Here is a 57671-nt window from a genome sequence, read left to right as displayed (position 1 = left end):
AATAAATAAACCTGTCAGCGTGTATTGCTGTTTTGGTATGCCAATGTTTGCTAATTCTTGATGAATTTTTGCCAGTAAATCGGCTCTATTGAGATCTTGAGTACTGTCTTGTACTCGCATAGAAATTCGTATTTGTTGTTTTTTCTCAGAAAAATAAGCGCCAAATAGTGCTTGTTGTAACTCGGTATCTAAACTTTTATAAAGTGCTGTTAATTCATATTCTGTCAGTGGCTTTGCGTTTACCACTTGAGCAATTTTCGTAAAATCTGCTATTGAGGTAATAGCACCAATGGCTTGTTGTTTGGCTAGCATATTTTGAATAGCCGTGATTGTTTGCACAGTACTTGCTGAAATGACTAAGCCAGATTTTATTTGCTCATCTGGAATATCCAATAACAAATCAAACGGTGTTGAGCCACCAAATTCTTGGTCAATAAAGCTTAATTCTTTTCTAACATCAGTAGATTCACTAAAGTAATTTAAAAAGCTGTTTTCAGCGCTTAAATTGAAACAGCCCAATATGCCGACCAAGGTTAACAGCAGTGAGGTAAAGATAATGCTTTTAGGCCGTGCTTTAACAAAACTTGCTGTTGCGCTCATGCCGTTTTCTATTTTTTTATGCTGTTTAACGAAGGCTTGTTTATTAAATATTGCCAGTAACAAAGCAGGGAAAAATACTAAACTGACAATAAAACTAACCAACATAGCAAAAACCATCATCCAGCCGAAGCTAATAACGGGTTGAACACCGCTAAATATCAAAGATCCAAAGCCAATCGTAGTCGTTAATCCTGCATAAAAACATGGCTTTATTTTTTCTTTAATGGTTGCTAATACCAGTTGCTGATGTGACCAATCGCTATGCTTTAGGACTAATTCTTGATAATGCACAATCAGGTGAATGATCATGGCAAGCGATAAAATAATTTGTAGCGCAAATACGTTGGCAGAAATAACCGTGACTTTGAAGTTAAGTGCCGCGAGCAAACCTACAGTCATTACAACGCTTGTTGCACAGCAAACGATCGGTAATAGCACCCAACTGAGTTGTCGAAATAAAAACCATAACAACATAATGATCACGATAAAAATCAACGAGCCAAAAAGCACTAAATCACTTTGAATTATTTGAATAAGTTCATAAGACAGTAAATTATTACCACCTAAATAAAAGCTCCCTACTTTTTTATACGGAGCTAAAATTGTTCTTATTTTTTCAATTTCATTAATGCGAGTTTGTTCTAATTGCTTATTAAGATTTTGCTGCTGTTTTTTAAGCTGTGCAAGTGAATTGAGTTCTCGTTTTGTCAAATCTCGGTTTAATAGGTGCTGTTTTATGGCAATAATATCGTTATTAACCGCTTCGATATCAGCTTGTGAATTAAACACAACTTGCAGTGAGAGTGCCGTTTGCGCTTGGTTAATCAGTAAACCTTCATACAGTGGATGTTTTTTTAAGCTCAGCGATAGCGTTTGCTCATCAAACTTTTGTTTTTCCCAAGTTAAATTCGCTACATCAGCAGAAACATTATCCGCCGCTGAAAAAATAGGCATATTGGCAATGCTATTGACTTGTTTTACTCGCGGTAATTGCTCAATTTTATCGGCAATATCAACTAAGGTATTAAGGTTTGAGGCAGAAAACAGCGCCGTATTATTAGGTTTAAAAGCAATTAAAATAAACTCTTCTGAGCCATAACGTTGATCAGCAAGCTGGCTCAAAATGTAATGTTTATTGTTATCAACTAATAATGTATCTGCTGAAGCGTCTATTTCAAAATATTTGGCTTGCCAAGCTAACGTACTGATCAGAAATATAAAAATGACACAGATTAAATAAGGCCAAAAGCTGAGGTTCTTTTTCAACATAACTACTCCACTGTTGCAGGTGTTGCTGATTGTTTTTGCTTTTCAGTTTTAAACACTTCATTTCTGCGTGCTTGACCATCACGCAATAAATTTTGTAGATATAAATTACGCACAAACTCATACCTGTCTTCAACATCAGATAACACCCGTGGGTATTGTGCCAATATGGGTATTTGAGCTTGCACACCATCTGTCAGTAAAAGCTGGCTTGCAACGGTGTCGTCATTAATATAATTGAGTGGATGAACAAAATAGTTAAAAGTAAGTGATGCTGTATCGCGTAAGTCTGAAGGACCCAGTAATGGTAAAACCAGATAAGTACCGTGCCCAACACCATAAGTGGCTAAGGTATCACCAAAAGTAGTTTTATCTCGGGTTAGCGCCATTAAACTATCTGCGGGATCAAATAAGCCTAAAAGGCCAATGGTTGAATTGACCACAACACGTACCAAGTTTTTACCTGACTTTGAAATTTCCCCCTGCAATAAGTGATTAACGGCATAAAGTGGTTCACGTAAATTATAAAAGAAATTGCCAATACTGTTATCAACCGGCTCAGGTACTAAGTTTTCATAACCAATAGCTAAAGGACTTAACACATGGCGATAAACACTATCATTAAAGTTAAATATGGGTTCATTGATAAAGCGTAAAAAATCTTCGGGTGCCTGGTAACTAACCACACTGGGAACATTTTGCTCTGCGGCAATTTCATAAGGACCTTTTACAGTTTGTTCATTCTTGTGCGGCTTTTCATTTACTTCAGTGGCTTGCATTGCGGATGAAGAGCAACCTGTTGTCGTTAACCAGAACAACAATATGAGATAACAGCATGAATTCTTGGTAAATATTGCTAACTGTTTACGTTGGTTAGTTATTGTTATTGTTTTTGTCATTATTAACTCCTTAAACCCGGTCAAATTGACAAGGACGAACTCATTAAATAATGTAGCATTGATATAAAAATTTAGGCAAATGGCCAAAATTCATATTCAGGTGATCAGTATTACAATATGCTAGAAGCATAGAAGATAGCAATTTTATTGAACGTTATTTGCACACAATGTTAAAATTTAGCTTCAATTAATCTTTAAAAAAGCAATGTTAAGCTACTTGAGTGGTCTGAATACGATGAGCGATAAAAGCCGTAACTTGTATCGTTACGGCTGCTGGTTTGTCAATCGGGTTATATAATGTTGTCGTAAAATAGAAAAAAGCATGTTTTATATTATAAAATCAATCGTCTGGGCTATTTAACCAGATATCGGCATTAATTTTAGGTTGCTTCTTTTTACGTTTTTTCTTGCCTGAACCTGCAGGTGCCGCCATAGGCTTAAGTAAAGCCTTGTCTTGTGCTAATAATGCAGCGATAGCTTCTTCATCAACTTCAAAGCCTTCTACTTGTTCACGGTCTAGCCAAATTTTATGCTTCTTTTCTATTACGCTAAAGTGGTGATAATCTTCATGATCGATAAGTGATATAGCTAAACCTACTTCTCCTGCACGGCCACTTCGGCCGATACGGTGCATATAATCTGCAGGGCTTCTAGGCAAATCAAAATTTATCACCACCGGTAACTTTTCAATATCAAGGCCACGCGCAGCAATATCTGTGGCAATTAATACTTCAATTTCACCATTTTTAAAGCCATCAAGCACACGACTACGGGCACCCTGACCTTTGTCACCATGAAATACTTCTGCGCTTATTCCGCGTTTAGCAAGCTTTTCAGCTAAATGATTACAGCTGTTTTTGGCATTAACAAAGATCAGCGCTTGTCGCCATGAGTGTTGAATAATCAAATGGGCTAATACCGCGGTTTTCTCGCCTTTATTGACAGTAAAAACTCGCTGCACTAGGGTACTAGCTTCACTACTTTGTAACTGTATTTCAATGGGATTATTTAATAACGCTTGTGTTAAAGCGGTTACTTGCTCAGGAAAGGTCGCTGAAAACAGCAAGGTTTGTTTACGCTTTGGTAATAAAGCCAATAAAGCCGAAAGCTCTTCTGTAAACCCTAAGCTCAGCATTCTGTCGGCTTCATCAAGCACTAAGGTTTGTACTTTATCGAGCTTAACGGCATTGCTTGAAATTAAATCCAATAATCGCCCCGGCGTTGCGACTAAAATATCAGTGCCACCACGTAGCGCCAACATTTGAGTATTTACAGATACGCCGCCAAAAACAGCTACCGTTTTAATCTCACCATTTAAATGCGCGGCATAAGATTTAATGCTATCGGCTACTTGTTTGGCTAACTCACGTGTGGGCACTAAGATCAAACCTGCAACATAGTTACCTTTGTCTGTAGGAGCTTTTGTCTTGTTTTTATTTTTTGCTTCACTCAAGTGATGTAATAGCGGTAAAGCAAAAGTTGCGGTTTTACCTGAGCCAGTATTGGCTCCCGCAATCAAATCACGCCCAGCTAACACACTCGGAATGGCTTGTGCTTGAATAGGCGTTGGCTGTTGATATTCCAATTCAGATAAGCGAGTTAATAGTGGTGGAATAAGGCCTAATGTTGCAAAGCTAGATGAGGAAGTTATTGTTGGTGTGTCAGTATTGATAGCAGACGTCATTAATATAAAGGGCTCAAAACAAAAATAATTAGCACTATTTTAGCGTATTTATAGCTCAATAAGTTAGTAAAAATCTATTTTGTTATCAGAATACTTTTTGTTTTCCGCTTTTATGCTGGTCCTTGTGTTAAATGAAAGCGGTTAAATAAAAAATCCAGCGACGTTGAACACTGGATTTTATCTTGTTGAAATAACCAAACTTGCGTTTACTGATCGTTTGGCAGGATTTAGCTAGGCTTCATTTGTTACATAGCCGAATGAAAAATCTGGCAAATTTCTTCATGGCTTGCTTGTTTCGGGTTGGTTAAACCACAAACATCTTTTAAGGCGTTTTCTGCTAACAACGGGATATCGCTCGCCTTAGCACCAAGTTGCTCCAACCCTGTTGGGATCCCAACTTGGCTTGATAATGCTTCAATTGCGCTGATAGCCGCATTTGCACCCTGCTCTGCGGTCATGGCTGTTACATTAACCCCCATGCTACTTGCAATATCTCTTAAACGCTCAGGACATACTTGTGCGTTATAGCGTTGTACATGAGGTAATAGCACCGCATTACAAACACCGTGTGGTAAGTCGTAAAAGCCACCTAACTGATGCGCCATAGCATGCACATACCCCAACGAGGCATTGTTGAAGGCCATTCCAGCCATAAATTGTGCATAAGCCATTTGTTCTCTGGCAACTATATTCTCACCATCTGCTACCGCCGTTGGTAAATTAGCTTGTATTAGTTCAATTGCTTTTAATGCCACCGCATCAGTGATAGGTGTAGCTGCGGTAGATACATAAGCTTCAACGGCATGAGTTAACGCATCCATGCCAGTTGCTGCTGTTAAAGCAGCAGGCATACCAACCATAAGTGATGGATCATTAACCGATAATACCGGCGTGGTATGTTTATCTACAATGGCCATTTTTACGTGCCGTTTTTCATCGGTAATAATAGCAAAGCGTGTCATTTCTGATGCGGTACCAGCGGTGGTATTAATGGCAATTAACGGCATTTGTGGTTTCTTAGATTGATCTAGGCCTTCATAATCCGCTATTTCGCCACCATTACTTGCCACTAATGCAATGCCTTTAGCGCAATCATGCGGAGAGCCACCACCTAATGAAACAACAAAATCACAACTGTGCTGTTTAAGTACCGCTAAGCCATCATTAACATTGCCCACCGTGGGGTTCGGCTGTGCTCGGTCAAATACAATACTTGCGATTTGCTGTTGGTCTAATAAATCAGTAAAACCTTTAACCACACCTATTTTATTCAAAATATGATCGCTAACGATTAATCCTTTTTTAAATCCCTGTGCTTTTATATAGTTAACAGCCTCGGCTAAGCTACCACTGCCCATAACGTTTAAAGACGGCATATAAAATGTTGAACTCATCATAATCTCCTTTAGTTGGCTTCAATTGGCTTTAATCTGCTTACACTTTTGTAGCATGATGTGGAGCTAAACAATTTGATCTAAAACATAGCTTATTCATTCAGCAATAATTCGCGCCTTTGTGCTTACTTGGAAAGTTTTAAAACAATTAACTAACGTAAATGTGAAAAGCTCGATAAACTTGCCGAGAAAAATTTTTATCAAACCTCATTAATTTAATAGGAGCACTTAGTGCCAACATCTTTACCTACGTCAAATAACACTATTACCGCACCCATAGCTGAAAAAATTCCACATGAAATGGTCATACATCAACACCAACGTGTAGACAATTATTATTGGATGCGTGATGACCAACGTAATGATGAAAAGGTAATTGCTCACCTTAATGAGGAAAATAGCTATGCAGATGCCATGCTAGTTGAGCAGAAACCTTTGCAAACATTACTGTTTAACGAGTTAAAAGCACGCATTGTAAAAGATGACAATACGGTTCCCGCTAAAGATGGTAAATACTGGTATCACAGCGAAATTAATGGCGAACAAGAGTTTTCTCGCTATTATCGCGCAACAAGTTTTGCCGGTGACAACAAAATGCTGCTGTTAGATGTTAACGAGCGAGCTAAAGGCCATGACTTTTATGATTTAGCTGATATCTCAATCAGCCCGAACGATGAAATTATGTCGATATCTGAAGACACGGATAGTCGTCGTATTTATAGTATTAGTTTTAAAAACTTAGCTAAAACAAAAGCTAGAGAAAGCTCAATTGACACCGATAATGAGTATTTAACCGATATTCTGCTTGAAACTGAAGGACAAGTTGTTTGGGCTAACGACAATAAGACCGTATTTTATGTTAAAAAAGATCTAGATACCCTGTTGGGCACGCAAGTTTATCGTCATAAATTAGGCACAGCACAAGCTGACGACGTACTGGTTTATCAAGAAGATGATCATAGCTTTTACATGAGCTTAGACAAAAGCCGAGATGAATCACAACTGTATATTTGTTTACATGCTACTGAATCAACACATTATTTAGTGTTAGATGCTGAACAACCTGATGGCGAGTTTATCGATCTATTTCCTTATCAAGAGCAACATGAATTTCATGCCGATAAAATGGGCGAGCATTATTACCTTGTTACTAATTATAAGGCGAAAAATTTTCGTTTAATGAAAGCAACTGCCAAGCAACTTGGTGATATTGATAATTGGCAAGAAGTGATAGCCCATCGAAACAATGTGCTACTTGAAGGTATCGAACTATTTAAGCGTTTTATTGTTATTACTGAGCGTGAGCATGGGCAAATTCGCTTTATTGTTCATACAACACATGGTGAAAATGCTGGTCAACAATACCCATTACTATTTGACGATCCTTGTTATTTCGCTTGTCTAGACGATAACCCCGAGCCAAACAGCACAATGGCGCGTTTATATTATTCAAGCTTAACCACGCCAGGATCGTTATTTGAATTTGACCTGGCAACGGGTCAACGCAAGTTACTTAAACAGCAAAAGGTGTTGGGGGCTTTTGATAAAGAACATTATCAGTCAGAACGCATATTTATTACTGCTCGCGATGGCATTGAAGTGCCTGTATCGTTAGTTTACCGCCAAGACAGCTTCAAAAAAGATGGTACTAACCCGCTGTTACAATATGGCTATGGCGCATACGGTATTACTATAGATCCTAATTTTTCCAGTGAAATTTTTAGCCTACTCGATCGAGGTTTTGTTTACGTTATTGCCCATGTACGTGGCTCAGAAATGCTTGGCCGTCAATGGTACGAAAACGGTAAAATGGCAAATAAGCAAAATAGTTTTAATGACTTTATTGATGTGACTAAAGCCCTTATTGCACAAGGTTACGGTGCTAAGGATAAAATTTTTGCTTCTGGCGGTAGCGCGGGTGGCTTATTAATGGGCGCAGTCGTTAATCAAGCACCTGAGCTTTATCTCGGCGTGGGCGTACATGTGCCCTTTTTGGATGTGTTAACCACCATGCTTGATGAAAGCATACCGTTAACTACCAATGAATATGACGAATGGGGTAACCCGAACGAGCCACACGCTTATCAAAATATATTAGCATATTCGCCATACGATAATATTAGCGCACAGCCCTACCCTAATATTTTAGTGACCACGGGCTTACATGATTCACAAGTACAGTACTTTGAACCGATGAAATGGGTCGCAAAAATGCGAGAATTTAAAAGCGATAATAATTTATTACTGTTTAAAACCGATATGGATGCTGGCCACGGTGGTGCCTCAGGGCGCTTTAAAAGCCTGAACGACAAAGCCCTAGAAATGAGCTTTTTTATCTCGCTACTTTCAGCGTAAACCATTGCATTACTGCTAGTTTTTTAGCTTGCTAGCTGTTTAGTTTAGTTTAGTTTAGTTTGGTTTAAGTTTAGTACAATACAATAAGCCGATAGTGTCAACCATCGGCTTATTTTTATTAAACGCGTAAGCTATTTGTACAGTAACGGCGGTATCTGATAAGGCTGTTAATGTATTTAGCTCATATGTTGCTGCTGGCGCTTTAAGGATTTATTTTTAATAACTAACTGTGGTTGCTCGGTTGCATAAAGCTGCAAGCTACTAAACAGGCTTTTTAATTTCGCTGCCTGAAAATCTTGTTCTATAACGTCAATAACCTTTTGATGTTTTTCTGGAAAAACAGCTTCAACTGCTTGCGAAAGTAACTCAAACAGCTTTTTCAGATTAAAATTATGAATTTGACCCGTTTTATTAAATATCCACTCAGTGATCGCCATAAAATCATCAAACGGCTCATCAGATAACATATACGGTAGTGCGTATTTAAAACGGCCAGAGTTACCGATCATATCCCAGTAGCGCGCAAAGCGATTGATACGTTGCATAGTAGCAAAGCTAACTCGGTCAGTACTTAAAATGTTAAACGGTGGTAACGGGTTAAAACGAAGGTCAAAGCTTTCTGTGTGGCGAATGATCGGGCTGCCCTTCAAGCGCTTTAATATCCCCATTTGAATTTCATGTGGTCGACAATGATAAAGTTGATTGAAGCTATCTTTAAAACTATCAAAGGTTTCACCGGGCAAACCAAAAATTAGATCAGCATGAATATGGGCGTGAGTATTATCTCTTAACCACAGTAAGTTTTCTTTTGACTTAGCATTGTTTTGTTTACGACTAATATTGGCTTGCACCTCAGTATTAAAAGTTTGTATACCTATTTCGAACTGTAAACTGCCCTCAGGAAATTGTGCTAACAAGGCCTTTAATTTTCTAGGTAGGTGATCAGGTACCACTTCAAAGTGCAAATAAAGATCGTCTGTCATGCGGTCTAAGAAAAACTGCATGATTTCCATCGTGGTATTAATGTTTAAGTTAAAGGTTCTATCAATAAACTTAAAGTTACGTGCGCCACGGTTATACAGAATTTCCATTTGCTCAAGAAACAGCACTATTTCAAAAGGTACTGAGTTTTTATCTAAAGACGATAAACAAAATTCACATTTAAATGGGCAACCGCGCGATGCTTCAACATACAGCAAACGGTTAGCTAAATCTTCATCGGTATAATATTGATATGGCGAGGCAAGATCTTTTAATTCAACCGGCTTTGAATTGAGAATTTTTCTCTCTAATGGTGCATCAGCGATAATATCTTTACACAATTGATAGAAACTTAGATCAGCAGGCCCGGTTAACACATAATCAGCACTGGCCACTATGGCTTGCTGCTCTGTTTCATAACTTACCTCTGGCCCGCCTAATACTATTTTAATCTCTGGTGCGATTACTTTTAACAAACTCACCACATCAGTAGTTTCAACTATGTTCCAAATATAAACCCCAAAACCGACAATATCAGGCTTAGACGCTAAAATTTGTTCAACAATATCAATAGCACGGGTTTGTATAATAAATTCTTTGATTTCACAAAACGGCTGTAACTCTTGCATATTCGCGTATAGGTAACGCAAGCCAAAACTGGTATGAAAGTAACGAGCATTCAGTGTTGCGAGCACAATTTTAGGGGCAGATTTATTTATAATTTTCTGCTTATGCAAGTTCTTGTTAGCTGTTTTGTTGGGTGAACTATTGAGTACTTTGTTATGAGAGTGACCTTCAGTAATATGAATTTGTCTAACTGCTAACTCTGGGGGATTTTGTTGCGCTGCCATGAAATGTCTTAAATGCCTTTAATACTATGGGGGCAATTATACGGTGATTAGCGGGATTTTTCAGTAACATTAATTCAGGGACATTAATTCAATAACATTAACTAAGTGACACGCCTAATAGCACTGATTATTTATACAGTTACGCTTGTGTTTCAGGACTTTATACAAAAATAGTAACTGTTTTTTTGTTTGTAACATGCTGCTGCACTACTGACAAACAACTGAATTAAAATAAAAAAACACTAAATTAACAAGGTATTTATTAATAACATTAACCTTATTAATAAAACTGTGTATATTTGAGACGTTATTAGTATTGTGGGATTTTTAGGGAAGAAATGAAAAACAAAAAGCCAACAATTATGGGAATGGCTGAATTTGAGCCATCAGATAAGTGCCCTCGCTGTCGCTTAATTATGTATCTTGGCAACAAGTGCCCGCACTGTAGTTATCATTTAAACCAAACAGTGCAAACAGCTCAAAAAGTATTTTGGCAAAAATCTCGTAACAAAGGCTACATTAATGGCTTTATATTTTTTGTTTTTGCTTTATTCATCTTAACATTGTTATTTAGTATATAGTTTGACCAAGAAAACAATTAGGAAAAGGAAGCATTATGCAATTAATGATTAATAACCGTAAAGTTGAAAACCCACTCGCTGCTATTGCCATGGTTTTATTTGCTTTAACATTTGTTGGCGTCGTTATTTCCTTAATTTTGTTAGTGTTACTGCCACTAATTGGTATTTTTATTTCCTCCTTTGTGGCATTAGTTGTTGTGGTGGTAATGCCGATCATGCTTTGGTTTGTGTTACCGGTGCTGTTTATTACCATTATTGGTTGGTTTTTTGGGCATTTATTTAAGTAACCTGAATTCTGGATAATGAGTGCTTGATATTCATGTGATTCAAAAGCTTAGGTGCCAAAGTAAATGCTATAGCAAGGTGAACATCACTAATAGACATCATCAATGCTTCATTTTATGCCATTTCCAAGGCAAAACGTTTATCAATAGCGGGCTATTTATCGACGTTTTAAGGCAGACAATGGGTTAAAAAGGAGGGTTGAGCAAGTGCTGCTTATCCAGAATTCAGGTTAAGTAGCTTAACAATACGTAATTAACGCATAGGCTTATAACTTGATACTTCTTTGTTGCTCAAGTTGCACAAGAAAACTTCTTCACTTTCGTCGCCATTATTTCTGTCGAGTAAGCTTTGCCTTTGTGCGGTTAATTTTTCCAGATTTTCGTCTATCTTTTTAGTCAGCGCTAATTGTTGGTCTTTTCGGATCAAGCCTTTGTCTGCGTCATTATCGACTTCAGTTTGAGCAAGGTTTAGAATTTCCATTCTTACTTCAACTCTTTTTACATCTAAAAAACTAATACCCAATCGATTATATAAAATAGCCGTGTTAACTTCGTCGCGATCAATTTTAACCTCAATCGGTACCGCCATAATTTTATCTATGGTGGCATTGTGATAATCATTGGGCGCTAACAGTTTATTTTCAAAATTAGTTTCATCAAGCGCTTTGCTGGCAGCAGTCTTTATTGACTCATAATGAGCTGCGACTTCTTCAGGTTTGATATTTGAAATATAACGAAGGTTTTTAATATCAGTCATATCACTTGGCTTGGGCGCTGCGATATTATCAATAGCAGGCAGTGATTGTTTTACTTGGTTAACATCGCTTGCAGTATTGGTTTTAAACAACGCCTGCATATAGCTTTGATTATTAATTGAAATAGACATAACGATGATATTTCCTTATACGTTTGCTTTTATTTGCAGCGAACATACCTGCAAACATCATGCATGTAGACAGCAAAATTTGCGCCAACAAAAAGTTAACGATAAAAGGCCATATAACTATAAATAATTGTAAATCATTAGCTTAAAGAGTTTTTTTTAATAACCTCAGCGGCAACTCTTTGGAGTTACTCGGTAATTTTTGCCATTGATAGGTCAAAAGTTGCCGAGCGTTTACGATATAAATGTATTTCGTTTTTAGGTTTTTTTAACAAACTTGGCTGTTACCATGATTTCGCCAACACCGTCTACTTTACAATCAAGCTGATGATCTTTTTTATCAAACACCCGCCTGATCAGCGCTTTAGTACCAATTTTTATTACTTGCGAACTGGCTTTAATTTTTAAATCTTTAATAACGGTAACTTTATCGCCTTCACACAGCAAAGCGCCATTAGCGTCTTTAACAGCAATAATGCTATTTTCTGCAACTTCTTTAGGATCCCATTCAAATGCACACTCAGGACAAATAAGTAATTGTTGCTCTTGATATACGTATTCACTTTGACAGTTTGGACAAGCAGGATAAGACATTGTTTATTTCTTTTCGGTTAATGATGAACGATTCATTGTTGTAACGAGTTTATTTTAAGTTTCTGTTTGTAAAATTTTTTATAAATAGATTTCATGAGAAAAACAAGCAAGCGCAAAAAATTTATACTCTGAAGTTAGTGATTAATGTTAGCGATTAAAATCAGCGAATTTTATCGCCAAGTTAGCCGCTATTTCATATTCACCCTTTAACTTTAGCACTTCAATTATACATTCAATGGTACACAAGCCGCCTTCTGGCTGGTTAGCTCTTAGCTTATACGATGAGCTATTTTCAGTTTTTACCGTAAATTGGGCAGCTTGTTTTAAATAAGGGCTTTGATTAAAAATTTTTTGAGCTTCTTGCCATGTACTGTCAATAATAATGATATTGTCGTATCTATCAAGACTCATCGAATCGGTTATTGTGTGCTCAGGTAATGGCTCAACCGATGATATTTTCGCGCTAGATTGGGCGTTTGAATACAATAATATCGCGGCATTATTCGCTATTAAACGAGTCAGCAGTGCTGGCGGATTTACACGTTGCCAAACTATGCGTTCAACAATTTCACCCGCATGTTGCAGTGCAATAGCGCCAGTATTAGTTACTCGGCGCAATTCACGTTCATGGGTTAGCAGAAAAATTTTCATTGTTTTGCTGTTAATGCAAGCAACACTTTTTATATTTTTTCCCACTGCCACACGGACAAGGATCATTTCTGCCAGCCCGAGGTAATGAACTTACCGGAACGCTGTTGTCAATAATGGTTTGTTCATCGTATAAAATAGAGGACAATAACCCGCCTTCATCCATTAATGAATCAAACCCTTGCGTATCGTCAGCTTCTTCGACCATTAGTTCACCCGCTTCATCATAGCTTTGCCAACTGCTTAATGTTGCAATCAAATCAAAGTTAGTATTTACGATTAAACCAATTAAAACTTTACAACCATGTGTATTATCCCAAGCGGCAACTTCTGATAAGGTAATACGGTCTGTATCAAAGATGTCTTTATCTAACATCGATTGAAATTGCGCTTTAAACTCATCAAGTTGATAAACAATGCAGTAATCAGCTAATACACTGATTAAAAAGTTATTATTAGTGCTTGGTAGCGCTAAAAACGCATTTAACCAACATGTGACATGCGATGATATTACGGTGTTATCTATCGTGCCCATTTCATATTGTGCAAATACAGCTTCTATCGCTGAAGCCTTACAATACATGGCTTGATGTCCTGCAACTATATAATCAGACAACGCTTGCGTATTATCGTTGGCAACGTTATAAAATAATGTAGCTGTTAGCTCGGTCAATGCATCACCAAAAACGGCCTCAAGAGGCGTTAGAAAGCTATCACTGCGAGAAAATAGCGCTAAACATTTCGATAAAGCTGGCGTGTATTTAAATTCAGCAAGAAATAAAGTACCAAAAAATAACAGCGCATTTTCTTCATCCGTTAACGAGGTTTCATCAGCGATAAATTTATCCATCAAGCACTCTAGCTCAGGATAAAATTTTGCCCAATGGCTTTTAACGGTTTCAAGGGCTTCTACAGGTAAGTCATTACCATGTGCATCACCGATTACGACTAAAGCTTGTTGTAAGTTCATGTATCTTCCAGAATTAATCAAAAATGTTCGGCAAGTGCCAAGTACCACTATATTAACACTTTGCTTGTAGCTTGCCATGTCATCAAGCACCAACCAGATAAAATAACTAATTTTTAGCAGTCATCATTTATTTCATCATTCTCACCGAAACAAAATACTGTTGATAAACCCTCAGTATTAGCCATCAATAAAACTAATAATTGTTCAACTAGAGATTATGTCAGTAATAGCGTTATTCATAATCGTTAAGTAAATGAGCATAATGCACACTTCTGCCAAGCTATTACGGACGTAACAATCAATTCGAACTGATGTTCACATCAATGGGTTCTTCTTGGTTACTAAAATAAGGGTTTTCGATTGTGATTATTTTTCTATTTGATAGGTTTGCACGAATAATATCTTCTTTGTAATATTGATTATAAATGGCTTTAAGCTCACCATTTTTTTTCATTATTTTTAGACCATATTCTAACCTTTGCGCTATTCGTGGGGCATTGTTGGACACGTAAACATATGACTTACTAGGAATATAAAGCGCAAGTGTTGGTTCAACAACAATATTATTTAAGACGTCACTTCTATTTTCAAGTTCGTTGTAAGCTTCATATACGGCTCGAGGGAAATAATCAAATCGGCCTCTATTTAGCATTTGAAATAAGCCTTCAAAATCACTACTAGTCAGCACTTCAATATTTATCTCATTAAAGATATCATTAAGTGCCCACCCCCTTTGTAACCCCGCAGTTAATCGTTTTAAATCAGATAGCGACTCGATTGCTTTGAACGCATCAAGGTTGCTTTTATTAACCAATAATAACCGATAACTAAGTTGACCAAATCGGATGGGTATTTTTATGGGGGTTGCAAACTTATCCCAATTATCATTTGCTGCTGCGATAAATACGTTGATCATTTCTCCTTTTTTTATCACACGTAAAGCTCTAGCTGTTGATAACTCGACATTTAAAAAATCTATAGTATAGCTGCCGTAAATTTGCTTTGAAATTTCAAGTGCTCGTATTAAAACCTCATTTTTGTGCATTGTCCTTTTATCCTCACCTACTGTAGGACTATGCATTTTTATGTGATCTATAGCCTGAGCTTTAGGAGTAACAGCAAAAGCAATAAAAGCAATAAAAGCAATTTTTATCACGTACATACTGATTAAATCCTTTAATCAAATAGAACATTTTTATAGTATAGATTGATACATAAATTAAGCTATTTTATACAATACACTATGTTTGACGGTAAAATATTTGCTTGAACTCTATGTATGGGCGTTGTGCTTCAAAGCCACTTTAACCCCTATATTAGTCTCTACAATAGATATCTAAAATGCAAAAAGGCGCTAACCTTTCGATTAGCGCCTTTTCTAAATGTGGCGGGAGGAATGGGACGAGTATGGGCACTGGTTATATTCAATAAAATTGCCATTGAAATAATTTTTAAATCAATTATTACTAAAATTTGTACTTTCTTTATATTGACTATTCTCTATAAGGAGAATAGTCAATATAAAGAAAGTACACTAAAAATCACAAAATTTTATGTAATTATTAGAAAGGCTAATGCATATATCCTTGTCCGGTGCATCAGTGATGTAGCTTACATAACTTATAATTTCATGAAGGTATTTTACAACTATTGTAATTCTTTAATGATTTTTGCGATTGAATTTGAAACAGTACCATCTTTTATATACTTCACCACATTTTCTTTATTGTCACTTTTAATAGAAAATTTACGTTTATTCAACTCATTGTCTATTAATATAAACTCATGATTTTTCAATATTTGAATTAACCTTTTATAGTTAATATTACATTTATTAATAGCACTAAACCTTGGCAATATTACCTTATGCTCCCACTGTCTACCAAGTCGCCCATTACTTACAAATAAATGGAAAAAGTCATGCAAAAATATTTTGATTTTTTCTAATTGGTTATGGTTATTTGAAGATATTGCCTTTAGTGACTTTTCGAGTGAAGAGTCAAAGTTACAGTCAATAAAGTTTGCTTTGTTTAAACCTGTATTCTTGTGTTTTCCATTTAGGTTTAGTAATTCTGAGTTTATGAATTTTGTTTTATCATTAAACTTACACCACCAAAAATTATCATAGTTATCAATTACTGAATTTGATAATTGCAAGTCGCTAAAATCAAACTTGATTTTTTGATCAACATTTATATCAATAAGACATAAACCCTCAATTTCCCCTGCTTTAACTTCAAATAAGTCTTTTAATAAATTCGTATTAGCAACAACATCATTTGGATTAAATTTATGATTAATCGCCAAACATAAATTAAAAATATTACCTACAATTTTATTGGATTCTGCATTTTTATAATTTAATTTAATTTGTGATATTACATCAGACACTAATAAAACATCATCTGTGTCCCAATGTTTTATTCGATTTGTAGTATCTGTGTTCAGTGCAGAGCCAAACCAGCAACTTTCACTGATAATATCAGTAAAATGATCTGATACTGCATTTTGATCGTTATCAAAATTAAAATAAGAAGATAAATATATACTTTTAAATAAATCGGACAAAAAGTCATACTTAAAAACGACAGAAGAATCTAAGCACTTTAAAAAAGGATGCGACTTAAAAGCCTCTACACTTGTTTTGTTTATACTTTTACCCAAAGACTTTTCTATCTCGTGCTGTAAATGAAGTGCTTTTACAGTTCCCCTTTTTTGAACGGACAAATAAATAAAAAATTGTATCTGTTCTTCAACAGATATTTGGCCTACACGCTTAATTTCTCTATCGCAAACCCGATATGTAATATAATCATTTTTAATTTCACTATTTAAATACTTTGAATGTAGGTCCGATAAATCAAAATTTATTGTGTCATCCTCACTATCAATAATAGATCTAATAATATCTAAAACATATGGATGATAAATATGTTTTCCATCATTACTTGGAAATTTGAAATCATTTGCAAGTTTAATAGCTTTCTTAATTTTTGTTTGTGCCTCTCCAAAACTCTTATTGAAAAACTCCTCTGTTTGCTCTTCACTGAATGGTTCTAATTCTATAATGGAAAAATTATTTTCGACAAAGTTTGTGTTATCCCAAAAGTATGTTCTACAAGTTATGATCACTTTACCGTTACATAAATCTGTTGTTGAGGATTTTATAGATTTTAGAAATTCAGAAACATTAAAATTGGGGATTTTTGATATAACTTCATCCAATCCATCAATAATAATTAGGATGTTACCCGCGTCTATATTCAGCTGAAATAACTCTTCAGATAATTTCTCTTGGATATTATCTGTGATATCAAAGAGTGCTTCATAAAAATTATATAAGTTTAAATTCCCTCTGTTTTTATTTTTTAATAAACTATCTTTAATTAAGATGGAGTCAATAAATAAAACATAACGTGAAGGATTCTTATGCATTAGCTTATCAGCGAAATAATGAGCAAGAGTGGTTTTTCCTATACCTCCACTCCCTTTAATAACTAATATAGGGTCGTCAACTTGGTTATACCAATTATGAAAATAATTTTTGACTTCACTATTTTCTGAATCATTATTTAAAATAGGTAATATAAAATTACTGATGTTTAAATATTTTGAATCATCGTCCAAGATAACTTTTGGAGTACAGTGTTCTCTTATGAAATCATCAATATAAAATAGACTTATTGGTTTAAATTTGTCATTGATATTCTTTTTTCTTCTTTCTGTGATTTTTTGATCTTTTTCGATAGGAATAAAAATCACAAGGTTCTTGCTTGAAATAAGTTTAGGATGCTGATCTTGAAGCTTTTTTAGTGTTTTTGTTTGATTTATACCTTCATATAAATAAAGATAATTTGTTGATTTCTGAATTACACTATCAATCTCTTCAAATAATTGATAACCAATCTTGTTTGTTTTATCTTCAAACGTATCTAATTCAGTAAAGTTCGAATTTCGCTTATACAATTTCAGTATTTTTTTAAAATCAACGTACCCTTTAAACTCTCTTTTATCCAATTGCTGTCTAACATTGAATATAAACTCTCCACCATTATGCCCCGATATTTGTAATGGACTTCCTTGAGGTGTTTGAAATTGATTTATCTCAAATCGCTTTTTAACATTTTCAATTATTTCGGAAACCCTTAAATTTTTAGTTGAGTTTTCTAGAGCATCAATTAAAACTTCCGCAAAAAGCGTATTTGAATAAGCGTCAGAATCTTTTGCCTCATTAAATGCAGATGCTAAAGCCCATCTGGATTTTTTTTCAAAATATTCCTCAATGCTCTTTGTTTTCCCTGACCGTAATAAGCTATTAGAAAAACAACTGTCTGAAATTAGAAAAATGTGTTTACATGCAATTTTTTCTAAATATGCCGTAATTGTATTATTAGGAATATAGTCCGTGTAATGATCAGCTTCATGAGGAATCCAATAGCCTATATCTGAACTTTCATCAAAGTCACCGTGACCTGAATAATAAATAACTAAGTTATCATTTTCGTTTAATTGCTTGATATAAGATCTAAAGGCATCTTGTATATTTTTAGACGTTGCATTTTCATCAGTTATTTCATAAACATCTTTTTCTTCAAACTCAAATTTTTCAAGAAGTATGTTTTTAAAATCAGTAATATCTCTTATTGAGCTTTCTAAATTTGCTTGGTGAGAATAGGCATTTATACCTATTAAAAATAGTTTATTAGACATTTTATTTATTTAAGACATATGCATTTTTATATACAAAAATAAGTCTTATCCAGTTAATTTTATTATTAGAGGGAGAGTAAACTTCATTTATAAAAAGATTACAAAATACAACGATAGTTACTATTTAATGTTGTACTATCAAGCTTTAAATTATTTAGAGTAAATTTTCCATTTCACTACCTTTCCTTCTGCATAACTCAAAGTAAATAGTGTCTACTACTCACATAAATTAATCAAAAAAATAAACATCTAATTAATGATTCTTTATATTAATTAGATGTTTATTGCTACTTCTGGTAATTGATCAGATGATCTTTCTACATTAGCAAAATCATCCGCTAATAATAAATTTTCACCTTCAATTAATTTGTCACGTTGAATGGATAATTTGTCCAATAGGAAATTATGCTTAATTTCGAAATCTGTAAATAATTCTTCCCATAAAACAACATAAACATCATACTTTCCTCGATATGCTAAATACTTTTCTCCAAAGTGTTTTAAATTGTTTATTTGGTCTTCAATAAATTCACTACCATCATATTTATTTCCTATTAAATAAAACTTCCATGCTTCTTGTTTCGTATTAAAACCGTCTATAGACTTAATTTGCTGATAATAATTAATAACCTGATCTATCTCTTTTTTACCAAGCCTGATATTTGTGGGGTGCTTTAATTCAACTACAATGTTTTCAATCTTGTCATTATAAATAGTTCTTGTAGTTAAAAATAAATCCATTTCTTTTAGTTTATGCTCACCTTCAACGATTTCCTTTGTTTCATTATCTGGTTTTTCTCCGCGTAACAAATATGAATATCTATCAAGTGCCTCTTGAAATTTTGGTTCTGCTGCTGTGACTAACTGTAAATGTTCACCAAGAAGCCAGTAACACTTTTCCATTTTAGCTTGTAAATGGGGAACTTCTTTTGCGTACAAGGTTTTATCAAATACAAGTTTCCCCAAGTCTTCAACAGAGCGTTTACGATCTATTATTAGGTCAATAGATTCAATAATATTACCTAATTTGGTCACATTTAACTGCTTTGCAAATTGTTCTCGTTGTGCTGAATCTATATCTATAACACTTTCTAAAATAGTAAAAAGATCATCAAGTTCAGAGCCACTTAGCATTAAATTTAGAAATGCGACAAAAGTTTTCTTTTGTGTTTTATTTAAGTCTTTAAATATTGACGGTTCAATTTCGTACAATGACTTGACAGTAGATTTTAAATCCTCAGCCCTTAAGGATTCATATTTATCATTTGAATTATAATTAGGAAAAACACTATTCTTTTCATATTCTTCGACCAAGTCCTTCGCAAACTGATGTAGAAGAGGAGTTCGTTTGCTCCGAACATAAATATCTAAATTTTTTGTTAACTCTTTGAACTCATTATCTGTCACCGATGCATTAAAATGATCCTTTGTTTCATTTTGTTTGCCAATAATGAAATTATCAAAATATAAACTATTAATGGTTAAAGAATGATGAAAACTGTCACCTTTTCGATTGAATTTTGTAGTCTGATAATATTTAGTTTTGTGATCTGATGAAGTAAATATATATCTTGAAGGTTGACGGTTTGGGGCTGTTTTCCAACGGGTATAATTTACGTTAAACTCAAGATTTAATATTTTTAGAACTGTAGTTTCACGATCTCCAATAAGATCCTCATAGTCCAGTGCTACATTATTTATTTTTATGCTATAACCTAGGTCTTTATATAACTCTAGAAACCAACAAAATTCTTTCTTTATAAACTGAACTACATGTGAATCAAAATAAAATTTAGAAAACTTTTTATCTATTTCTGTAAATGTAACTATGGTCCCTGTTTTATTAGCTTGAGATAGTGCCGTTTTAGTTTTGTCAAAATCATCTAAGGCATCACTATTCACATTGATAGAATAATCAAAAAAATCTTCACCCTTCTTATATGTAGTAGTCCATTTAGCATATCTAGAAAAATGATAAAAGGTTAACCTGCCCAAACCATGTTGGCCATGTATGAGGGTTGTGTTATTTATTTGTTTATAATCTTTTTTCTCAGACTTTAGAACTGGCTCAAATTTATCTACTAATAAATCAAAATCTATTCCTGAACCATTATCCGATATGCTTAGATTACTGATGTTTCCAGAATTGTCATCATGTGAAAAATCAATATTAATGGAAGTTGAACCCGCATCAAATCCGTTCCAGATATACTCGGCAATAGACTTAAACGCTTTATATGATTTTAAGCGGTTTTTAATTCCTTTCGTGTCAACTTTAACTTTTGCCACAGCACACCCTTGCTATTTTATTGTTGAGAGTATTTAACCATATTAATGAAAGGTTATTAAGTTATTTAATAAAACTAATAACTTATATTTGAACCTTACATCATAATCATAGGGTCATTACTTCTACCTATCTTGAACATATAAAAACCTTTTTTGTAATTTCAAACAAGTATTTCTGAGTATAATATCTGAAGTTAAAAGCCTTAGATTTGTAGCAGAATTCAACATAAAACTTGCTTAATAATAATTCAAACAACCTACTTTAACGACATTCCTACAGTGTGGAAACGTGCTACATCCCCAAAACTCATTACCTGTATTTTTACCTTTGGTTGCTTTACGTAACACCATTTCAGCACCACACTTTGAACAAGATTTGGTATCAGATTTTTCTTCTATAATTTCTCGAACATGCTTAACGTGTTGTCGATTAGTTTTAAAACTCCGTTCTAACCTGCCACTTTCAATCTGTTCAATAATACTTTGTGTTTCTTCTGTATTAAAAACAATGTCTGTTTTACTTTTGATATATCTGATTCCACCACGTGCGAACCTAACGTTGTCAGGCATTTTTGATTTAAAGGTACTGTCACCAATGAAGATGATAACGGAGAATATAGAGGTGTTATCATTACTGTTATCAGTAAATAAACAAGCTTCTAACGTTTTGACATGTTTATAGTTTTGGTGAAGTGGGTTCTGAAATTTTGATTTATGCTTAAAGATTTGTTGCGTCCATTGTTTTTGGTTTTCGTTACCAAAAATCCACCCTTTCATATTTTTGGTTTCAACAACAAATATGCCGTATTGAGACACAATAATATGATCTATTTGCGTTGTGCCCTGCTTTTTACCGTCAGTAAAGGTTGGCAATGTCACATTTTTAATAAGATGATATTTATTTTTATTTAAGAACAATTTAATCAGTAAGTTCACTTGCCACTCACCAAGCACACCTTTAAACCATGCAGATTTGATAATGATAGCGAATAAACATATAGGTATTAAATACCAAGCTGCGTTGTACATCATGTTTAGGTAAATATCTAAGTTCACTTAATTTGCCTTGTACTTGCGTATATCTCTTACCCATGTTGCAGAGCCATGAGTACGTTTCATTTCGAATAAGTCGATTGCAGTAAACAAATCACTCAACTTTTTAAAACCATAGTTACGAGGGTCAAATGATGCATGGTTTGATATATGAGACCCAATAGTTCCTAACTGTGCCCAACCTTCATCATCTTCAGATGCTTCTACAGCTTGGCGGAGCATATTCATTAACCTAGTATCACTTTTAATACTTGGCTTTCGTTTTTGTACTGGTTTTTCTTCTGTTTCAATATCGTCTAGGTAAAGGAACTTTGAACAACTGTTGACGAAAGCTGAAGGTGCTTTACGCTCGCCAAAGCCAATAACAAATTTGCCATCAGCTAATGCACGCGTAACTAGGGGAGTAAAGTCACAATCAGATGAAACAAGGCAGATAGTATCAACATCTTTAGTGTAGAGAATATCCATAGCATCAATGACTAGTGCTATGTCTGTGGCGTTTTTGCCTTTAGTTAAATCAAACTGTTGTATAGGTTGTATGGCGTATTCGTGAAGAACATCTTCCCAGGGTTTAATACAAGGGCTTTTCCAGTTACCGTAAGCTTTACGAATGTTTACAACACCGTATCGAGCTAGCTCAGATAATATAATATCAATTTTTGCTGCAGGCGCATTATCAGCATCAATAAATAAAGCGATTTTTTCCTTATCCTTCAAAACTTGATTCCTTTCAATATTTTATATGTTACCTATTTATGACATAGCATAATTAAATATCAATAATTTTATTGTATCAGATTGTATTCGTGAACAATTTCAATTAATTCTACAGTTTATCGGTAAAGAAAATTTGATATGAACCAAGTAAATAACAAAATTATTAGGTTTTTGTAAAAGCTGTATTTTAATGTGGCGGTGAGATAGAGATTTGAATTCTACTCGAAGGTCTAGCGCTACAAACCCTGTTTAAGACTTGTCACTAAACTCAAAAATGAACACCCAGATAGCAAAAAGCCCATCAATCTTGCGATTAACGCCTTCTCTAAATGTGGCACTGAAATAGAGATTTGAACTCTACTCGAAGGTCTAGCGCTACAAACCCTGTTGAAGACTTGTCACTAAACTCAAAAATAAACGTTCAGATAGCAAAAAGGCGCTAATCTTTCGATTAGCGCCTTCTCTAAATGTGGCGGTGAGATAGAGACTTGAACTCTACTCGAAGTTCTAGCGCTACAAACCCATTACTAAAATAAATACCCAGATAGCAAAAAGCCCGTCAATATTGCGATTAACGGGCTTCTCTTAATGTGGCGGTGAGATAGAGATTTGAACTCTAGAAGGGCTACAAACCCTTGCCGGTTTTCAAGACCGGTGCTTTCGACCACTCAGCCATCTCACCTGAACTCTAAAGCATTGCTGCTTCAGAACGAGGCGAATATTAAATACCTGAAGCGCTTTTGTAAAGTGCTAATTGCGCTTATTTTGCATTTTATTTAATTTTTTGTGCCAAGTGCTGAATAATTCATCAAATATCAGGTTTTAACTGCCCCTTAGATGTTTATTTGTTCATTTTTAAAACGTACGATTTGTAACAATCGTAACGATCCGTATTTATCACGGCAACTGGTATACTATGCTACTGCATATTTACTAGGAGGTGTTGTGCCAAAAACTAACCAATCTGTTGCTGATCGTAGTCTGCTGAGTTTAACTTGGCCTATTTTTATCGATTTATTTTTCATTTTCATGATCAATGTTACTGATGCTTGGTTTTTAAGTCGTATTTCTGATTCGGCTGCCGCATCTGTGGGTGCTGTTATGCCAATATTAGGTATTGCCTTCGCACTTTATAGTACATTGCATCAAGGTGGCAGTAGTGTTGCTTCGCAACGAATTGGCGCTGGTGATCATAAAAAGCTAGCCACTACCTATGGCGCTTTGTTTGTTATTCTTCTATTTGGCGGTATGTTCTTAACCGTAATGATGTTTTCATTTGCCCCTACTTTTGCACAGTGGATGGGATTAAATGACAGTATGGCTGATATGGCTAGCATCTACTTAAAAACCATTGGTATGGGAACATGGATATTAGCCATTAGGTTCGCTGCTGCTGCCATTTTAACCTCGCAAGGTAAAACGCATTGGAACATGTGGTCAACGTTCGTTATGACCGTGGTAAATATTGTTTTTAACTATTTATTAATTGATGGCAAATTTGGTTTTCCTGCTTTAGGTGTACAAGGTGTTGCTTATGCGTCAGTTATCGCATGGGCGGTAAGCTTATGTTTCACCTTAGTGATTATTATCAGGCATTTAAAAATCAACGTTGCGCTTCCTAAAAGCTGGAATTTATTTAAGAAAGACAGTGCGCCTATTTTAAAAATATCAATGCCGTCAGTGCTAGAGCCTATGTCGTGGCAATTAACGCAAATTTTAATGACTGTGATGATCGTCACTATGGGTGAGCTAGCATTAGCAACGCGCATTTATAGCTTTAACTTGCTTTTTACCGCTATTCTTTACGGTTTTGCCGTTAGTGCGGGTGTGCAAATAAAAGTGGCGCATTATATTGGCGCTAAACGTTTTGATGATGCACACAAGCAGCTAATACTGGGGTTAAAACTTGGCGTTGTTGGCGCGATGTTTTTTGTCTTCACTTTATTAGCTTTCTCAGATCAGCTATTTGCGCTATTTACCGAGAATGTTGATATTTGGGCATTAGGTAAGTTAATACTGCTAGTGGCCATTATGGGCGAGTTTGGTCGAAGTTTTAATTTAATTGTTGGTTCGTCTTTACGTGCTTCAGGTGATGCGCGTTACGTGTCAATTGTTGGCTTTGTTTTAATGTGGTTTATTGCCCTGCCGTTAGCTTGGTTATTAGGGCTACATTATGCTTATGGTCTGGTAGGAATTTGGATAGCAACCAGTTTAGATGAATGTATACGCGGCATTATTGCTTTTAAACGTTGGAATAGTGGTAAATGGCGCAGCAAAGGCGTATATGCTGAAGAACTACCAGTACATGATCCAAGCTTAAATGAGCGCGTTGATTGCCAGGAAGCTAATGATTGTCGTGATGTTTTTAACCAAGAGCCTGAAAAATCAACAAATCATAAAAGCTAAACCTATGGTGGTCGCCATAATTTATCAACATAGGCAAAGCTAATTAACCATCAGAATGAACAAAGCCGCTAAACATACTGTTAGCGGCTTTTTGTTGTTAGTATTTTGGCAATTAGCCTTTAATAAGGTAGTAACCTTTCGTTGTTAACGATACGGTTATTGGTTGCTGGCTGCGGTTTTTCCAATACCAACCATGCACGCCTTTAAAAGGTGTGGTTAATGAACCTTTCATGTTGTTTGACGTTGTAATGGAGTAACTTTCAAAATAGCCTGTGGTGTCGCCTTCTGGCTCGCCGTGAAAATCAAAATAAAGCACTTCGCCATCGGTTTTCCACTCATATTCTAAATGAGCATACTTTTCCATATAGAATTTATATTCTAAGCCCTTACCTGCGGGGATCACAATATCAATACTGTCGTTACGTAATACATGAATTTGCTGACCGCGATCAACCACTAAGCTTGGCGACTTTTCAGAGGCTTGAGCAATAGCCGTTAAGCCTAGCGCTTTGCCAATACCTGTTGGGTCAATGTTATATTCTGCCGGTAAAATACAGGTAATAAGTAAAACAATAGCAACAATAATCGCCATCATGCCTGCTTTGGTTAACGTGCGTGTGCTATGTACAGGAACTTTAAATTCATTCATTTTCTATCCAAATTTACTTTATATGTTGGGGCAAGTTTTAGTTTTGCCGAATTTATCAGAATTATTTTACATATTGCTGCGCTAAGTGATGAAGTAGCCAGTAAGCTGTAGCCCTATTAGCATAAAACCGGCACTCATTAATGCAGTATTTGTTAGCGTTGCAAAGTGTAAATAGCTTTTATGCCTGCGCCAAAAACTTAATATTATTAACACTATGGCTAGCGCTATAAACTGGCCTAGTTCAACACCTATATTGAATGAAATAATGTTACTGACTAAACCATTACTCGGTAATTGAAACTCTTGTATTTTAGTGGCTAAGCCAAAGCCGTGGAACAAACCGAAAACAATCACGGCAATTTTTGTATTGGGTTGGTAGTGAAATACGCGCTGAAAGCCACCTAAATTATCAAAACCTTTATAAACCACTGACAGGCCAATGATAGCGTCGATGATATAAGGGTTAATGTTAATATGGCTAAGTACGCCAAAGAGTAAAGTTAAGCTGTGTCCAAGGGTAAATAAGCTTACATAAAGCAAAATATCTCGGCCGCGAAACAGAAAAAATATCACACCAACAAGAAACAATAAGTGATCATAGCCTGTTAGCATATGTTTAGCACCAATATACATAAATGGTATTATGGCAACACCTTGATTTGTTTCTAAAAATTGTCGAGTTACTTCATCTACACCATGTGCCGATACCGATAAGGAACTTATCATAGCGATAAGCGGCAATAGCCAAGGCAGTATGTTTTTAACGATGTTGTACACGCATGTGTCCTTATTTGAAATAGCAAATTATCATGGCTGTTCAGCCAACGTTTATACACTATGCTTGCCTGTAATGGGAATATAATTACCTTTTTTAGCAAAAGTGATGCGCTAAGCTCTATCTCCTGTCATAAAAATAATAAATAATAGTTTACCCTTATCTCATTATTACTTTTGCTGATGAATGACACACTGCAAGTGATCAGTTTACTTGATCTTTCTATTGCTTTTATCCCGGTGCTTATCGCGATTATTTTTTTGTATCTATGGTCATTAGATGTAAAACAAGCCAGTTATGCCCTTTCACGTATGCTAGTGCAGTTATTGCTGATAGGTTATGTGCTGAGCTATATTTTTTATTCTGATAATGCTGGCCTAATTGTCGCTATTTTATTTGCGATGGTGACTATTTCTTGTTGGATAGCATTACGCACATTAAATGAATACCGCATGTTGTTATTCAAACAGGGATTTGTTGCCATTTTATGTGGTGGTGGCTTTACTTTAGTTGTGATCAGCCAAGGAGCATTATCAATAACGCCTTGGTATCAACCGCAAGTAATTATTCCATTGGCGGGGATGATATTTGCTACAGCGATGAACAGTATCAGTTTAAGTGCTGAGCGAATGTTTTCTGAAATTGACAATAAAACCCCGTATTTATTAGCCCGAAAACATGCGCTAAATGCAGCAACTATTCCGGTTATAAATTCTTTATTTGCTGTTGGTTTAGTGTCAATTCCTGGCATGATGACAGGGCAAATTTTATCTGGTGTTTCACCATTAATTGCGGCCAGATATCAAATAATTGTAATGTGTATGATATTTGGCTCTGCAATATTGTCTACGGTGATTTTCTTATTGTTATCTAAGCCTAAAATACAGCAAATTATCACTACAAAAAGTAACGCGTAATCGTTTTTGTTATGTACTGACAGCGTCACTAATTTCTACAAACCCCTTTGCCACTCTTGCCTGAGCGGAATTGCTTGCGGTTGAGTAATTGCCATATTTACTTTATCGAGTAAGGCTTGCTTGTCTTTACCTAAAACACCTTTTAGCACCAGGTAATTAGATGCGTGATCAGAGCGAAAAATGGTTTTATCTAAGGTTAAAGTCGTTAATAATGTTGCCATTTCTTGAAACAATTCTTGTTGATTTAACTGTCTAAAACGGCCGTTAAAATTTTTGGCAAAACGCTCTTCACCTAAGGGAAAAGATACCACTAAAGTGGATAAAAAATCAGGCTGTGCAGCATTCATTAATTTGGCTGAATTTATCGCATGTTGTTGCGAAAGTTCGGGGCCACCCAGACCGTTTAAAATCATTACCGATGATTTAATACCGGCTTGTTTTATTTTAGTCAGTGCGGCTAAAGAGCTGTCAAAACTCTCCCCCTTTTCAATTAACGTTAGCACTTCATCGTCGCCACTTTCACAACCGATATACACGAGTGTTAAGCCTAAAGATTTCAGCTCAGCTAATTGTTCAACCGTTTTGTTACCTAAATTACGTGGTAAACAATAACTCGATACACGGGTTACTTGAGGTAAATGCTTTTTGATCAATAAAAGAATATCTTTTAAGCGCTTAAAGGGCAGCATTATTGCATCACCATCAGCCAAAAACACCCTGCCCACTGGCAACTTAGATGCCACTATGGATAATAATTCTTGCTCAATAATCTCGGGCTTCTTGGGTTTGAATTTTTTATTGTCGTTGGTATACATGTCACAGAAGGTGCATTTATTCCACGAACAACCGTTAGTCACTTGTAATATTAAGCTTTTCCACTCACTGGGCGGACGAAATACAGGTTCGATATAATTTAATGGGTACACGGAAAGTCTCGACAACAAAGTAGCAATATTTAACGACATATTATATTTATGACACTAAATTTAGCTACACAAATTACAAAAAAACCGATAACACAGCCAGCATGTTATCGGTTTAAGTAAGCTTATATCGGTTAGGTTTGGTTTAACCGATGACAGCAAATTAAAAAATACAATGTTTTGTAAAATCTTTAGCTTCTGTTGCTGTCCAATCACCTTTTGGTTTGTCTTTTAATTGTTTACACCAATCGTCACTACCTACTTCTGGCGCACAAGCTGTTGTTAACAATACGGTGAATAGTACTAATGATAATTTTTTCATAATGTTCCCTTAGCAGTCTTTGCTGCTTGTTTAGTTAAATTCATTAACGCTTATCATGCGTTATAGCTTTAATAAGATTAAAATATTGGACTTAAGATGTTGCCATCCGCATCTTCAAAGCGTCCAGCGAGTATGGTAATTAAGTCTGCAACCCACCAAACTCCCAAACCGCCCAAGGTAAATAACATAAAAACCCCGCTCCGCTTTTTACCATAAACGAAACGATGAACGCCAAATACACCGAGTAATAAACAATAGATAAAGGCGAACAAGCCTTGTGCGTTTTTACTGGCAACACCGCCAAAAGCACTGGGTAAGTGTTGCTCTGCGCCACAGTGTTGGCAATCTTTAGCGCTATCAATGATGTGATCACCACAATAACGGCAAAAAACTGTTGTACTCATGCTATGCCCTTTTATTAGTTTAATATGTCTTCACGTAATTATTGCTAAACTGACAATATAATATTTTAATGTTGAAATATAAGGTAAAAACAAATAAAAACATAGCACTACTGTTACTTTTGATGGATTAATATTATGTGCGTTACCTTTCTTACTAAGCAGTTTGTGCTGTAATGCTTATGACTTATTTCGAATTAATACCTAGGCGATTAGGTTATTCATCACAATGAAACCATATTTCAATTTCATCGGTGGCTTGTTCAAACTTAGCGCTGTGCTCAACATGAGCGGGCACATGGTACCACTGGCCGGTTTTGATTCGTTGCGTTTGTCCATTCATTGTTAACAACAATTCACCACGGGTGATCACGCCGTGATTATCTGTGTCGTGTTTATGCGCTGGTATTTCAGTTCCCGCAGGATAAGAGGCAAATAAAACATCACTACCATTTGCCGCTAATTTATACGCGTCGAATCGACCATCATATAACGGCAAGGCTTTTATTCTATCTGGATAGTGTCCAGCCATAAGTGTTCCTCTACATTAGATAGTTACTGGTTTGGGTATATATCAAAACAGATAAAATTGTGCATAATTTGAGATTATTTTTCTTTTACCGCGATATAAATGTCAAAAGATGTTGGGCTTTTATAATGTTCAAAATCGGTGGTATAAGCGCGTTGGTAACGTGCGTCTTGATCATTACTGAAATATTCCCAAATATGCCCCCAGAGTTCTATGATAGCGTTTGGTACTTCGCCCTGGGTTGAAAATACATAATATAAGCCCGGCGCTATGGTTAATGAGCTTAATTGATCATCGTTGATTGGTGTGTCTGTGGCGGCAAAAACACAATATTGACCACTAAAATCAGACTCGTAATCAGTATAAACACCGTAAACGTTTGATTGCTGGGTTAATTGTTTGCCTTGTTGGCTATAGAACTGGGCCCACAGGTCGCCTATTTTAGCTGTTGTCGGTTGCATTTCTTCTAGATTTGATGTGCGAACTGAATAACCAGTTAATTGAAAAGCATTAACTTGTATGGGCTGCATCTAACTATCCTTGTACTTATTTATTATAGGGTTTGGTGCTGTTTGTGGTTTGCTGTTTGTGGTTTGCTATTGGCAGTACATACAGCTGTAAATTAAAAAATAAGCGTAGTCAAATATGTGTAAAAATCAATGTAGTTTCAGATAATTAGTTTGATTTTAGCCATTTATTAATAATGTTGTTTAATTATCCCAACTTTTTAAATCACTGTTCGTTTGAACAAGCACTTTAATGACTTTTGGCTCAACGGCTTTTTTACAGAACGTTAAGTGAATATTTAACTGATAAATTCGGAGTTGTTGTTGATGATTGTAAAATTGACTGGAACAGAAAATCTGCTAGCTAAGATGAAGATTTTGCGCGTGACTTGTGAGGTTAAGCATTAAACAGAAGACGATTAGGATATTTTTAATGGGGTATAATACCCTTTAATCGCCTTTGTTAAATCAAATAGTTTTTATTCTAAAGGCTTAAGTTTTAATACCAATGCCGGGTCTAATCTGACATTAAACCAATTTATTCGCCAATCAAGGTGTGGCCCTGTTGCTCTGCCGCTTGCGCCAACCGCAGCAACCACTTGCCCTTTGCTTACCTTATCGCCAACTTTTACATAAGCGTCACTCAAATGTAAAAATGTTGAACTCACACCATGGCCGTGATCTATGATCATTGTGCCGCCTGAGTAAAACATATCAGGTACAAACATAAGTACCACACCATCAGCAGGTGCTTTCACAGGATCACCGGTATTGCCCGCATAATCTAAGCCGTAATGTGGCCACTTAGGTACACCGTTATAAAAACGTTGACTGCCGTAAACACCAGTAATAGTGCCTTCAATTGGCGCAATAAAACCTTGAGCAAAAGCCGTTAAGTCACTGTCGATGGTGCGCGCTGCTTTAATTTTTTTATTATCTTCCCCAACACGAATATTGGCTTTTTTGTTGGGATTCATAATTTTCTTTGCAATGCCTTCAATTCGTTGAATATTATATTCACGCTTTAAAGGTTTTAAGGTGCGTTTTTCAACCTCACCTTTTGGGCTAACAATAGTTAATACGCTATTGTTTTTTTCATCGCGGCTAAAACCTAGTACATAGTCACCTGAAGCCGATACTTTAATAGCTTTACCGTTAAGGTGTACCTTATTTTCGGGTGCTGTTTTACCAACAATTAATGCACCTTGAAAGAATTGCTCAGTTAATTGTGTTTTTGCGACAACAACTTGCGAGATTGTTAAGCCACTCACTAAAACCAATGAAAATAATAGCGCAGTTAACCTAGCCATTGGCAATTGCTCCTTTTGCGACACCTTCAAAGGCAACCACTTTGAATTCATTATCTGGAGATTGCTGTTTTAGCTGTCGTAGAATGAAGTCAGCTAATAATTCGACAGTAGAGTCGCAATCGACAACATCTAAGATATTGCTCGGTACAGCAATATCAAAACGACCTTGTGGCGCAAAATAAGAAAACAATTGCTGATCAGCACTTAAGTTTTCAGTGGCATTAGCAGACAACTCAATATCAGCTAAAGCAATGCGATCAGCCTCGCTCGCTAAATAAATATCTTTCCAACGTAAGCTCCATGCTGCTTCTAGATCTGCAGAGCGTTGACCATTTTGGTAAATATGAATTTTGGACCGATGACCATGAGCTATACGCTGACAATTACCATCGTGAAGTTTTAAGCCATGCGTGTAATGATAAAAAGCGCCATCAATGTTTTCAGCACGCAAATTTAACGTTAAGCCTTGAACATTTTTAGGTAATTGCTCAAGAATAATCTCGGTTAAGTAGCTTGTTACCGATGCTATATCAATTTTATCAGATGAAATTTTAGCAAATGCACAGCGAGGTGACTGTAAATTGTAACTGCCCTGCATGGATTTAAAATCAACAAATTCATGACCTTCACGATAAGTTGAATCGCTAACGGTTATGGCATTATCTAACATAGGTAGCAATAACTTATGATCAACGGCATCATCAATAATGGCTTTAATTTGCTTTTTAACAACAGCGAAATCAAGCACCATGCTCATTTCATTTAAACTACCATCAAGCAATACATCAACTATCCAGCTTTCACCAACAATACCGCGCTCAGTACAACAATAAGAAAAGTCGATTACGGTTAAGTCATTTACAAATAACTGCATTTATAATCTCCTACAACTTTACTTGCCAAGCAATGCTTTCGCTTGCTCGAATTGGAACAACAACATCATCACCAAACGCCATGGTAGCAGGTACTGGCCATGCGGTTTTTTCTAAGGTGATTTTGTCTTGGTTAATCGGTAAGTTGTAAAAGTTAGGGCCATTTAAACTAGCAAATGCTTCTAATTTATCAAGCGCACCGGCTTGTTCGAAGGCTTCTGCATAAAGTTCAATGGCCGCATGGGCAGTATAAGCACCCGCGCAGCCACAAGCTGATTCTTTGGCACTTTGTGGATGTGGTGCGGAATCTGTACCTAAGAAAAACTTAGCACTACCACTTGTAGCAGCTTCAATAAGTGCATCTTGGTGAATATTACGCTTGAGAATTGGCAGGCAATAAAAATGTGGGCGTATACCGCCAACCAACATGTGGTTACGGTTGAATAATAAATGATGAACAGTAATTGTTGCTGCAACGTTATCACCGGCAGCTTTAACGAAATCAACCGCATTTTTAGTAGTGATATGCTCTAACACTATTTTCAAGGTTGGATACTTGGCAACTAATGGACGTAATATGCTATCGATAAACACAGCTTCACGATCGAATATGTCGATAGCGTGATCAGTGACTTCACCGTGTACCAACAATGGCATATTAACTTCTTCCATTGCTGCTAATACTGAGGCAATGTTATCTACATTGGTAACACCAGAAGATGAATTGGTTGTAGCACCTGCTGGATAAAGCTTTGCGGCATAAACTATACCAGATGCTTTTGCCGCTTTAATATCTTCAGCTGTTGTTTGGTCTGTTAAGTACAACACCATTAACGGCTGGAATTGAGCGCTTGGCTTAGCGGCCATAATGCGTTGGTGATATTGCATTGCAAGCTCAGCATTGGTTACTGGCGGCACTAAATTTGGCATGACAATCGCGCGACCAAAATAGCGGCTAATATCAGCTACGGTGTTAGTTAAAGCGGCGCCATCGCGCAAATGTACATGCCAATCGTCTGGACGTGTGATTGTGATAGTCGTCATTTTATTTCCTATTAATTCTTTGCGTTCTACGGCCATTTTCCAGGCCGTATATTTGTGTTTTACTGCGCTAACATATTAGCTTAGTGCTAAAAGTCATTTTCTGAGTCTTCGTTACTTGACTCTACTGCCATTGTTGCTGGCTGATTTTGTTTCGCGTTGTTTTCTAATAAGGCAAGTAACTGGGCTTTTAAGTTTGGTGGTACTTTAAATATAGTAATGCTTTCGTTAGCTTGGTTATAAACTACATCTTGACCCAAATGGCTGCGCTCAAAACTTAAGCTAATACCATTACCGTATCCTGAATATTTCGTGACTTTGTTAACAACAGCTTGATCATGAGGGAATGACTCCTCAATTGGGTATGATTGCTCTTGGCAAAATTTGTAAAAGTCTTGGCCATTTTCTTCAGTTTTGATGACATCGCCAAGTTCTTGTAACGATACATCTTGGGCTGACTCTTTTTGCTCTTTACAGTAAGTTAATAATTCTTTTCGCGTTTGTTGTTTTTCATCAGCGTCAAATTGATTAACCGCAACAAAGTCTTCTACTGCTTGTACTAATGTTTGCGTTTGCTCTTTTGCGTTTAAACCTTCTTCACAACTTAAAAAGTCTAAGAAAAAGTCAGAAACTTTACGTCCCGCACGGCCTTTAATAAAAGAAATATAACGATTACCTTCAGCATTATCTTGATAATCAAACAAGTCTATACGAGCGGCTAGCTGTAATTTACTGGTGTCTAAATGTTGATCGGCAGAAATATTTAATTCACCGTCAACAGAGTAATGCTCTGAAATTGGAATAATAGCGGCTAGTAAATAACGGCCTCCCATATACTCGTAATGACAAACAATTAAATAGCCAGTTTCAGCAAGATCGTATTTTTCTAATTCGTTTTTAAGTAAATTTGCTGCTTGGCTGCTAAATTGGTGAAAACTTTGTGCGTCGCCCAAGTAGCTTTCCATAATATCAACAAAACGAGCGCTATCGCCCTCAGCTGGCATGGAAGAAAAATGTCCGTATGCTTTACTGCCCTTACTGTTGTAAATTTTATGTAAGGCATCAACAAAATTTTCAATTTTGCTGCTCGCGGCGACATCTTCAGGCCCTAACCTGAGTAAAACTTCACCAGTTTCTTCTTTTTTAGATAAAAAATGCAGTGCAATGTTCGAAATTATTAAGCTCATAGATAAAGGTCAGTATTATATTGTTCGGGCATTTGATAAACTTAAGTCTGTTTATTAAATTACCATTAAGTGTTTAAGATGCCTATTGTATCCAAGTATTCCAACGAACGTGTAGAAAAAATTATTAAAGATTTGCATAATGTACTCGTAAAAGAGTCTGCAACCCCTGATCTAGCGCTAATGTGCCTAGGAAATACCTTAACAGAAATTATTGTAAATAATATTCCAGAAGAGCAACGTGAAGCTATAGTAGACAATTTTGCCGGTGCATTAAAACAATCTATACAAAATTCTAAATAAAACGTATAACTTAAAAGCGACAATGACAAACAATAATAAGAGAATTTAACGACGCAATGGTTTCATTTGAATCAAAACCCTATAGTAAACGCCTATTACAATTAGTTAGTTGGAGCCATTGGTTCACCTTTTTTAATATTATTGCTGCGATATTATTATCGTCTATTTATATATTAAGTGAGACGATGCCTGACACCTTATTAGGTAAAATCTATTTGGTTACGACGTGGTTAAGCCACATGGCGTTTTTAACTTTTATGAGTTTTGTACTCATTTTGTTCCCGATCACCTTATTATTTCCAAGAACGAGGTTTATACGGGTTGTCGCTTCTATCATTTTTACCGCCGAGTTATTACTCTTATTACTCGACGCATATATCTATACCCGATTGGGTTATCATTTAAATATATCCTCAAGTGCCCCAATACTTGAGCTTATTAGCAATGAAATACAGCAAAATAGTCGTGCATTCTGGTTTGTTAGTTTAGTACTGACCATGGTGATTTTATCTTTTGAACTTATCACCTCAAACTATGCATGGAAGCATTTAAAAGAATTACAAAAAACAATTTTTGCCAGGTTTATTGTTATCCCGTTAGTGGCCTTTTTCTTTTTAAGTCACATTGTTCATATATGGGCTGATGCTAACCTTGAATATGACGTATTACGCCAAGATACCGTATTACCGTTGTCATACCCATCAACCGCTAAAACCCTATTAACAAAATATGGCATGTTCGATGAAGTTGACTATATTGCTCGCCGAACCAGCCCACTTGCCTTTACGGATTCAGTACCTCAATATCCGATTTACCAAGGACAATGTCCGAGCGATAACGCATTAAAACAATCTGTTTTTATGGTGATATCAGATCAAACATTGCAAGTTAAGCAATTAGATAAAATTAAGCATAGAATCAAGCAAGGCAAACTCTCGCTTGATAATCATGTCGATAACGCGTTACCAAAAGAGGCTTGGTTTAACCTGTTTTATAGTTTACCGAGTATCTATAAAAAAGCACTAACAGAACAACAAGCACAACCTTTGCTATTGCAAATTATGGCGAGGAAAGATTTAGCAAAATCATTTACCGTTGTCGGTGAAAGTAGCAACGAACAAGCTTTAAAAGACATGAGCTTATTCACGCTAACCGATAAATTATTTCCAGAGAAAACCAAGTTAGATGACATTTCAAGTTTGATATTTGCCGATAAACTTAATAGCTACGCACCGGGTTTACATGTGTTCTATTTTAAAGGCAATAATAGTTATCAGTTTGAGTTATTTTTAGACGCCTTGATATCAGCGCAAAATAAGAAGCAGCAAAAAGATATTCTATGGATCAGCTCGATTGGCAATCATACGTTTGACACAAGTTTATCCATTAAACCAGCCCTACTGGTTTTGCCGGAAAGCAAAAATAGATCTATTGGTAAATTAACAAGTCACATGGATGTACAGCCAACATTAATTAAGCGCTGGCTATCGTGTGATATTGAAGCTAAAAGCTACAGTAATGGTACCGATATTAAAAAGTTAAGTAATGACCGTATCATCGCTAATACAATGGATAATGGCATCGTCGTTTTCAATAAAGATAAGTCAATGTTTGTTGACCAAAACGGTAACTTCCAAAGCTATTCTATTCAACTTACTGCGCCTATTACGGCTAAACCTGACTTTCCACTGATGATTGATGGTGTGCACTTTATCAAGCAATTCAGTAAACAAGGAAATAAAGTACAATAATTAGGCGCTTAACGAGTAGAATGTGTTTTTTAATTGCATTTAAAGCATAAATCATTATCATACCAACATAAGCTTTTATCCCCATTAAGCTTATATTTCGGGGTATAGCGCAGCTTGGTAGCGCGTGCGTCTGGGGGACGTGAGGTCGCAAGTTCGAATCTTGCTACTCCGACCAATCAAAAATAAAAAAGCCTTGTTTTTACAAGGCTTTTTTATTACCTAAGTTTTTACCTAGCCTACTAACTACAAGGTAAAATATTTACCACTAATTGGCGCTTTAGGTTCATAGAAGAAACTGAGCTTACAATTTCTCGCATAGACTTGATAATAACTATCAGGCCTAACGAAAATATTACATTGATGACCTATAACAGTGGTCTACTTCCCAGCCAAAACCTCAAAAACAAAGTTATAAAAGCGTTAAATTATTATTTTGTTCAATATTAGTTAGTTTTAGCGACATTTTTATCACTGAAATATTTGCACTCAATCACTGATCGTATCTCAACTTATCCATATAATGTTTATCTGATGATTTTTTCAGTAAAATGTATTGAAATGTATATTGCTACTTAATTCATTAATAATTGTAGGTCGGGCTTTAGCCCGTCAAACTAGAACTATAACCGGCATAACGGCCGACCTTCAAAATATAATTATTGCCAATTTTATCGCGGCCTTTCTGACTTTCAACCTCTATAAGCTCGGCTTTTATGCGCTTCAATAACTTATGGCTGGTTGGTATTTTATCGTTTCGAAGTTGTACCAACATGCTGCGATAAAATTACAGTTGATTTAGGCCTGTTTTACCTTCTGAGCCGCTCAATGCATACCTTGTGGTAGTAGGTCAGTTTTGGTGCCTGTTTGTTCGGTCATTTTAAAAACGGTAAAGTGGACAACTCGTTTAAGTAGTTTAGATACCACGCACAGCCTCGCCTAGCGTGTTACACATTTTATTAAAGTTTGGCTACTTATTCATTGTTGTACAAAGTGTCTCTTCATTTGTAGGTGAGTCTTTAGGCTAACATTTAAAATTGTTTAATAATTTTTCGGGCTAAAGCCCGACCTACAGATATATTGAATTCCAATATGGATATTTTTTTATATCCTTAACTAGCCCTTTTCTTAATGGGTTAGCGACTATATACCGGGCGATATTCTTTCTATTTTCTTCTTCACGTAATGCATGATCATAAAAGGATGTTTGCCATAGTTTCCCTTTACGGCCTAGCTCAGCATTTATTTTATACGCTGTGGTGCCTTTTAATTCAGCTATCACCTTTGATAGCTGCACCTTCTCGCCTAACCGTAATAAACCATGAAAGTGATCAGGCATTAATACCCATGTTAACCATTTACATTGGTTCTTTTTTTCATTTACTGCGATATGTTTGCAAAACAAGCGTGCAATTTTAACATCTTCAAATATTGATGACCTATTATGGATATTAAAAGTTATAAAATATTCTGTATTTGCTTGTGAGTATCGTCCTGTTCTTAAGTCATTCCATGACATCAAGCCACCCTCTATTTTTCAGATTAAAAGCCCGACCTAAAATGCTTAATATAGGTTAGCCTTTTAGCTAGCTACTGTAATCTAAACAGGTTGCTCTCATATGTAGTTATTTACTAGCAAGTATCATTAGCGTAAAGCGCTAAAAGTACCTAGGTTTACTGTCGAATTGTACCGAGTTTCATAAAGTAGCTATGATTAAGCTCATCATAAAACGCATGAACCTGAAAGGTTACAATTGTCTTAGCACACTGGGGGCGCACATTGTGCTATTTCAGCTTCAAGTGTTACTAGCTCTGCTCTATTTTTTACAGGCATACTTTTGGTTAAAGCCAAAATTTCGACAACACTGAGCTTTTTGTTATGTAACCTTGTCGGTTTTTTGCAAACCTCAAAGACACCTTTTAAGCTTTTTTGGAAGTAATACCTAAGTTTTGGATTACTGGGATCACTTACATTTATGGAAATAATAATGAATTCGGCATCCACTACTCCAATTTTATCTATAAGTTGGCTAGTTGGTACCTTCCCCCAATATAGTCGGGGAAATAAACCGTTGTAGGGTAATATTTTATTTATCATGGAACTTAGTGAACAACCATTAAACAATTCGGCAGTCAGTTTTCGAAAGTTTGTTAGGTAATGAAAATCGCTGTTCACTTTGTTGAGACTATTGGCTGATACCACACCTTCTGGAGCAGAGATGCTTTTATACTGGCTGCGCTTGGCAATATCTAAAAGATCAACCTCAGGCAATTGATGCAAATGTACTTCATAGCCTTTTTTATGTTTAAACTTGTTGAGTGTTTTATTGTTATTACTGACTACGACGCATGTAATTTCTTTTTGGGGAAACAACAACTGTAACAGAGTAAACTTTTTTTCGAATTTTCTTTCACAGCCTTTAAGACTTTGTGGGTTTTGTATTAATGTACATTCATAAAAAACAAGCTTACTTTCACTCACCTTTATTGCATCGAACTCAGCCATTGATACACCATCGCTATTGTAAATGCACTTGCCGAACTTATCGCAATAAAAGCCTGTTAAAATAAATTTTTTTCCTTTAGGTGCGTAAGCGTGTTTGCCTACCAACTTAAAAGTATCATTGTTATTTTTTGTCAATTCGTTGATCAAGTATTCGTAAAAAGATGCTTCATAAACTTCGCCTTTGAAAATCATTTTAGGCTTTTCGTCATGCGGAGACTTAATAAAGTTTTTTGAGCTGCTGTAATACTGTTTATATAAATTCATATTCATAATGGTGATAAGTCGATAAATTGATTGTGATAAAACTCATGCAGCTTTTGTATTTATTCTTATCGTTCTCAAATTTTAGACATATTATAGAGCGATCATAAACCATTATTGAGCTTTTAGTTTTCTACTTGTTTATAACGCTAATGAATGCGTTTTTGTCGCTTGGTTTATTATATAGTTTAAGTTTAATAAACCTCAGAGCTACCTGAAACGAGATCGAGAAATTATACAAAAATTAAGACTATCGAGTAATAAGGTAAAAAATATTGAGCTCTCCCGATTTATGAAGCAAGTGTAATCGCTTTATAGGTAAGGTTAATTTGACGTTGTGAGTTTCACTTTCATGGGAGCCTTTCATTTGAATGCTCAGGCTGTTTTCTAGTAGCCCTTCAATTTTTAGCTGAAGTCTTTTCCCTGAAAAAGCCACCGGTACAATATATTCTTCGCCATTAGCCTTTATAACAACCTTAAATTTACCCTCTTCATTCTTGTTAAATTTTAGGTTAATGGAGTGCAGTTTTTCTTGATCAGTTAACGTAAGCGAAAACTGTCCGAGCCTGTCGTTTGATTTTTTATCTAAAGAAAAGAGCATTGAAATTACATTAGCATCATCTTTAATATCTTGAATAAATGCCGAACTTGATGACATTTCCCCCGACGGTTCAGCTAAAAATAGTTGAGTTTGCGTATCGGCTTGTGTCGAATATGACATTACAGTCAAAGCGATAGCAATCAGCTTGGTAAATTTTTTATTTGAAGAAATTAGCTTCAACATTTTGATCCCTTTGGTTTAAGCTTATGCAATCTAGCACTTAATCTTAGCTAAAAGTTAGTCAACGATGATTCTTACTATAAACAAAAATTAAGCCGCGTTTTATAATTTATTTATAAATTTTTTCATTAAATTATGCACTAAGCAAAAACTGTTTAATTTATAACAAAGACAAATTCGTAACATTGCTCGTTTATATTTTATTTTTACTCAATATTAATAAAGTGATGCGCTTTGATTACTCTTGCTCTTGAGTGAAGTGGGTACACGATGTGGTGATGCCAATAGCTTATTATAAGCTTGATTTTTTGAGTATCTAACAAGTTTTAGAGCATGTTTTATATTTTAATTAACACGCTTTTTTTCATTAATTAACTAATATAAAGGCTTTAGAGTAAAAGGTTTTAATATAATAAATTCAAATACTTGCACGGTTATGTGTTACCTTTATCATTCGTAGTATCGACAGTTAATAATAGATTCTATTACTATTTTCTCTGTAAGTTTGCCCCGTAAAGTGTATTTAACGTTATAAGATGCACTATTCTTGTTTACGCGTTAATCTCAGCTGCGCTAACATCGCGCTGAATAATGTTGTTGTTAAGCCACTCATTACTCATTGTCCATGTTCAGTTAACTGAAGTTAAATCAAGCTAAGTTATTAATAAATATTCTCAATGGTTATGGTCAGTTACCGTTAAATTAGGTAAATTAGTGGGTAAACATGTGCTTTAGTACTTACTGCACAAATAATACCCTCAGGACCCTTGTACATGAGAAATAAATTTAACGTCAAAGTAATACTCTTATTATCATTTTTAAGCACTTCTACATTCGCACTTGGCCCAAACGGGCACCGTATTGTTGCTGATATAGCAGAAAACAATTTAACCTCGGACGCTAAAGCGGCGCTGATGCAAATAACTAATGGCGACCCTTTAGCAAAGTTAGCTAATTGGCCTGATGAAATTCGCTCAGATAAACACTGGGATTTTGCTAAGCCTTGGCATTATGTTTCTGTTGATGATGATGAATCTTTTGTCGGCCTTGCTCGCGCTAAAGATGGCGATGTATTGAAAGCCTTGTCTGACTTTGAGCAACAGCTTAGAGACAAAACACTTAGCCGTGAAAAAAAATGGCAAGCACTGGCATTTTATATTCATTTTACTGGCGATATTCACCAACCATTGCATGTGGGTCGCAGAGATGACCGTGGCGGAAATGATATTAACGTGAACTGGTTTGGTAAAGAAACAAGGCTTCATGCGGTTTGGGATTCGTCATTAATTGATAATCAAAAACTCTCGTATACAGAATATGCTAATTTTTTAAACAATTACACGCAAAGCACAGTAGCTACTTGGCAAGCCGCTAACTATTTAGATTGGGCTAAAGATTCTAAAGCATTACGAGACAAGGTTTATGACCTGCCTAAAGACAAAAATATTGGCTATCAATATGCTTACAAAAATACCCCGCTACTGAATAAACAAATGTCTAAAGCCGGTGTTCGCCTTGCTGGCAAATTAAACGAAATTTTTAAAGACGCCCAGTAATACTGAGTATTCGCCTCGCTATCACTTGGCTGTAATGTAATTTTGCATGCTTGAAAGTGAGGCTTGTTCTATAAACATGGATTATTTAATGGTGATGTTGACTCAGGTGTTGTTGACTTAGGTATTGTTGACGTAACCACCTGGAAATTTACTGTTAGTTAACCTTAATCCGTTTTTAAATGCTGTAGGTATCAATTAGCTCATTATGGAAACCAATATGACTACTCTGTTCATTGTGATCGCATGCTCATTGCTTTCAGGCTTAGCAATGGCTTTAGGCGCGGTATTCGCATACTTTGAAAAAATTGATAACCAGTTAATTGAAGATGAATTAAGGCATGGCATTACCGCCTTTGGCGCTGGTGCGTTGTTATCTGCTGTTGCCTTAGTATTAGTACCCGAAGGTATTGAAAACCTAATGCCATTGACGGCAAGTATCTGGTTTATCACTGGTGGTATTTGTTTTATGCTGCTTGATATTTTTCTTAAAAAAATTAATACGCCGGCCAGTCAACTGGCCGCAATGTTGTCTGATTTTATTCCTGAGTCTATTGCACTCGGTGCTGCTTTCGCCACCGGTAACAGTAACGCCTTTTTACTTGCTGCGCTTATTGGTTTACAAAACTTACCAGAAGGTTTTAGTGCCTATCGAGAACTAAATTCAACCGCAGCTTACAAACCGAAAAAAATCATCCTGATGTTTGCCTTAATGGCAGTACTAGGTCCTATTTCTGGTATTTCAGGCTACCTTTGGTTGTCAGAGTTTCCACAGGCTATTTCAGCGATTATGTTATTTGCTTCGGGTGGCATTCTTTACTCTATTTTCCAAGATTTGGCACCACAAGTTAAGTTAGAAAAGCACTGGGCACCACCAATGGGTGCCTTGCTAGGATTTGTGTTAGGTATGCTTGGCCTAATGCTAACAGCTCATTGATTTTATCAATAAAATTATTATCAAGCTTGTAATCGAAGGAAAATATCGTCAATATAATTTTCAATCAAGGTACTATTGTTAGTGACTTGAGCATAGGTTTTTAAACCAATAAGTTGAATTTGTAAAAATCGAGCTAACTCTGCGGGATCTTTATCTTTATTGAGTTCACCTTGGTTTATTGCTTGTTGAAAAATATCAGCGAACGCCGCTTCCACATTAACTAATATTTGCTTTGCGACAGTCAGTAACTCAGGGCTATCGTTTTGTGTTAACTCTGCAATACTTTTAACGATCATACACATGCCATTTGGCGCTGAGTTATCATTGCATACTGCCACACGATTCATGAATAACTTTAAACCTGCCAGTGCTTTAGGTTTTTCTGCTATACAATTAGCCAGATGCTTTGCACTTTCTTGTGCATAACATTTTAAGGCCTCTTTAAATAAATTGTCTTTACTGCCAAAAGCTGCATAAATACTACCGGGGCGCATATCAATAACATCTTGTAAATTTCTCATTGATGTGGCGTGATAGCCTTTTTGCCAATAAAGGTTTTTGGCTTTTTCAATCACTTCGTCGCGATCAAATTTTGCTTTGGTACTCATATCTACTTAAAGCCCCTACTTAATAATAAATAAACGATAAAAATCAAGTAACAGTAACGATAACAGTCATGGTACTCGATTTTTAATTTTATCATTTATCGTTGTTGTACGTCATCTAAATGGGCTTAAGCGCTAAAACTTTGTCAATATCTTCAGCACTATGACGGTTTTCAAGCTGCTCCCAAGCTTCACCCCATGTTCGATTAACGATACAACCACGTTGAACTGCGGGTCTAGCTAGCATTGCTTTAGCCCAACGTTGAATGTGGCTATAGTCTGCAACTTGTAAAAAGTCTTTAGCATCGTAAAGCTTACCCAGGATCAAATTACCATACCAGGGCCAAGTAGCGATATCGGCAATGGTGTACTCATCACCCGCAATAAATTCATGTTTGGCTAACTGCTTATCTAACACGTCTAATTGGCGCTTAGTTTCCATGGTAAAACGGTCAATAGCATATTCAAATTTTTCTGGTGCATAAGCATAAAAATGGCCAAAACCACCACCTAAATAAGGCGCTGAGCCGTGTAACCAAAATAACCAATTCATCACTTGTGTACGCTGCGTGCTTTTTTCAGGTAATAATGCCGAATACTTTTCTGCTAAATAAACTAAGATAGAGGCCGATTCAAATACCGTTTCAGCACCTTCAGGTGTGTGATCAACCAAAGCTGGTATTTTCGAATTAGGATTAATATCCACAAAGCCTGATGAAAATTGCTCACCTTCGGTAATTTTGATCATGTGGGCATCATATTCAGCTGGCTTACCTAAGGCTAACAATTCTTCTAGCATGATAGTGACTTTTTGGCCATTAGGTGTTCCCATTGAATACAGCTGCAAAGCGTGTTCACCTACAGGTAATGTTCTGGTATGCGTAGCACCCGACACTGGGCGATTGATACTTGCCCATTTACCACCGCTTTCGGCATCATGAGTCCATACTTTTGGTGGTGTATATTGCTCTTTCATTTTATGAGTCCTAAAATTTTATGCTTATTCAGTGAAGTTTTGTGGGTAAAGAGCACGTGCTGCTTCATCATCAAAATCAGATTTAAATACTAAATCTTTAGCAATATTGCGTGCTCGTTCTACTGCAGGGCGAGCATTAATATTCTCAAACCAACGTTTGATATTTGGGTAACTGGCTAAACCCTCTTCGCCTAACACTACCGCCGCTTTATCAATCCAGCCCCAAGCAGAAATATCAGCAATTGAAAATTCATCGCCAACGATATATTCACGCCCTTCCATATGTATTTCTAGGACTTGATAATGGCGTTTTGCTTCAAACAGGTAGCGGTTAATGGCATAAGGTACTTGCTCAGGTGCTGCATGTCTAAAGTGAACAGACTGACCAGAAAATGGCGCTAACCCCGTAGCTAAAAACATTAACCAAGACAACATTTCGCTGCGATCTTCTGTTTTCCCCGCCAATGCACCTGTTCTTTCAGATAAGTACATTAAAATGGCGTTTGAATCGAATACCCGCTTGCCGTTATCGACAATTGACGGCGCTTTACCATTAGGATTAATGACTCGATATTCTGCTGTATGTTGTTGACCTTTCAAAGTATCAACAGGTATTAATTCATAAGGCAATGCCAACTCTTCTAGGCACAGAGCAACTTTCATAGGATTGGGTGTTGGGTGAAAATAAAATTTGATCATATATAACCTGTCAATTGTGAAAACCTGAAATGGCGGTTCTTAAAGTTACGACTACTATAAACTGACATGAACAGTCGTTCAAGCAATATTTGAGCGACTGTTCAAGGTTGTGAAAGTGACGGTGGTTTTACCTAGAAAATCAAAGAAAAAATCGATAGTGATTAATTGTTAGCAAGTCGTTGTGGGATGAAACTGTCGAGAATAATTAGATTGCAACACAAGCAAAACTTATTGTAAGCCTTGCTTGTGCACAGTTACTGGTTTATAGCGTGTATTTAACTAACGCAAGATAATACTTGAAGCGAGTCATATGCATTAACGTTCGTCATTTGAAATACTTTCAACATAGGTTAATGACGCTAAAAGTGCTTCATGACGAAAATCATAAATGTTTTCTTTTGGCACCATGTCTAACAAATCAAATTTAGCTAATTGTTGGCGAGTTTGTTCATTAGGACAAAGTATTAACACCGCGCAATTGGCTTCTTGAGCATCTTTAATTGCGTTTTCAAGTGCTAAGCCAACCGTAACGTCAAACATGGGAACGTCAGTTAAATCTAAAATCATCGCTTGGTAGTCACCGACACTGCTATGTTGTCGTGATATAGCTTTTGAAACGCTAAAAATCATCGGCCCTGATAAATAGAAGAACAGCACTTTACCGTTGGCTCTATCAAGTAATACACGTTCACTGTCCGTAAGTGGCACAACATCTTGATCGTTATCACTAATAGCTTTTACTTGTCTTGCTTGCTCTCTACTTAATTGCTCGATAATAATGATATTAGAAATAAATACGCCAAGCCCTACTGCAACAATTAAGTCAACAAACACGGTAAGTAGCATTACCCCATACATGATCATCATGCCTTGTAAGCTGACTTTATGTGCGCGTTGTATAAAACTCCAATCTAAAATATTAAAACCGACATACACGGCAATACCGGCTAGAACAGCCATAGGAATAGGCTCTGTTAATCCGCCAGCCATTAACACCACTAAGGCAAGCACTAGCGCCCTAACAATCCCTGATAAAGGAGAACGAGCGCCAACCTGAATATTGGTAACTGTGCCCATAGTAGCGCCCGCACCAGGTAATGCGCCAAATAAACCAGAAATCATATTAGCAAGGCCTTGCCCGCGAAGCTCCTTGTCTGAGTCGTGCTCAGTGCGCGTTAATGAATCACCAATAACCGCTGTTAATAAAGTGTCGATACAACCTAAGGTACCGAGTACCAAAGCATCGACAATCATGGTCATAAACATATCAGCGTTAAAATGCGGGATAACAATTGATGGTAAACCGGCTGGTATTTCACCGATACGTCGAATGCTGTCAGTGTCAAAAAATAAAACGGATAATATGGTAATAGCAACAAGCGCTACTAACTGCGCAGGCACATATTTACGATAGTGTTTTGGAAAAAAGAACAACACCGCTAGCGTTAAAATGCCTAGCAGTAACTCACTAAAATTAATATTCGTTAAAATATTGGGTAAAGCTGAAATTGTGCCTAAAACGCCACCTGGCGGAGCCGCTTGGCCTAAAAGTGGTGATAATTGTAGAATAATTAAAATAACGCCAATACCTGACATAAAGCCAGAAACCACACTATATGGCATTAAAGTGACATATTTACCAAGTTTGAGTGTACCAATGAGTATTTGAAAGGCACCTGCCATCATCACTACAGTAAAACCCATCGCCATACCCGATTCAGGATATTTTGCCATCATGCTGGTAAGTACCGCAGTCATTATTACGGTCATAGGGCCGGTAGGCTCAGAGATCAGGGATGTAGAGCCACCAAATAAAGCGGCAAAAAGGCCAACTAAAATAGCGCCCCAAAGTCCGGCTTCTGCACCTGCACCAGAGGCAACACCAAAAGCGAGTGCCAAGGGTAAAGATATAATTGCCGTTGTAACACCACCAAATATATCACCTTTAAAACTAATATCATTAAAGCGACCAGCAAACAAAGTTCAATTCCTCAGCTAAATTTCAATGCGGCAATTCTACCAAAACTTTTTCGGGATAAGTATAAAATCAGCGAGAGAACATCAGAAAATTATGCACTGTAAGTGCATTTTACCAAGGACTCGCGACAATTATGTCACTTGCCGCTAAATAGCTAGCAAATAGTTTTAAAAATGGTGACTAATCGCCGCATTGAAAGTAAGCGCTACACACTATACCTAGCTGCTGACAATAATGCTTAGCTTTAACTGCTGACCTTGGCATTGTAGAGTGAATACGATAAAGCCAATAACAAACATAAACTGGCAGGAATAAATAACGCGTGGAATTTATAAAGGCTAAAAAAGAATGCGCCTGAAGTACCACCCATAATAAAACCGGTAATGATCAAAACTAACAACAGTGCTTTGCGTTTATCAAACACTTCGCCCCGCAACTTAGCTCCTAACATAATACCTAAGTCGGTAAATATACCGGTAACATGAGTCGTTCTGATAATAGCGCCGCTAAAGGTGCTCGCAAGAGCGTTTTGAAGTCCACAAGCTGCTGAAGCTAAATAATGCCCATTTAAGGAGTCATTCGTAAGGAAGTATGTTGCACCAACAAGAAATATCACTTCAACATAAAGTAAGCCACTGTAGTTTCTACCTAACTTCAATGCGCCATTACGTAAGAAATAACCGGATATTGCCGCGCCAATAACAAAACTAAGAACCACAATGGATAAATGCAGTACATCAGCGGCTGTTGAATTGAACATTCCCGTGCCAATTAACGTTGCTGTACCTGACAAGTGCGAAATAGATTGATGCTTAAAGCCCAGTAAACCAATTGCGTTAACTAGCCCAGCAATAAGTGCTAGCAAGAAAGAGCCATATTCCACCCAACGGGGTAACTTTGAAATCACTAAAATACTCTCGCTAACAAATTATCAGTTGTTAAATATAGCAGCCAACATGCAAACTAACAGCGCTGCGCGAAGCAAAAATTACAGTTTGTTCTTGATAAACCTTGATAAATATCTGCATGCCCTACTTGTTATCATTTTACGCTCAGGTGTTTAACAATAAAAGCTATTAAAGCAAAAAAGTTGATCAGAACACATTTATGTAAAACAAAATCAATTGATTAGTTTTTTATTGCTCTATTACAGTAGAGTTACTGGTGTTGCCCGCTAGCATACTAGATATCATCTGACTTTTTATTAAAACCGATTGACGATAGGTTTTGGTTGGTATACATTAAACCCAGCGTTAATCGGTTTTGTTTTAAAGGTAGATATTATGCAACTTGGTGAATTAGAAAAAATGGTTTTACAGTACTTATGGCAACATAAATCTGCTGATGTAAAAGAAGTCTACAATCATTTTGAAAAGATTCGAGGCGGCAGTTTAAATACATACCAAAGCACTTTAGATAGATTATATAAAAAAGAGTTGTTGTCTCGTTATAAAGTTATCAATGCGTATCAATATCAACCTAAGATTGGTAGACATGAATTGATTGGGCAACTTATCAAGTCAGTCACCAATGATTTTGTTACCGATGAAAATAGCTTAGTCGCTGCCTTTTCATCTATTTCACAAGATTTTAATGAAGAACAATTAGATAAACTTGACGCGTTAATTGAAGCTCAACGTATAAAGCTAGCGCAGGACAAATAAGTCATGATTGAAGGTCAATTAGCTATCTGGCTCAACATATCGACTATTCTTGTTCTATCGTTCATTATTGCTAACTTTTCTGTATCAGTATTCATTTCCATACTTGCTCAACAGTTTTTAACGATACAAGTTGAGTCACGAAAAATCATTCTTTGGCTACTCGTCATACTACCTTGGTTAGCAAGCATATCTGTTGCCCTATTGTTTCTGAATGGCTATATGACCTCGACCATTTTTGATTCCGAAGCTGAATATGCTCATTGGCATCACATGAGTGAATTCAACTGGTTAAGTTGGCATGGAGCAACGCTAATGATTGCGTTAAGTTGTATGTTTTATTTAGTTGCTAACAAGCTAATTAAACTTAATATTCACCGTAAAAAACTGTTGAGTTTAACGAGCTTATCTCAGCCAATTGATAACAATATTTTTGAAATTCAGGTATCAAATCCAGGCGCGTTTACCGCCGGCTTTATCAGAAAAAAGTGCTTTATCACTTCGGGGATGCTCAAAGAAATGACCCGTGAAGAAGTTAACGTAATTTTGGGTCATGAAAAAGCGCATGCACAGATGAATGATCCCTTAAAAAAATGGTTATTTAGTGTATTTTGTGAGTTTTTCATTCCAACGTTAGCAAAACATTTGAAACTTCATATGATGTTAGCAATGGAACAAGCTGCTGATAATGCTGTAGTGACAAATGAAGTACCTTCCACCTTTGTCGCAGGAACGTTAGTGAAAGTTGCACGGTTAAATGCTAATTATACCCCACTCAAGGAAAATGAACTGGTTGTTAATTTTGGTGCTGATATTTTAGAGCAACGAGTTTATTTTTTATTGGGGCAATTAACTTTAAAACCAGCAAATAAATGGCTAACAGCCCTATTCATTACCTTAATTTTTATTGGAATATTATCCTCAATTGATGGGGTTCATCACATCATAGAAACAGTATTTAGCCACTAATATTAAAGGCTTAACGCGAGTTTTTTTTACACATAAAACCGACTACCAGTCGGTTTATCAAAACCAATTTACATAAAATTATATAAGGGGACTCAATTTGTCTATCTTTGTACAACTGACTATGAAACCGACTGGCAATCGGTTTTTATATCTAAAGAAACTGACTATTTTAGCAGGATTTATTATCCCATTTAGCGTTTCGGGACAACAGACAATAACGCTTAATGATGCTATTGGTCTTTCGTTAAAACAACACCCAGATCTAAAGTCCTTTGTACATAAGCTAGATGCTTCTAGAGGGATGTTAGCGCAAGCAGGTGTGTCTAGGCCATTAACTGTCAATATAAATGTGGAAGATGCTCTGGGAACAGGAGCCTATTCTGGCGTCTCGGGTATGCAAACGACGATGAGTATATCATGGCTGTTAGAGCGCGATATTATTGATTCAAAGATCAAGGTTGCTAAGCAAAGTGCTTCGGTATCAATTTTTGAAAAGGAAGTTAAAGCACTTGATATTGCTGCTGAAACCGCAAAAATATTTATCACGCTGTTATCTCAGAAGGAGCAATTAGCACTTGCAAAGCTTACTAGAGATCAGGCACAAAAATTATTAAAAGAAATAAATTTACGTGTCGGCGCTGGTAAAGCAAATATTATCGATGAGTTACGTGCTAAAGCTGACCTGTCAAAGAAAGAACTCGTTGTTGAAGATTTATTACACGAAATTGAAGCAAGCAAAGCGCAATTAGCTGCTCAATGGGTAGGCGATACTGACTTTAAAGTAGACGGGACTTTAATCGGCATTCCTACCATTTCACAGCTTGAGTTGGCGTACGAACAATTAAAGTCTAACCCGCGCTTAAAAGTTTTTGCCTCACAGCAACGTATTGCTGAGTCCAAAATTAACTTAGCAAAAGTTAATGAAAAGCCTGCTTGGACTGTTAATACCGGTATCAAAAGAAATGAAGCGATTGACGATTTCGCATTAACTGCAGGGATATCCATACCGCTTGGAGGAGAAAACAGAAATCGTGGACAGATTATGGCACTGCAAGCTAAAAAGCACCAAAGCATGGCTGAATCAGATGCATGGTTTAAACGTATTTCTACGCAATTATTACTGCTAACTCATAAGCTTGAGCATAACCGGCATGTTATTGATGAGTTGTCTCAAGAAACGATCCCTACACTAGAGCTAGCAAGTGATAAAGCTGTAAACGCCTACAAAATTGGCCGCTATCGATTCGCTGATTTATATATCATTCAACAAGAATTAAACGCTATGCAGCTAGAGCTGATTCAAGCTTATACCAACATTCAACTATTTAACATTGAGTTAGAGCGCTTAACAGGCTCATCAATTTCTATGTAAGAGAGAAAAAATGAAGACTAAAAATATTATTACTGCGATTTTATTGGGACAGTTATCGATAGCGAGCATGTCGGTTAGCAACATAGTACATGCGCAATCAGCCATCGAATCCGTTAAAGAAGAAGTAGAAAAAGGCCCCAATAACGGGCGAATGTTACGTGATGGTGACTTTGCTATCGAGCTATCTATTTTTGAGGATGGTATGCCTCCTGAGTTTAGAGTTTTTGCTACCAAAAGGGGGGCAAAAATTTCAGCTGAAGATATTGACGTGGATGTAAAACTTTTTCGACTAGGCAATGTTATCGATGAGATTAATTTCTTTGCAGAGCAAAACACGCTTCGAGGCGACATGGAGATATACGAACCACATTCTTTTCAAGTGCAGTTAACGGCAAAATATGCAGGTAAGACATATCAATGGTCATACGATAATTTTGAAGGCCGTGTTGCGATAGCAAAACAGATTGCAGATGCAATGCAAATTGAAACAGAAGCTGTTGTTAGCCAGGTTTTCGATGAAACGTTAAAAGTTTTTGGGAAATTAACCGTAGCTCCTAATGCCGTTCGACATGTCAGCGCTCGATTTCCTGGCGAAATTAAAACATTGCATGCTGTTTTAGGACAACGCGTTAAAAAGGGGCAATTATTAATGACGGTTGAAGGTAATGAGAGCCTTCAAACCTATAAGGTTTACGCACCAATAGGTGGTGTTGTTACAGCACAAAATGCTGGAGCAGGCGAGCAAACGAGTGATAGGAGCCTGTTGACTATTTCTGATACTAGCAAACTTATTGCTGAATTGGGTGTATATCCGATGGATCAGGCAAAAGTGAAACTAGGCTCGTTGGTTAATATTTCAATACCTGGCAGCGATAAAGTGATTAAAACGCAATTATTTGATGCTTTATTTAATGTTAATAACGAACAGGCAAAGTTATTTAGAGCTGAGGTTGATAATGCTAATGGCTCACTTAAAGCCGGTCAGTTCATTTCTGCTGAAATACTACTCGACTCTTATAACGTTCCTATGGCCGTAAAATCGGCTGGTTTGCAATCTTTTCGCGACTTCACCGTGGTATATGCGAAAGTTGATGAGCAATACGAGGTAAGAATGTTGGACTTAGGTAGGAAAGTAGGACCCTGGGTGGAAGTTTTAGGCGGTATTGCTGCCGGCACTGAATACGTGGCAAAAAATAGTTACATCATCAAAGCAGATATCGATAAATCTGGTGCGTCTCACGATCACTAAGGAAGTAGTATGTTGGAATCAATTTTAAAATTTTCAATCGAGCGAAGTAAGTTAATACTGGTATTTGTATTAGCAATTTCAGCGCTCGGCTTATGGAACTTTACGAAGTTACCCATAGATGCGGTACCTGATATTACTAATGTGCAGGTAATCATAAATACAGAGGCACCCGGTTATACACCGCTAGAGGTAGAACAAAGGGTAACCTATCCGCTTGAAACGGCTTTAGCTGGTGTACCGGGCTTACAAAGTACGCGCTCTGTTTCTCGATATGGTTTGTCTCAGGTTGTCGCTATTTTTACAGATGACACTGATATCTATTTCGCCAGACAACTTGTAGGTGAAAAGCTTAATGCAGCCACCGGTGAGTTACCAACCGGCTTAGCACCTGTACTTGGTCCTATTGCTACGGGGTTGGGCGAAATCTTCATGTTTACCGTTGATGCCGAACCAGGAGCAAAAAACGAGGATGGAAGTGACATAACCTCAACGGATCTTCGAACAATCCATGATTGGATCATTAGACCGCAATTGATCCAAGTTGAAGGGGTTGTTGAAGTAAACCCTATTGGTGGCTATAAACGAGAAATTTTAATCACACTTGAGCCTGAGAAGCTTTTGGCTCATGGATTAAGCCAACAAGATGTTATCGCTGCTGTTGGTACTCATAACCAAAATAAAGGCGCTGGTTTTATCGAAAAAAATGGCGCTCAATGGCTAGTGCGTATTCCAGGCCAAGTTGAAGATGTCATCAGTTTAGGAAATATTCCGATTGCAACACGCACTGGCCAATTTCTAAAAATCAAAGACGTTGCTCAAGTAAAAGAAGGTAAAGAGCTACGTACTGGCGCAGCTACTCAAGACGGGCATGAAATCGTACTTAGTACGGTATTTATGTTGATAGGGGAAAACAGTCAAAAAGTTGCTAAAGCGGTAGGTGAAAAACTAGCTGAAATTAATAACGGTTTACCTGCCGGTGTGAATGCTAATGCGGTTTACGATCGCACTAATCTCGTTAACAAAACCTTAGACACAGTAAAGATGAACCTGATGGAAGGGGCGATTCTTGTTATCGTTATCTTGTTCCTTTTGCTAGGTAACTTTAGAGCGGCATTGCTTACCGCTGCTGTGATCCCATTTGCGATGTTAATGACAGTGACAGGCATGGTACAAACTAAAACAAGTGCGAATTTAATGAGCTTAGGGGCACTTGATTTTGGTTTACTTGTTGATGGTGCAATTATTATTGTCGAAAATTGCATGCGCAGGCTTAGTCATGCCTCAAATGGCAAGGTACTGCCAATCAAGGAAAGGCTAGCATTAGTCTTTGATGCAACACGTGAAGTTATTCGCCCTGCTCTATTTGGTGTTTTCATTATTACCGTGGTGTATTTACCTATTTTTGCGTTATCAGGTGTTGAAGGGAAAATGTTCCACCCAATGGCGATTACGGTTGTTATTGCGTTAGTAAGCTCAATGCTACTGTCAATCACTTTTGTGCCTGCGGCAATAGCGCTGATGTTTAAGGGTCCGATTGTTGAGAAAGAAAACATTATTATGAAGGCAAGTGAGTCTTTGTATAAGCCTGTTTTATCTTTTGTACTTAAGGCTCGATGGCTTGTCGTTGTAACGGCGTTCTCATTGGTGATTTTTGCTAGTGTTATGGGCAGTAAGCTCGGTAGCGAGTTCGTACCTAACCTAGATGAAGGTGACATTGCTATGCATGCGCTTCGTATTCCAGGTACTTCGCTTTCACAGTCGGTTGAAATGCAAAAGATTTTAGAAGCAAAAATTAAGGAAATGCCTGAAGTTGAGTTGGTTTTCGCAAAAATAGGGACACCTGATGTGGCAACTGATCCTATGCCACCGAGTGTTGCTGATAACTTTATTATGCTTAAACCAAGAGATCAGTGGCCAAATCCTGATAAATCTAAAGACCAATTAGTTCAAGAACTTGAAAGTATCGTTACGCCAATACCGGGTAATCGCTATGAGTTTTTACAACCGATACAAATGCGATTTAATGAATTGCTTGCCGGTGTTCGCTCTGAGCTTGCGATTAAAGTTTTTGGTGATGACTTTGAAGCCTTGGCTAGTTTAGGTAAGTCTATTGAATCAGCGATTGAAGGTGTCGAAGGCATTAGAGATATTCAGGTTGAGCAAACGAAAGGTCTTCCTATTCTTACTGTTGTGACAAAAGATGAAAAACTGGCGATGTATGCTATCAGTAAAGCTGATTTACAGCAGCAAGTTGCACTTGCTATTGGTGGAGAAACCGTCGGCAAGTTTTATCAAGGCGATAAACGATTTGATATAAAAGTACGATTACCTGAAATAACCCGTAATAATGTTGATGGTTATACTCAGTTACCAATTGCGTTACCAAGTGGTGGTTATGTTCCCCTTCAAGAACTAGCGTCTATTGCAATGGTTAATGGTGCTAATCAGGTAAATAGAGAAAATGGTAAACGTCGAGTTGTTGTTACTGCCAACGTTCGAGGCAGAGATTTAGGTAGTTTTGTTGGTGATATTAAGCAAGCTATTGAGGCAAATGTTGATATGCCATCTGGGTATTGGGTTGAATATGGCGGTACTTATCAAAAACTGCAATCTGCCTCGCAGCGTTTAAGTGTTGTTGTACCTGTTACGCTTGTTTTAATTATTGGACTTTTATTGCTTGCTTTAGGCTCTTTTAAAGATTCTATGATTATTTTTACGGGTGTTCCGTTAGCTTTAACGGGCGGTATATTTGCACTCGTACTAAGAGATATTCCTTTCTCAATATCTGCTGCGGTTGGCTTTATCGCGCTATCAGGCATCGCCATTTTAAATGGCTTGGTGATGGTTTCTTTTATTAGAGAGTTAAGAAAAGATAAGTTTGCCTTAGAAGAAGCCATCATTAAAGGTGCACTGACTCGATTACGCCCAGTATTAACCACAGCGTTAGTCGCGTCACTCGGTTTTATTCCAATGGCGCTAAATACCGGGATAGGCTCTGAGGTTCAAAGACCTTTAGCCACTGTTGTTATCGGCGGTGTTATATCTTCAACCATATTAACACTATTTGTTCTGCCCGCTCTGTATCGCTTGCTACATGGAAGAGATACGAAAACAGTAGAAGACATAGACACTTATTCAATCTCAACTAAAGGGTAAATTAATGTTAGGAAAATTTAAACTAACGTATTTGCTGTACCCATTATTTATTTTCTGTGCGATGGCTTCTGTTGAAGCCTTCGCTCACGGAGTGGATGATAGTACACGCAGCTTCTTACAAAATAATACCGGCATTCAAATATTGCCATTTATGTATATTGGCGCAAAACACATGGTAACGGGTTATGACCATTTGCTGTTTTTAGTGGGCGTTTTGTTCTTTTTACGTAATACACGTGATGTTTTACTTTACGTTAGCATGTTCACGGTAGGTCATAGTTTAACCTTGATGACGGGTGTACTGGCTAATATTCAAGTAAATGCTTATTTGATTGATGCCATTATCGGCTTGTCAGTTGTTTATAAAGGCTTTGATAACTTAGGTGGCTTCAAACATTTTTTTGGCAAGCAACCTAACCCTAAAAAAGCGGTGCTTATTTTTGGTTTATTTCATGGCTTTGGTTTAGCAACCAAGATACAAGAATTTGAATTGCCTAGCGAAGGGCTTGCGACAAACTTATTGTCTTTCAATATTGGTGTTGAACTAGGTCAATTTATTGCGCTGATGTTTATTCTGTTAGCGATTAATTATTGGCGTCAACTTGCAAGTTTTAATAAATTCGCCAAAACCACTAATACCGCCTTAATGAGTGCAGGCTTTATGCTCGTTGGCATGCAATTAACAGGTTACTTTATCAATTAATCTAACACTAAAAAATAATTATATTAACTAATCATTATGAGAAAAATATTTATGGATTCACAAAAAACAAGTCGTTCATTAATTAAAGCGACGGTAATTTCACTACTAATTGCTATTGTTTCACTGCTGCTTTTTATTTTACCTGCAGAATACAATATTGACCCTACAGGTATCGGTGGAGAATTAGGCCTTACCGTTTTTAATGAAGAGCCTTCACAAACATCAACCATGGTTTCTAAAGCCGGTCAACAGGACTCGGTTATCTTAACGGTTCCAGCTGGCAAAGGTATTGAATATAAGCTGGCCATGCAAAAACATGCTAAAGCAAGCTATGAGTGGACAACCGATGGTGGAAGCTTATATGTCGATTTACATGGTGAGCCAACGGGAGATACAACGGGGTATTTCGAATCTTATACCATCGCGACGGTTACAGAAATGAAAGGCAGTTTTACCGCACCATTTGCAGGCTCGCATGGCTGGTACTGGAAAAATAAATCTGATCGCGATATTCAGGTTCAACTTATTTTCAATGGTGAATACGCCATTGAAGGTCTTAAGTAATTAATCAATAAAGTAAAGGTAATAGTAATATGAACATCTTTAAAAAAATAATCTTAATTTCGTCTTTAGCACTATCTGCGACTGTTTTTGCTCATTCTGATGGTCATGGAAAAGTCAATGCTGAAAAAGTCATCGAAATAGCACAAACTTCTGCCAAAATGCTCTCTTTTAAAGACCACGGTATGTCTGTCGGAAAAATTGATAAATCATGGAGCGATGTAACTAAGGAGCAATTTAGAGTAGTTGAAGAAAAAAAATCAAACTACATTGTCAAAGCAATCAATACTAAAACGAAAGAGATACTTTATTTCAACATAAGTAAAAATGGAAAAATAAAAGACGTTAAAACTGGTAGCTCATTTAATAGTAGTCATGGTCATTCTCATTAACACTCCAGGGTTATCTCATAGCGTGTAATAGTTTGATATGCCACAGTTAAGAACTTATAAGCTTAACTGCACAGGTATCGAATTAATGTATTTGTTGTGATAATTGGTATAAGCATCGGAATGAATCGTACCATTTCAAAAAATGGGCACTTAAATAAAGTGCCCTCATTCGCATCAATATGGCGTTGACGAATAAACTTTAACTCTACACGAAGGTTTTGCGCTGTATACTCACGCCATAAAAACAAATACTTATAGATCGTGGCAAATGCTGACTAACCAGGCTTTTTCGCCAACATAGTCGCAAATTGTAATTTTGCACCATTATGCATAGTACCAACGTTTTCATTGTACTTAATTAATTCCCAACCTTGATACGCCTGACGTAATTGACCTGCTTTTAAGGTAAATGGAAAAGGAACTGGGCATGGGTTTTCTTCAGTATTCATCGCACAGACAATTAAGTTAAAACCTCCAGGCAGCGTGCACTTTTGCATATCAGCTATCACATCATCAGCACAAGAAGGGTCAATAAACATTAACGTTACAGTACAGAAAATAAATCCATAGTCTGGACTTCCCATAGTTTGCTAGACACCTAATGAGTTACATTGTAACTTCTAAAAAGAGGTGTTTTATGAGCAAAGGCAAACGGTATACCCAAGAA

General features: G+C 36.6%; 51 protein-coding genes and 2 tRNA genes (1 of these 53 running past the window's edge). 18 read left to right on the top strand and 35 right to left on the bottom strand.

What is annotated here, in order from left to right; genetic code table 11:
- From B0169_RS10445 to yiaY, 4 genes are all read right to left on the bottom strand, one after another.
- A protein-coding gene (locus B0169_RS10445) for an efflux RND transporter permease subunit (protein WP_077285923.1) crosses the window boundary here: on the bottom strand, positions 1–1869 show its 5' portion. 522 nt of this gene lie to the left of the window's left edge; the window shows 1869 of its 2391 coding nt (coding positions 1–1869); it begins with the start codon at positions 1867–1869; its stop codon lies beyond the left edge, outside the window.
- A gap of 2 nt (positions 1870–1871) precedes the next feature.
- Positions 1872–2765, bottom strand: coding sequence for an MlaA family lipoprotein (locus B0169_RS10440; RefSeq protein WP_077285922.1), 894 nt, complete (start codon positions 2763–2765; stop codon positions 1872–1874).
- Positions 2766–3105: 340 nt separating this feature from the next.
- The gene (locus B0169_RS10435) at positions 3106–4449 is read right to left on the bottom strand and encodes a DEAD/DEAH box helicase (RefSeq protein WP_077285921.1); all 1344 of its coding nucleotides are present in this window, start codon (positions 4447–4449) and stop codon (positions 3106–3108) included.
- A gap of 245 nt (positions 4450–4694) precedes the next feature.
- The gene (gene yiaY, locus B0169_RS10430; protein WP_077285920.1) at positions 4695–5843 is read right to left on the bottom strand and encodes an L-threonine dehydrogenase; all 1149 of its coding nucleotides are present in this window, start codon (positions 5841–5843) and stop codon (positions 4695–4697) included.
- 231 nt (positions 5844–6074) lie between these two features.
- On the opposite strand from yiaY, the gene B0169_RS10425 reads away from it, so the two are divergent.
- Positions 6075–8198 carry a S9 family peptidase gene (locus B0169_RS10425; protein ID WP_077285919.1) on the top strand — a complete coding sequence of 708 codons (2124 nt, stop codon included), beginning with the start codon at positions 6075–6077 and terminating at the stop codon, positions 8196–8198.
- Positions 8199–8374: 176 nt separating this feature from the next.
- Here the strand turns inward: B0169_RS10425 and B0169_RS10420 are convergent, their stop codons facing one another.
- Positions 8375–10030, bottom strand: a complete 1656-nt coding sequence (locus B0169_RS10420; RefSeq protein ID WP_077285918.1) for a B12-binding domain-containing radical SAM protein — start codon at positions 10028–10030, stop codon at positions 8375–8377.
- Positions 10031–10368: 338 nt separating this feature from the next.
- Here B0169_RS10420 and B0169_RS10415 point away from each other — a divergent pair, with 338 nt between their 5' ends.
- Complete coding sequence (locus B0169_RS10415; protein WP_077285917.1) at positions 10369–10611, top strand: hypothetical protein; 243 nt, start codon at positions 10369–10371, stop codon at positions 10609–10611.
- Between the two features lie 35 nt (positions 10612–10646).
- The gene (locus tag B0169_RS10410; protein WP_077285916.1) at positions 10647–10898 is read left to right on the top strand and encodes a hypothetical protein; all 252 of its coding nucleotides are present in this window, start codon (positions 10647–10649) and stop codon (positions 10896–10898) included.
- Positions 10899–11148: 250 nt separating this feature from the next.
- Here B0169_RS10410 and B0169_RS10405 read toward each other — a convergent pair whose 3' ends face one another.
- The 10 genes from B0169_RS10405 to B0169_RS10360 form a co-directional block, all read right to left on the bottom strand.
- A complete protein-coding gene (locus B0169_RS10405) occupies positions 11149–11781 on the bottom strand; it encodes a hypothetical protein (RefSeq protein ID WP_077285915.1) in 633 nt (210 codons plus the stop codon).
- A 255-nt stretch (positions 11782–12036) separates the two neighbouring features.
- A complete protein-coding gene (locus B0169_RS10400) occupies positions 12037–12372 on the bottom strand; it encodes a zinc ribbon domain-containing protein YjdM (protein WP_077285914.1) in 336 nt (111 codons plus the stop codon).
- Between the two features lie 147 nt (positions 12373–12519).
- A complete protein-coding gene (locus B0169_RS10395; RefSeq protein WP_077285913.1) occupies positions 12520–13023 on the bottom strand; it encodes a tRNA-uridine aminocarboxypropyltransferase in 504 nt (167 codons plus the stop codon).
- A 10-nt stretch (positions 13024–13033) separates the two neighbouring features.
- Positions 13034–13990, bottom strand: coding sequence for a DUF1186 domain-containing protein (locus B0169_RS10390; RefSeq protein WP_077285912.1), 957 nt, complete (start codon positions 13988–13990; stop codon positions 13034–13036).
- A 298-nt stretch (positions 13991–14288) separates the two neighbouring features.
- On the bottom strand, positions 14289–15152 hold the full coding sequence (locus B0169_RS10385) for a substrate-binding periplasmic protein (protein ID WP_077285911.1): 864 nt from the start codon (positions 15150–15152) through the stop codon (positions 14289–14291).
- A 485-nt stretch (positions 15153–15637) separates the two neighbouring features.
- Entirely contained in the window at positions 15638–18700 is a 3063-nt protein-coding gene (locus B0169_RS10380; protein ID WP_077285910.1) for a caspase family protein, read from the bottom strand.
- A gap of 273 nt (positions 18701–18973) precedes the next feature.
- Positions 18974–20989, bottom strand: coding sequence for an ATP-binding protein (locus B0169_RS10375; RefSeq protein WP_077285909.1), 2016 nt, complete (start codon positions 20987–20989; stop codon positions 18974–18976).
- A gap of 237 nt (positions 20990–21226) precedes the next feature.
- Entirely contained in the window at positions 21227–22045 is an 819-nt protein-coding gene (locus tag B0169_RS10370; RefSeq protein WP_202971823.1) for a nuclease-related domain-containing protein, read from the bottom strand.
- A complete protein-coding gene (locus tag B0169_RS10365) occupies positions 22046–22759 on the bottom strand; it encodes an NYN domain-containing protein (protein ID WP_077285908.1) in 714 nt (237 codons plus the stop codon).
- 591 nt (positions 22760–23350) lie between these two features.
- A tRNA-Ser gene (locus B0169_RS10360) sits at positions 23351–23441 on the bottom strand.
- A 263-nt stretch (positions 23442–23704) separates the two neighbouring features.
- Between B0169_RS10360 and B0169_RS10355 the strand changes: the two genes are divergently transcribed.
- Positions 23705–25165, top strand: a complete 1461-nt coding sequence (locus B0169_RS10355) for an MATE family efflux transporter (RefSeq protein ID WP_158077075.1) — start codon at positions 23705–23707, stop codon at positions 25163–25165.
- A gap of 112 nt (positions 25166–25277) precedes the next feature.
- Here the strand turns inward: B0169_RS10355 and B0169_RS10350 are convergent, their stop codons facing one another.
- Entirely contained in the window at positions 25278–25814 is a 537-nt protein-coding gene (locus B0169_RS10350) for a hypothetical protein (protein WP_077285906.1), read from the bottom strand.
- An 81-nt stretch (positions 25815–25895) separates the two neighbouring features.
- A complete protein-coding gene (locus B0169_RS10345; protein WP_077286131.1) occupies positions 25896–26540 on the bottom strand; it encodes a HupE/UreJ family protein in 645 nt (214 codons plus the stop codon).
- A 231-nt stretch (positions 26541–26771) separates the two neighbouring features.
- On the opposite strand from B0169_RS10345, the gene B0169_RS10340 reads away from it, so the two are divergent.
- Positions 26772–27506, top strand: coding sequence for an ABC transporter permease (locus tag B0169_RS10340; RefSeq protein ID WP_077285905.1), 735 nt, complete (start codon positions 26772–26774; stop codon positions 27504–27506).
- A gap of 35 nt (positions 27507–27541) precedes the next feature.
- Here B0169_RS10340 and B0169_RS10335 read toward each other — a convergent pair whose 3' ends face one another.
- The 9 genes from B0169_RS10335 to yejK all read right to left on the bottom strand — a co-directional run bounded on the left by B0169_RS10335 (position 27542) and on the right by yejK (position 34597).
- Entirely contained in the window at positions 27542–28471 is a 930-nt protein-coding gene (locus B0169_RS10335) for a radical SAM protein (RefSeq protein ID WP_077285904.1), read from the bottom strand.
- Between the two features lie 121 nt (positions 28472–28592).
- Positions 28593–28751 (bottom strand): DUF3012 domain-containing protein, encoded by a 159-nt coding sequence (locus tag B0169_RS10330; RefSeq protein ID WP_077285903.1) that lies wholly within the window; start codon positions 28749–28751, stop codon positions 28593–28595.
- Positions 28752–28828: 77 nt separating this feature from the next.
- On the bottom strand, positions 28829–29155 hold the full coding sequence (locus B0169_RS10325) for a TM2 domain-containing protein (protein ID WP_143323511.1): 327 nt from the start codon (positions 29153–29155) through the stop codon (positions 28829–28831).
- A 214-nt stretch (positions 29156–29369) separates the two neighbouring features.
- Entirely contained in the window at positions 29370–29684 is a 315-nt protein-coding gene (locus B0169_RS10320) for a cupin domain-containing protein (protein ID WP_077285902.1), read from the bottom strand.
- Between the two features lie 74 nt (positions 29685–29758).
- Positions 29759–30211: a GyrI-like domain-containing protein gene (locus tag B0169_RS10315; RefSeq protein ID WP_077285901.1), complete on the bottom strand. Its 453-nt coding sequence runs from the start codon at positions 30209–30211 to the stop codon at positions 29759–29761.
- A 455-nt stretch (positions 30212–30666) separates the two neighbouring features.
- The gene (locus B0169_RS10310; protein WP_077285900.1) at positions 30667–31497 is read right to left on the bottom strand and encodes a M23 family metallopeptidase; all 831 of its coding nucleotides are present in this window, start codon (positions 31495–31497) and stop codon (positions 30667–30669) included.
- A complete protein-coding gene (locus B0169_RS10305) occupies positions 31490–32371 on the bottom strand; it encodes a 6-carboxytetrahydropterin synthase (protein WP_077285899.1) in 882 nt (293 codons plus the stop codon). Before B0169_RS10305 ends, B0169_RS10310 begins: the two co-directional genes overlap by 8 nt.
- A 10-nt stretch (positions 32372–32381) precedes the next feature.
- Complete coding sequence (pyrC, locus tag B0169_RS10300) at positions 32382–33413, bottom strand: dihydroorotase (protein ID WP_077285898.1); 1032 nt, start codon at positions 33411–33413, stop codon at positions 32382–32384.
- A gap of 86 nt (positions 33414–33499) precedes the next feature.
- Entirely contained in the window at positions 33500–34597 is a 1098-nt protein-coding gene (yejK, locus tag B0169_RS10295; protein WP_077285897.1) for a nucleoid-associated protein YejK, read from the bottom strand.
- Between the two features lie 78 nt (positions 34598–34675).
- Here yejK and B0169_RS10290 point away from each other — a divergent pair, with 78 nt between their 5' ends.
- The 3 genes from B0169_RS10290 to B0169_RS10280 all read left to right on the top strand — a co-directional run bounded on the left by B0169_RS10290 (position 34676) and on the right by B0169_RS10280 (position 36823).
- Positions 34676–34897, top strand: a complete 222-nt coding sequence (locus B0169_RS10290) for a YejL family protein (RefSeq protein ID WP_077285896.1) — start codon at positions 34676–34678, stop codon at positions 34895–34897.
- 56 nt (positions 34898–34953) lie between these two features.
- The gene (locus B0169_RS10285; RefSeq protein ID WP_077285895.1) at positions 34954–36648 is read left to right on the top strand and encodes a DUF3413 domain-containing protein; all 1695 of its coding nucleotides are present in this window, start codon (positions 34954–34956) and stop codon (positions 36646–36648) included.
- Between the two features lie 98 nt (positions 36649–36746).
- Positions 36747–36823 (top strand) — tRNA-Pro (locus B0169_RS10280).
- 891 nt (positions 36824–37714) lie between these two features.
- Here the strand turns inward: B0169_RS10280 and B0169_RS10275 are convergent.
- From B0169_RS10275 to B0169_RS10265, 3 genes are all read right to left on the bottom strand, one after another.
- A complete protein-coding gene (locus tag B0169_RS10275; RefSeq protein WP_077285894.1) occupies positions 37715–38164 on the bottom strand; it encodes an REP-associated tyrosine transposase in 450 nt (149 codons plus the stop codon).
- 240 nt (positions 38165–38404) lie between these two features.
- Complete coding sequence (locus B0169_RS10270) at positions 38405–39421, bottom strand: hypothetical protein (RefSeq protein WP_085328669.1); 1017 nt, start codon at positions 39419–39421, stop codon at positions 38405–38407.
- Positions 39422–39662: 241 nt separating this feature from the next.
- Positions 39663–40196, bottom strand: a complete 534-nt coding sequence (locus B0169_RS10265; protein ID WP_077285892.1) for a hypothetical protein — start codon at positions 40194–40196, stop codon at positions 39663–39665.
- 770 nt (positions 40197–40966) lie between these two features.
- Here B0169_RS10265 and B0169_RS10260 point away from each other — a divergent pair.
- Both B0169_RS10260 and B0169_RS10255 read left to right on the top strand, forming a co-directional pair.
- Complete coding sequence (locus B0169_RS10260; protein WP_077285891.1) at positions 40967–41749, top strand: S1/P1 nuclease; 783 nt, start codon at positions 40967–40969, stop codon at positions 41747–41749.
- A 217-nt stretch (positions 41750–41966) separates the two neighbouring features.
- Complete coding sequence (locus B0169_RS10255) at positions 41967–42683, top strand: ZIP family metal transporter (RefSeq protein WP_077286130.1); 717 nt, start codon at positions 41967–41969, stop codon at positions 42681–42683.
- 20 nt (positions 42684–42703) lie between these two features.
- Here B0169_RS10255 and B0169_RS10250 read toward each other — a convergent pair whose 3' ends face one another.
- From B0169_RS10250 to B0169_RS10230, 5 genes are all read right to left on the bottom strand, one after another.
- Positions 42704–43291: a TetR/AcrR family transcriptional regulator gene (locus B0169_RS10250; RefSeq protein WP_077285890.1), complete on the bottom strand. Its 588-nt coding sequence runs from the start codon at positions 43289–43291 to the stop codon at positions 42704–42706.
- A gap of 115 nt (positions 43292–43406) precedes the next feature.
- Positions 43407–44264 carry a glutathione-dependent disulfide-bond oxidoreductase gene (gene yghU / locus B0169_RS10245; protein ID WP_077285889.1) on the bottom strand — a complete coding sequence of 286 codons (858 nt, stop codon included), beginning with the start codon at positions 44262–44264 and terminating at the stop codon, positions 43407–43409.
- Between the two features lie 24 nt (positions 44265–44288).
- Positions 44289–44963 (bottom strand): glutathione S-transferase family protein, encoded by a 675-nt coding sequence (locus B0169_RS10240; protein WP_077285888.1) that lies wholly within the window; start codon positions 44961–44963, stop codon positions 44289–44291.
- A 315-nt stretch (positions 44964–45278) separates the two neighbouring features.
- Positions 45279–46943, bottom strand: coding sequence for a SulP family inorganic anion transporter (locus B0169_RS10235; RefSeq protein ID WP_077285887.1), 1665 nt, complete (start codon positions 46941–46943; stop codon positions 45279–45281).
- Positions 46944–47185: 242 nt separating this feature from the next.
- Entirely contained in the window at positions 47186–47848 is a 663-nt protein-coding gene (locus tag B0169_RS10230) for a YoaK family protein (RefSeq protein WP_077285886.1), read from the bottom strand.
- A gap of 376 nt (positions 47849–48224) precedes the next feature.
- Here B0169_RS10230 and B0169_RS10225 point away from each other — a divergent pair, with 376 nt between their 5' ends.
- From B0169_RS10225 to B0169_RS10190, 8 genes are all read left to right on the top strand, one after another.
- Entirely contained in the window at positions 48225–48605 is a 381-nt protein-coding gene (locus B0169_RS10225) for a BlaI/MecI/CopY family transcriptional regulator (protein WP_077286129.1), read from the top strand.
- Between the two features lie 3 nt (positions 48606–48608).
- Entirely contained in the window at positions 48609–49571 is a 963-nt protein-coding gene (locus tag B0169_RS10220; protein WP_077285885.1) for a M56 family metallopeptidase, read from the top strand.
- A gap of 97 nt (positions 49572–49668) precedes the next feature.
- Complete coding sequence (locus B0169_RS10215; protein ID WP_143323510.1) at positions 49669–50943, top strand: TolC family protein; 1275 nt, start codon at positions 49669–49671, stop codon at positions 50941–50943.
- A gap of 10 nt (positions 50944–50953) precedes the next feature.
- Complete coding sequence (locus tag B0169_RS10210; protein ID WP_077285884.1) at positions 50954–52192, top strand: efflux RND transporter periplasmic adaptor subunit; 1239 nt, start codon at positions 50954–50956, stop codon at positions 52190–52192.
- 9 nt (positions 52193–52201) lie between these two features.
- Entirely contained in the window at positions 52202–55348 is a 3147-nt protein-coding gene (locus B0169_RS10205; protein WP_077285883.1) for an efflux RND transporter permease subunit, read from the top strand.
- A gap of 61 nt (positions 55349–55409) precedes the next feature.
- Positions 55410–56051 (top strand): HupE/UreJ family protein, encoded by a 642-nt coding sequence (locus tag B0169_RS10200; RefSeq protein WP_235838550.1) that lies wholly within the window; start codon positions 55410–55412, stop codon positions 56049–56051.
- Between the two features lie 51 nt (positions 56052–56102).
- Entirely contained in the window at positions 56103–56615 is a 513-nt protein-coding gene (locus B0169_RS10195; protein ID WP_077286127.1) for a hypothetical protein, read from the top strand.
- A 29-nt stretch (positions 56616–56644) separates the two neighbouring features.
- The gene (locus B0169_RS10190; RefSeq protein WP_077285881.1) at positions 56645–57004 is read left to right on the top strand and encodes a DUF6488 family protein; all 360 of its coding nucleotides are present in this window, start codon (positions 56645–56647) and stop codon (positions 57002–57004) included.
- A 275-nt stretch (positions 57005–57279) separates the two neighbouring features.
- Here the strand turns inward: B0169_RS10190 and B0169_RS10185 are convergent, their stop codons facing one another.
- Positions 57280–57588, bottom strand: a complete 309-nt coding sequence (locus B0169_RS10185; protein WP_077285880.1) for a tellurite resistance protein TehB — start codon at positions 57586–57588, stop codon at positions 57280–57282.
- Positions 57589–57671: the final 83 nt, after the last annotated feature.

This window comes from Cognaticolwellia aestuarii, from assembly GCF_002000025.1.
GTDB classification, from domain to species: domain Bacteria; phylum Pseudomonadota; class Gammaproteobacteria; order Enterobacterales; family Alteromonadaceae; genus Cognaticolwellia; species Cognaticolwellia aestuarii.
The sequence above is the reverse complement of the archived record's forward strand: the minus strand, read 5'-3'. Positions and strand labels throughout refer to the sequence as shown.

Bases quoted from the DNA above. Each gene is read 5' to 3' on its own strand.
- B0169_RS10380 (WP_077285910.1), bottom strand. From the start codon at position 18,700: ATGTCTAATAAACTATTTTTAATAGGTATAAATGCCTATTCTCACCAA.
- B0169_RS10275 (WP_077285894.1), bottom strand. From the start codon at position 38,164: ATGTCATGGAATGACTTAAGAACAGGACGATACTCACAAGCAAATACA.
- B0169_RS10435 (WP_077285921.1), bottom strand. From the start codon at position 4,449: ATGACGTCTGCTATCAATACTGACACACCAACAATAACTTCCTCATCT.
- B0169_RS10335 (WP_077285904.1), bottom strand. From the start codon at position 28,471: ATGTCGTTAAATATTGCTACTTTGTTGTCGAGACTTTCCGTGTACCCA.
- B0169_RS10385 (WP_077285911.1), bottom strand. From the start codon at position 15,152: ATGTACGTGATAAAAATTGCTTTTATTGCTTTTATTGCTTTTGCTGTT.
- B0169_RS10210 (WP_077285884.1), top strand. From the start codon at position 50,954: ATGAAGACTAAAAATATTATTACTGCGATTTTATTGGGACAGTTATCG.
- B0169_RS10240 (WP_077285888.1), bottom strand. From the start codon at position 44,963: ATGATCAAATTTTATTTTCACCCAACACCCAATCCTATGAAAGTTGCT.
- B0169_RS10405 (WP_077285915.1), bottom strand. From the start codon at position 11,781: ATGTCTATTTCAATTAATAATCAAAGCTATATGCAGGCGTTGTTTAAA.
- B0169_RS10190 (WP_077285881.1), top strand. From the start codon at position 56,645: ATGAACATCTTTAAAAAAATAATCTTAATTTCGTCTTTAGCACTATCT.
- B0169_RS10305 (WP_077285899.1), bottom strand. From the start codon at position 32,371: ATGCAGTTATTTGTAAATGACTTAACCGTAATCGACTTTTCTTATTGT.
- B0169_RS10420 (WP_077285918.1), bottom strand. From the start codon at position 10,030: ATGGCAGCGCAACAAAATCCCCCAGAGTTAGCAGTTAGACAAATTCAT.
- B0169_RS10185 (WP_077285880.1), bottom strand. From the start codon at position 57,588: ATGGGAAGTCCAGACTATGGATTTATTTTCTGTACTGTAACGTTAATG.
- B0169_RS10410 (WP_077285916.1), top strand. From the start codon at position 10,647: ATGCAATTAATGATTAATAACCGTAAAGTTGAAAACCCACTCGCTGCT.
- B0169_RS10320 (WP_077285902.1), bottom strand. From the start codon at position 29,684: ATGGCTGGACACTATCCAGATAGAATAAAAGCCTTGCCGTTATATGAT.
- B0169_RS10340 (WP_077285905.1), top strand. From the start codon at position 26,772: ATGAATGACACACTGCAAGTGATCAGTTTACTTGATCTTTCTATTGCT.
- B0169_RS10330 (WP_077285903.1), bottom strand. From the start codon at position 28,751: ATGAAAAAATTATCATTAGTACTATTCACCGTATTGTTAACAACAGCT.
- B0169_RS10205 (WP_077285883.1), top strand. From the start codon at position 52,202: ATGTTGGAATCAATTTTAAAATTTTCAATCGAGCGAAGTAAGTTAATA.
- pyrC (WP_077285898.1), bottom strand. From the start codon at position 33,413: ATGACGACTATCACAATCACACGTCCAGACGATTGGCATGTACATTTG.
- B0169_RS10290 (WP_077285896.1), top strand. From the start codon at position 34,676: ATGCCTATTGTATCCAAGTATTCCAACGAACGTGTAGAAAAAATTATT.
- B0169_RS10325 (WP_143323511.1), bottom strand. From the start codon at position 29,155: ATGAGTACAACAGTTTTTTGCCGTTATTGTGGTGATCACATCATTGAT.
- B0169_RS10395 (WP_077285913.1), bottom strand. From the start codon at position 13,023: ATGAAAATTTTTCTGCTAACCCATGAACGTGAATTGCGCCGAGTAACT.
- yejK (WP_077285897.1), bottom strand. From the start codon at position 34,597: ATGAGCTTAATAATTTCGAACATTGCACTGCATTTTTTATCTAAAAAA.
- B0169_RS10400 (WP_077285914.1), bottom strand. From the start codon at position 12,372: ATGTCTTATCCTGCTTGTCCAAACTGTCAAAGTGAATACGTATATCAA.
- yghU (WP_077285889.1), bottom strand. From the start codon at position 44,264: ATGAAAGAGCAATATACACCACCAAAAGTATGGACTCATGATGCCGAA.
- B0169_RS10285 (WP_077285895.1), top strand. From the start codon at position 34,954: ATGGTTTCATTTGAATCAAAACCCTATAGTAAACGCCTATTACAATTA.
- B0169_RS10390 (WP_077285912.1), bottom strand. From the start codon at position 13,990: ATGAACTTACAACAAGCTTTAGTCGTAATCGGTGATGCACATGGTAAT.
- B0169_RS10250 (WP_077285890.1), bottom strand. From the start codon at position 43,291: ATGAGTACCAAAGCAAAATTTGATCGCGACGAAGTGATTGAAAAAGCC.
- B0169_RS10315 (WP_077285901.1), bottom strand. From the start codon at position 30,211: ATGCAGCCCATACAAGTTAATGCTTTTCAATTAACTGGTTATTCAGTT.
- B0169_RS10345 (WP_077286131.1), bottom strand. From the start codon at position 26,540: ATGATAAGTTCCTTATCGGTATCGGCACATGGTGTAGATGAAGTAACT.
- B0169_RS10195 (WP_077286127.1), top strand. From the start codon at position 56,103: ATGGATTCACAAAAAACAAGTCGTTCATTAATTAAAGCGACGGTAATT.
- B0169_RS10310 (WP_077285900.1), bottom strand. From the start codon at position 31,497: ATGGCTAGGTTAACTGCGCTATTATTTTCATTGGTTTTAGTGAGTGGC.
- B0169_RS10220 (WP_077285885.1), top strand. From the start codon at position 48,609: ATGATTGAAGGTCAATTAGCTATCTGGCTCAACATATCGACTATTCTT.
- yiaY (WP_077285920.1), bottom strand. From the start codon at position 5,843: ATGAGTTCAACATTTTATATGCCGTCTTTAAACGTTATGGGCAGTGGT.
- B0169_RS10225 (WP_077286129.1), top strand. From the start codon at position 48,225: ATGCAACTTGGTGAATTAGAAAAAATGGTTTTACAGTACTTATGGCAA.
- B0169_RS10200 (WP_235838550.1), top strand. From the start codon at position 55,410: ATGGCTTCTGTTGAAGCCTTCGCTCACGGAGTGGATGATAGTACACGC.
- B0169_RS10255 (WP_077286130.1), top strand. From the start codon at position 41,967: ATGACTACTCTGTTCATTGTGATCGCATGCTCATTGCTTTCAGGCTTA.
- B0169_RS10270 (WP_085328669.1), bottom strand. From the start codon at position 39,421: ATGAATATGAATTTATATAAACAGTATTACAGCAGCTCAAAAAACTTT.
- B0169_RS10350 (WP_077285906.1), bottom strand. From the start codon at position 25,814: ATGAATGAATTTAAAGTTCCTGTACATAGCACACGCACGTTAACCAAA.
- B0169_RS10440 (WP_077285922.1), bottom strand. From the start codon at position 2,765: ATGACAAAAACAATAACAATAACTAACCAACGTAAACAGTTAGCAATA.
- B0169_RS10415 (WP_077285917.1), top strand. From the start codon at position 10,369: ATGAAAAACAAAAAGCCAACAATTATGGGAATGGCTGAATTTGAGCCA.
- B0169_RS10260 (WP_077285891.1), top strand. From the start codon at position 40,967: ATGAGAAATAAATTTAACGTCAAAGTAATACTCTTATTATCATTTTTA.
- B0169_RS10265 (WP_077285892.1), bottom strand. From the start codon at position 40,196: ATGTTGAAGCTAATTTCTTCAAATAAAAAATTTACCAAGCTGATTGCT.